This is a genomic window from Cellulophaga baltica (assembly GCF_018861125.1).
Taxonomy (GTDB): domain Bacteria; phylum Bacteroidota; class Bacteroidia; order Flavobacteriales; family Flavobacteriaceae; genus Cellulophaga; species Cellulophaga baltica_A.
The window spans coordinates 92,831-150,501 of record NZ_JAHKQN010000013.1 but is presented as its reverse complement, the minus strand read 5'-3'; the positions used below and the strand labels follow the sequence as shown (position 1 = coordinate 150,501).

General features: G+C 31.5%; 48 protein-coding genes (1 of these 48 cut by a window edge). 27 read left to right on the top strand and 21 right to left on the bottom strand.

Going from position 1 to position 57,671, the window contains the following annotated elements; genetic code table 11:
• On the top strand, positions 1 to 554 hold the end of the coding sequence (locus KO500_RS03410; RefSeq protein WP_215955096.1) for a carboxy terminal-processing peptidase. The gene continues 1,573 nt to the left of window position 1, outside the view; only the last 554 of its 2,127 coding nucleotides appear in the window; its start codon lies off the left edge, out of view; its stop codon occupies positions 552 to 554.
• 68 nt (positions 555 to 622) lie between these two features.
• On the opposite strand, the gene KO500_RS03405 is transcribed toward KO500_RS03410, so the two are convergent.
• Positions 623 to 2,188: a protein adenylyltransferase SelO gene (locus KO500_RS03405; protein WP_215955095.1), complete on the bottom strand. Its 1,566-nt coding sequence runs from the start codon at positions 2,186 to 2,188 to the stop codon at positions 623 to 625.
• An 83-nt stretch (positions 2,189 to 2,271) separates the two neighbouring features.
• Here KO500_RS03405 and KO500_RS03400 point away from each other — a divergent pair, with 83 nt between their 5' ends.
• On the top strand, positions 2,272 to 3,072 hold the full coding sequence (locus tag KO500_RS03400; RefSeq protein WP_215955094.1) for a DNA/RNA non-specific endonuclease: 801 nt from the start codon (positions 2,272 to 2,274) through the stop codon (positions 3,070 to 3,072).
• Here KO500_RS03400 and rodA read toward each other — a convergent pair.
• The 6 genes from rodA to KO500_RS03370 form a co-directional block, all read right to left on the bottom strand.
• Positions 3,069 to 4,355 carry a rod shape-determining protein RodA gene (gene rodA / locus KO500_RS03395; protein WP_215955093.1) on the bottom strand — a complete coding sequence of 429 codons (1,287 nt, stop codon included), beginning with the start codon at positions 4,353 to 4,355 and terminating at the stop codon, positions 3,069 to 3,071. The genes KO500_RS03400 and rodA overlap by 4 nt on opposite strands.
• Positions 4,339 to 6,213 (bottom strand): peptidoglycan D,D-transpeptidase FtsI family protein, encoded by a 1,875-nt coding sequence (locus KO500_RS03390; RefSeq protein ID WP_215955092.1) that lies wholly within the window; start codon positions 6,211 to 6,213, stop codon positions 4,339 to 4,341. Before KO500_RS03390 ends, rodA begins: the two co-directional genes overlap by 17 nt.
• A gap of 572 nt (positions 6,214 to 6,785) precedes the next feature.
• Positions 6,786 to 7,619 (bottom strand): rod shape-determining protein MreC, encoded by an 834-nt coding sequence (gene mreC / locus KO500_RS03385; protein WP_215955091.1) that lies wholly within the window; start codon positions 7,617 to 7,619, stop codon positions 6,786 to 6,788.
• Between the two features lie 69 nt (positions 7,620 to 7,688).
• Positions 7,689 to 8,717 (bottom strand): rod shape-determining protein, encoded by a 1,029-nt coding sequence (locus KO500_RS03380; RefSeq protein ID WP_215955090.1) that lies wholly within the window; start codon positions 8,715 to 8,717, stop codon positions 7,689 to 7,691.
• A gap of 54 nt (positions 8,718 to 8,771) precedes the next feature.
• Complete coding sequence (purH, locus tag KO500_RS03375; protein WP_215955089.1) at positions 8,772 to 10,304, bottom strand: bifunctional phosphoribosylaminoimidazolecarboxamide formyltransferase/IMP cyclohydrolase; 1,533 nt, start codon at positions 10,302 to 10,304, stop codon at positions 8,772 to 8,774.
• 93 nt (positions 10,305 to 10,397) lie between these two features.
• Positions 10,398 to 10,847, bottom strand: a complete 450-nt coding sequence (locus KO500_RS03370) for a GAF domain-containing protein (RefSeq protein ID WP_215955088.1) — start codon at positions 10,845 to 10,847, stop codon at positions 10,398 to 10,400.
• A 136-nt stretch (positions 10,848 to 10,983) separates the two neighbouring features.
• Here KO500_RS03370 and KO500_RS03365 point away from each other — a divergent pair, with 136 nt between their 5' ends.
• From KO500_RS03365 to KO500_RS03345, 5 genes are all read left to right on the top strand, one after another.
• Entirely contained in the window at positions 10,984 to 11,397 is a 414-nt protein-coding gene (locus tag KO500_RS03365) for an HYC_CC_PP family protein (RefSeq protein ID WP_252732416.1), read from the top strand.
• A gap of 101 nt (positions 11,398 to 11,498) precedes the next feature.
• On the top strand, positions 11,499 to 12,065 hold the full coding sequence (locus KO500_RS03360; protein WP_215955087.1) for an AraC family transcriptional regulator: 567 nt from the start codon (positions 11,499 to 11,501) through the stop codon (positions 12,063 to 12,065).
• A gap of 75 nt (positions 12,066 to 12,140) precedes the next feature.
• Entirely contained in the window at positions 12,141 to 14,636 is a 2,496-nt protein-coding gene (locus tag KO500_RS03355; protein ID WP_215955086.1) for a heavy metal translocating P-type ATPase, read from the top strand.
• Positions 14,637 to 14,655: 19 nt separating this feature from the next.
• Positions 14,656 to 16,929, top strand: a complete 2,274-nt coding sequence (locus KO500_RS03350; RefSeq protein ID WP_215955085.1) for a TonB-dependent receptor plug domain-containing protein — start codon at positions 14,656 to 14,658, stop codon at positions 16,927 to 16,929.
• A 21-nt stretch (positions 16,930 to 16,950) separates the two neighbouring features.
• The gene (locus tag KO500_RS03345) at positions 16,951 to 17,307 is read left to right on the top strand and encodes a heavy-metal-associated domain-containing protein (protein WP_215955084.1); all 357 of its coding nucleotides are present in this window, start codon (positions 16,951 to 16,953) and stop codon (positions 17,305 to 17,307) included.
• A 55-nt stretch (positions 17,308 to 17,362) separates the two neighbouring features.
• Here the strand turns inward: KO500_RS03345 and KO500_RS03340 are convergent, their stop codons facing one another.
• The 9 genes from KO500_RS03340 to miaB all read right to left on the bottom strand — a co-directional run bounded on the left by KO500_RS03340 (position 17,363) and on the right by miaB (position 26,088).
• Positions 17,363 to 18,205, bottom strand: coding sequence for a universal stress protein (locus KO500_RS03340; protein WP_215955083.1), 843 nt, complete (start codon positions 18,203 to 18,205; stop codon positions 17,363 to 17,365).
• Positions 18,206 to 18,255: 50 nt separating this feature from the next.
• Positions 18,256 to 19,215, bottom strand: coding sequence for a hypothetical protein (locus KO500_RS03335; protein WP_215955082.1), 960 nt, complete (start codon positions 19,213 to 19,215; stop codon positions 18,256 to 18,258).
• A gap of 157 nt (positions 19,216 to 19,372) precedes the next feature.
• On the bottom strand, positions 19,373 to 21,004 hold the full coding sequence (gene groL, locus KO500_RS03330) for a chaperonin GroEL (RefSeq protein ID WP_215955081.1): 1,632 nt from the start codon (positions 21,002 to 21,004) through the stop codon (positions 19,373 to 19,375).
• An 84-nt stretch (positions 21,005 to 21,088) separates the two neighbouring features.
• Complete coding sequence (locus KO500_RS03325) at positions 21,089 to 21,367, bottom strand: co-chaperone GroES (protein WP_215955080.1); 279 nt, start codon at positions 21,365 to 21,367, stop codon at positions 21,089 to 21,091.
• Positions 21,368 to 21,512: 145 nt separating this feature from the next.
• Positions 21,513 to 21,869 carry a preprotein translocase subunit SecG gene (gene secG, locus KO500_RS03320; RefSeq protein WP_215955079.1) on the bottom strand — a complete coding sequence of 119 codons (357 nt, stop codon included), beginning with the start codon at positions 21,867 to 21,869 and terminating at the stop codon, positions 21,513 to 21,515.
• A complete protein-coding gene (locus KO500_RS03315; protein WP_215955078.1) occupies positions 21,870 to 22,814 on the bottom strand; it encodes a hypothetical protein in 945 nt (314 codons plus the stop codon).
• A gap of 9 nt (positions 22,815 to 22,823) precedes the next feature.
• Positions 22,824 to 23,342, bottom strand: a complete 519-nt coding sequence (locus KO500_RS03310; RefSeq protein WP_215955077.1) for an LptE family protein — start codon at positions 23,340 to 23,342, stop codon at positions 22,824 to 22,826.
• A gap of 17 nt (positions 23,343 to 23,359) precedes the next feature.
• Positions 23,360 to 24,637, bottom strand: a complete 1,278-nt coding sequence (locus KO500_RS03305; RefSeq protein ID WP_215955076.1) for a sigma-54 interaction domain-containing protein — start codon at positions 24,635 to 24,637, stop codon at positions 23,360 to 23,362.
• A gap of 2 nt (positions 24,638 to 24,639) precedes the next feature.
• On the bottom strand, positions 24,640 to 26,088 hold the full coding sequence (gene miaB / locus KO500_RS03300; protein WP_215955614.1) for a tRNA (N6-isopentenyl adenosine(37)-C2)-methylthiotransferase MiaB: 1,449 nt from the start codon (positions 26,086 to 26,088) through the stop codon (positions 24,640 to 24,642).
• Positions 26,089 to 26,375: 287 nt separating this feature from the next.
• Here miaB and KO500_RS03295 point away from each other — a divergent pair, with 287 nt between their 5' ends.
• The 10 genes from KO500_RS03295 (at position 26,376) to KO500_RS03250 (ending at position 40,684) form a co-directional block, all read left to right on the top strand.
• The gene (locus tag KO500_RS03295) at positions 26,376 to 28,742 is read left to right on the top strand and encodes a TonB-dependent receptor (protein WP_215955075.1); all 2,367 of its coding nucleotides are present in this window, start codon (positions 26,376 to 26,378) and stop codon (positions 28,740 to 28,742) included.
• Between the two features lie 11 nt (positions 28,743 to 28,753).
• Positions 28,754 to 29,998, top strand: coding sequence for a DUF4374 domain-containing protein (locus KO500_RS03290; RefSeq protein WP_215955074.1), 1,245 nt, complete (start codon positions 28,754 to 28,756; stop codon positions 29,996 to 29,998).
• Positions 29,999 to 30,096: 98 nt separating this feature from the next.
• The gene (locus KO500_RS03285; RefSeq protein WP_215955073.1) at positions 30,097 to 30,747 is read left to right on the top strand and encodes a class I SAM-dependent methyltransferase; all 651 of its coding nucleotides are present in this window, start codon (positions 30,097 to 30,099) and stop codon (positions 30,745 to 30,747) included.
• A 201-nt stretch (positions 30,748 to 30,948) separates the two neighbouring features.
• Entirely contained in the window at positions 30,949 to 33,465 is a 2,517-nt protein-coding gene (gene topA / locus KO500_RS03280; protein ID WP_215955072.1) for a type I DNA topoisomerase, read from the top strand.
• 69 nt (positions 33,466 to 33,534) lie between these two features.
• On the top strand, positions 33,535 to 34,692 hold the full coding sequence (locus KO500_RS03275; protein ID WP_215955071.1) for a formimidoylglutamase: 1,158 nt from the start codon (positions 33,535 to 33,537) through the stop codon (positions 34,690 to 34,692).
• Positions 34,693 to 34,804: 112 nt separating this feature from the next.
• On the top strand, positions 34,805 to 36,169 hold the full coding sequence (gene gldK, locus KO500_RS03270; RefSeq protein ID WP_215955070.1) for a gliding motility lipoprotein GldK: 1,365 nt from the start codon (positions 34,805 to 34,807) through the stop codon (positions 36,167 to 36,169).
• A gap of 69 nt (positions 36,170 to 36,238) precedes the next feature.
• The gene (gldL, locus tag KO500_RS03265) at positions 36,239 to 36,895 is read left to right on the top strand and encodes a gliding motility protein GldL (RefSeq protein ID WP_215955069.1); all 657 of its coding nucleotides are present in this window, start codon (positions 36,239 to 36,241) and stop codon (positions 36,893 to 36,895) included.
• A 52-nt stretch (positions 36,896 to 36,947) separates the two neighbouring features.
• Positions 36,948 to 38,507 carry a gliding motility protein GldM gene (gldM, locus tag KO500_RS03260; protein WP_215955068.1) on the top strand — a complete coding sequence of 520 codons (1,560 nt, stop codon included), beginning with the start codon at positions 36,948 to 36,950 and terminating at the stop codon, positions 38,505 to 38,507.
• A 101-nt stretch (positions 38,508 to 38,608) separates the two neighbouring features.
• Positions 38,609 to 39,511: a gliding motility protein GldN gene (gene gldN / locus KO500_RS03255; protein WP_215955067.1), complete on the top strand. Its 903-nt coding sequence runs from the start codon at positions 38,609 to 38,611 to the stop codon at positions 39,509 to 39,511.
• Positions 39,512 to 39,628: 117 nt separating this feature from the next.
• On the top strand, positions 39,629 to 40,684 hold the full coding sequence (locus KO500_RS03250) for an NAD(P)/FAD-dependent oxidoreductase (protein ID WP_215955066.1): 1,056 nt from the start codon (positions 39,629 to 39,631) through the stop codon (positions 40,682 to 40,684).
• A 7-nt stretch (positions 40,685 to 40,691) separates the two neighbouring features.
• Here KO500_RS03250 and KO500_RS03245 read toward each other — a convergent pair whose 3' ends face one another.
• On the bottom strand, positions 40,692 to 41,096 hold the full coding sequence (locus KO500_RS03245) for a DUF983 domain-containing protein (RefSeq protein ID WP_215955065.1): 405 nt from the start codon (positions 41,094 to 41,096) through the stop codon (positions 40,692 to 40,694).
• A gap of 65 nt (positions 41,097 to 41,161) precedes the next feature.
• Between KO500_RS03245 and KO500_RS03240 the strand changes: the two genes are divergently transcribed.
• The 8 genes from KO500_RS03240 to KO500_RS03205 all read left to right on the top strand — a co-directional run bounded on the left by KO500_RS03240 (position 41,162) and on the right by KO500_RS03205 (position 52,078).
• Positions 41,162 to 43,075: an ABC-F family ATP-binding cassette domain-containing protein gene (locus KO500_RS03240; RefSeq protein WP_215955064.1), complete on the top strand. Its 1,914-nt coding sequence runs from the start codon at positions 41,162 to 41,164 to the stop codon at positions 43,073 to 43,075.
• A gap of 177 nt (positions 43,076 to 43,252) precedes the next feature.
• Positions 43,253 to 44,137: a leucine-rich repeat domain-containing protein gene (locus KO500_RS03235; RefSeq protein WP_215955063.1), complete on the top strand. Its 885-nt coding sequence runs from the start codon at positions 43,253 to 43,255 to the stop codon at positions 44,135 to 44,137.
• Positions 44,124 to 45,032 (top strand): leucine-rich repeat domain-containing protein, encoded by a 909-nt coding sequence (locus tag KO500_RS03230; RefSeq protein ID WP_252732415.1) that lies wholly within the window; start codon positions 44,124 to 44,126, stop codon positions 45,030 to 45,032. The genes KO500_RS03235 and KO500_RS03230 overlap by 14 nt, the downstream gene beginning before the upstream one ends.
• Before the next feature lie 130 nt (positions 45,033 to 45,162).
• On the top strand, positions 45,163 to 46,005 hold the full coding sequence (locus tag KO500_RS03225) for a hypothetical protein (RefSeq protein WP_215955062.1): 843 nt from the start codon (positions 45,163 to 45,165) through the stop codon (positions 46,003 to 46,005).
• A gap of 174 nt (positions 46,006 to 46,179) precedes the next feature.
• Positions 46,180 to 47,310, top strand: coding sequence for an efflux RND transporter periplasmic adaptor subunit (locus KO500_RS03220; RefSeq protein WP_215955061.1), 1,131 nt, complete (start codon positions 46,180 to 46,182; stop codon positions 47,308 to 47,310).
• The gene (locus KO500_RS03215; protein WP_215955060.1) at positions 47,310 to 50,516 is read left to right on the top strand and encodes an efflux RND transporter permease subunit; all 3,207 of its coding nucleotides are present in this window, start codon (positions 47,310 to 47,312) and stop codon (positions 50,514 to 50,516) included. The genes KO500_RS03220 and KO500_RS03215 overlap by 1 nt, the downstream gene beginning before the upstream one ends.
• Positions 50,517 to 50,532: 16 nt before the next feature.
• On the top strand, positions 50,533 to 51,894 hold the full coding sequence (locus KO500_RS03210; protein ID WP_215955059.1) for a TolC family protein: 1,362 nt from the start codon (positions 50,533 to 50,535) through the stop codon (positions 51,892 to 51,894).
• 1 nt (position 51,895) lies between these two features.
• Positions 51,896 to 52,078: a CPXCG motif-containing cysteine-rich protein gene (locus KO500_RS03205; protein ID WP_215955058.1), complete on the top strand. Its 183-nt coding sequence runs from the start codon at positions 51,896 to 51,898 to the stop codon at positions 52,076 to 52,078.
• A 4-nt stretch (positions 52,079 to 52,082) separates the two neighbouring features.
• Here the strand turns inward: KO500_RS03205 and KO500_RS03200 are convergent, their stop codons facing one another.
• Both KO500_RS03200 and KO500_RS03195 read right to left on the bottom strand, forming a co-directional pair.
• Positions 52,083 to 52,712 (bottom strand): SDR family oxidoreductase, encoded by a 630-nt coding sequence (locus KO500_RS03200; RefSeq protein ID WP_215955057.1) that lies wholly within the window; start codon positions 52,710 to 52,712, stop codon positions 52,083 to 52,085.
• Between the two features lie 102 nt (positions 52,713 to 52,814).
• The gene (locus tag KO500_RS03195) at positions 52,815 to 53,039 is read right to left on the bottom strand and encodes a hypothetical protein (protein ID WP_215955056.1); all 225 of its coding nucleotides are present in this window, start codon (positions 53,037 to 53,039) and stop codon (positions 52,815 to 52,817) included.
• Positions 53,040 to 53,816: 777 nt separating this feature from the next.
• Here KO500_RS03195 and KO500_RS03190 point away from each other — a divergent pair.
• Positions 53,817 to 54,707, top strand: coding sequence for a BPSS1187 family protein (locus tag KO500_RS03190; protein ID WP_215955055.1), 891 nt, complete (start codon positions 53,817 to 53,819; stop codon positions 54,705 to 54,707).
• A gap of 21 nt (positions 54,708 to 54,728) precedes the next feature.
• A complete protein-coding gene (locus KO500_RS03185; protein WP_215955054.1) occupies positions 54,729 to 55,556 on the top strand; it encodes an aspartate/glutamate racemase family protein in 828 nt (275 codons plus the stop codon).
• An 18-nt stretch (positions 55,557 to 55,574) separates the two neighbouring features.
• On the opposite strand, the gene KO500_RS03180 is transcribed toward KO500_RS03185, so the two are convergent.
• Both KO500_RS03180 and KO500_RS03175 read right to left on the bottom strand, forming a co-directional pair.
• Positions 55,575 to 56,918, bottom strand: coding sequence for an MBL fold metallo-hydrolase (locus tag KO500_RS03180; protein WP_215955053.1), 1,344 nt, complete (start codon positions 56,916 to 56,918; stop codon positions 55,575 to 55,577).
• Between the two features lie 58 nt (positions 56,919 to 56,976).
• Positions 56,977 to 57,642 carry a peroxiredoxin gene (locus KO500_RS03175; RefSeq protein ID WP_215955052.1) on the bottom strand — a complete coding sequence of 222 codons (666 nt, stop codon included), beginning with the start codon at positions 57,640 to 57,642 and terminating at the stop codon, positions 56,977 to 56,979.
• Positions 57,643 to 57,671: the final 29 nt, after the last annotated feature.

The window sequence follows — 57,671 nt, the reverse complement described above, 5'->3', positions numbered from 1 at the left end:
TTTATAGAATTAATGGTGGATCTACGCAATTAGAAGGTGTAAAATCTGATGTTGTGGTTCCGGACAAGTATAGCTATATTGATTTAGGGGAGCGTGACCAGCATAACCCTTTAGCTTGGGATAAAATATCTCCTGCTGATTATAAAGTTTGGGATGGCGCTATCGATTACGAAACTACTATTGCAAACAGTACAAAACGTATGGCTAGCAATCCTCAAATCAAATTAATAGAAGAAAATGCTAAGTGGTTGAAAGAGCAGCAGAATGAAACTAAAGTTTCATTAAACTACAATGATTATAAAGATGATGAAGAAAAAAGTTTAGCAAAATCTAAATACTTTAAAAAGTTAAATGACTACGATTCTAAATTGACTTTCGAATCTTTAAAATATGAGGAAAGCTTGTTTACACAAGATTCAATTTTAAGAGAAAAACGTAACCGTTGGCACCAAAGTTTGGCTAAAGATGTTTATGTTGAAGAAGCAATAAATGTTTTAGAAGATTTAAAAGGTAACTCTATAAAAAGTGGAAAGTTAGCGAGTATTAAAAATTAATACACTTTTGTGATATTTACATGCACAGTATAAAAAATCCCATTCATTTTTGAATGGGATTTTTTATATTAAGAACTACATGAAAGCATTGAACAGCCAACTTTATTGCGTGCCCAGTCAGGTCTTTTAGCGAACCACTCTTCGTAATTTGTTTGCTCATCATATGGGCTTTTTAGTAGTTGGTAAAATGTATCAATTAATGAATAATCTTTTTCATTAGCCTTATCAATTGCAAGCTGTGCCATATAATTCCGTAGAACATATTTAGGATTTACAGCGTTCATTTTTGTTTTTCTCTCTAAATCGGATATAATTTCTTGTTGTAAGCGTTGTAAATAAGTAGCAAACCATGCTTGCCATTTTTCTAAGATGTCTTCTTTTAAATCTTCTGGAGTATAAAAAGCATCATGTATTTTTTCTATAGCAGTAGAAATGCTATCTTCTTTATGTATTGACCCTAAATTTCTAAAAAATATGGTCATATCAGTTTCAGTTAATTGCAAAGCTTCTTCTAGTGAACTCAGTAATTCAGGGTCATTATCATCTAGAGATATAAGCCCAATTTTATTTCTCATCATTTTTAAATACCCAGTAGCGTAATTAATTTTATAGTCCTCCAAAATTTCTTCAAAAGGTTCTGCATCTTCAATTAATGGGTATAAAGCATTAGCTAATTGGTATAAATTCCATAAACCAATATTGGGTTGGTTTTCAAAACGGTATCTTTTATGTTGCCTATCCGTAGTGTTTGGTGTCCAACTAGGTTCGTAACCTTCAAGCCAACCATATGGGCCATAATCAATAGTAAGTCCTAAAATAGACATGTTATCTGTATTCATAACCCCATGAACAAAACCAACGCGTTGCCATTCAATAATCATTTTTAAAGTACGTTCACTAACTTCTTTAAAAAATTGAATGTACCCATCTTTACTATTCTGTTCTAAATGTGGATAAAAATGTTTGATTGTATAGTTAACTAAGGTTTCAAGCGTTTTATAATCTTGTCGAGAACTGAAAATTTCAAAATTACCAAAACGAAGAAAAGACGGGGCAACTCTGGCAACAATAGCTCCTTTTTCATATTCCGGATTTCCGTTATATAAAACATCGCGTAGAACTTTATCGCCACTTAATGAAAGTGATAAAGCTCTTGTTGTTGGTATACCTAAATGTTGCATAGCTTCACTTAATAAATACTCTCTAATTGATGATCTTAATACGGCCAAACCATCAGCAGTTCTAGAATATGGTGTTTCTCCGGCACCTTTTAATTGCAGCGCCCAACGTTTATTGTTGTGTACAATTTCACCTAAGTTAATGGCTCTGCCATCACCTAACTGACCGGCCCAATTCCCAAATTGATGTCCGCCGTAACACATCGCATAGGGTTTAGAGTCTTCAATTATAGCATTACCTGTAACAATATTTAAAAATTCTTGTGTTTTTATAGTAGTAGCATCAAAACCCAAATGTTCTGCCATTTCATTAGAAATGTGAATAAGTTCAGGTTTTGTTGTCTTTTTAGGAGTAGCATATGAAAAACAAGCTTCCGCTACTTGCCTTCTAGTGTTTTCTAAATTAGGGTCGGCAGGTAATTCTGATGTAAATGTATCTTGTAAATCAATTTTCATAGCATACTATTATTTAAATTTGACTGAATTAGTCGTAATATAAGTTACAAAATTAAAGTAACTTGTGCGTTTGATGTGCTCTTATGAATAAAAAAACTATCTATAGTATTTTAACGGCTCTTTGTATTATTGGCTTTTGGCTTTTTGATAATTTTTATACTCCAGATACATATTCTGACCCAGAAAAAAAGGAGGCTGTAACAAGTATTGCTACTAACTTTATACCTAGCTCAACTACGGGTGCGGTAGTAAAGCACAATAATTATATGCTTTCTTATAATGAGAAACATGAACAAGCTGAATGGGTTGCTTATCAACTAGATAAAAGTCAATTGACTTATGATGATAGAAAAAGGCCTTACTTTATTGAAGATCCGAAAGTTAAAACTAAATCTGCTGATTACCGCAATTATAAAGGTTCTGGTTATGATAGAGGTCATTTATGTCCAGCGGGTGATCGCCGATTTTCAAAGTATGCTTATGATGAAACTTTTTATACCAGTAATATAAGCCCGCAAAACAATGCTTTTAATGCGGGAATATGGAATGAACTTGAAAAGCAAGTTCGGTATTGGGCAAAAAAATACGGAACAGTTTATGTAATTACAGCTGGTGTTTTAGAAAATAATCTAGCATCTATTGGTGATGAAGATGTGAGTGTCCCTAATTATTTTTATAAGATTGTTGCTCGTGATGATGGTGATGCTGTTAAAATGATTGGGTTTCTATTTAAAAATGAAGCAAGCAATACCTCTATTAAATCTCATTTAGTTTCTATTGATGAAATTGAACGTAAAACAGGGATCGATTTTTTTGAAAATTTACCAGATGCTCTAGAAAACAAACTAGAAAGTAAAGTGGTTAGTGACGGCTGGAAATTCTAGAAACCTTCCTTCAACCGGTTTGAATCCATTTTCAAAAAGATAAATAATAATGCTGTGAAACCTAATAAACCAGAGCCACCATAACTGAAAAAGGGTAGTGGAATACCAATGGTTGGTAGCAATCCAATTACCATCCCAATATTTATAAAATAGTGGACCAATAAAATTGAGACTACACCATAACCATACATTCTATTAAAAGCATTTTTTTGTCGTTCTGCTAAATAAACTAAGCGTAGTAGTAAAATGCTAAATAAGATAATTACGGTTGATGTGCCAATAAAACCCCATTCTTCACCAACAGTTGTAAAAATATAATCAGTATGTTGTTCTGGTACAAAATCGCCTTTAGTACGTGTGCCTTCTAAAAATCCTTTTCCGAAAAAACCGCCAGATTCTATTGTTTTTTCAGATTGATAAGTGTTGTAGCCTATTGTTTTTCGAATAACTTCTAGTTTTTTAGGATCTTTCTCCAAACTTAGCCATAAGCTAAAACGGTCTCTATGTCGTTGTTCAAAAACATTTTCAAAAACAAAATTTACTGATAATGAAAATAAGATGGTAACCAGTAGCGCAATTGATATTGGTATTACGGGTATTTTAAATGATTTCTTTTTAAGCAGAAAGAATAATGAAACTAGAATACCTAAAACAATGGTAATCCATATGGTACCAAACATTAGTGTGCATATAAATATTAAAATAGTAAATAAGCCAATACCTAAATAAAATACAGGAATTCCTTCTCTAAAAAGAACAAATACTAACGAGAAAAATACCAATGCACTACCAGGATCAGGTTGCGGAATTACTAAAATTGCAGGAATGAATAACACTAAAAAACCGTAAAATTGATGTCTTTTCCTCTTTATATCCGTTTGAATATCGGTTAAATATCGTGCTAAAGCTAATGCAGTGGCAACTTTTGCTAGCTCAGAAGGCTGTAAATTAAAAAAGCCTAAGTTATACCAAGATGTTGCTCCGGCAATAGTAGTACCAAAAACAAACAAACCTAATAATAGAATTAATGCAATTACGTAAATAACACTTGCAAACCGTTCAAAGAAGTTACTTTCAAGTGCAAGAATTACAATAATTAAAATAAAATTGATTCCAATAAATAATATTTGCTTCCCGTAAATTGAAGAAAAATTGAAAGCTAGTTCGTCTTCAGAATAGGTACTTGCATAAATGTTTACCCACCCGATAGTTACAAGTAGAATAAATATTAAAATAGAAAGCCAGTCTAATCTTTTTAAAACACTTTTACCAAACACGCTCATTAATTATAAAAGGTTCTCCACTAAGTGGTTTGGCATATTCTTTTTCTAAAGTTTTTTCCAACATTCTTTTTTCTAAATCTGTTCTGGTAATTTCTCCTTTCAGGTATTTTTCAATCATTAAAGTTGCAATGTGACCTGCATATCTACCACCGTAATAACCGTTTTCAATATATACGGCAATTGCTATCTTAGGGTTGTTAACAGGTGCAAAAGCTACAAAAACAGAGTGATCAGTAAGTTGTTTTCTAACGCCATCAATTTTTGTGAAATTCTCAACAGTTCCTGTTTTTCCAGCAATCTCAATATCTTTTACTTGTAAGTAGTAAGCGGTACCTCCTGGTTTTGCATACACATCAGCCATACCTTGTACTACAGGTTCAAAATATTGTTTGTCAATTGTTGTGTGTTTAGGTTCGGTAAAATTAGGATTAGTTATTTTTTCACCTTCAACCTTTTTTAAAACGTGTGGTGTAATATAGTATCCGCGATTTGCAATAGCAGCAGTCATGTTTGCTAACTGAATTGGTGTTACTAAAACCTCACCTTGACCAATAGCATTTGATATAATGTATGATGATGACCATCTATTATCACCATACATACGGTCATAAGTTTTTTTAGTGGGGATTAGTCCACTTCTACCAGTAGGTATATCTGAGCCTAAGAAATTACCTAACCCAAAACTTTTTACATGTTTATCCCAAACATCCATTGCTTCATCAGACGTTTCATATTTATCATATATTTTTCTAAATGTACCAGCAAAATAGGCATTACAAGATTTTGCAATACCGGTAATTAAATCTCTGTGTCCGCCTCCACAGTGGCAACCTCTTTTCTTTTTCCCGACATAAAAGCCATTATAACATTGTATTCTTGTTTCTGGTGTTATCACATGCTCTTGTAATGCAACTAAAGCATTAATGGTTTTAAAAGGCGATCCAGGTGACGTTTGCGCTAACACAGATCTGTCGTAAGTTGGTTGTGCAATGGAATCATTATATAGTTTTGTATAATTTTTAGAACGTTCTCTACCTACTAATAGTGAAGGGTCGTATGTTGGTCCAGAAATCATAGAAAGTATTTCTCCAGATGCTGGCTCAATAGCAACAATTCCACCGCGTTTACCATTCATTAATTTTTCTCCATATTCTTGAAGTAGTTTATCAATAGTAATCGTAATTTCTTTTCCTTGTTCAGGTAAAGTATCTAAAGCACCATTTTTATATGGTCCAATATCTCTATTAAAACGATCTTTCTGTATATATTTTACACCTTTTTGGCCACGTAGTAACTCTTCGTATTCTTTTTCAATTCCAGTTCGGCCTTTAAGTTCACCTTGTTTGTAGTATGGATTTTCACTTAGCTCGTAATCGTTAACTTCTGATATAAATCCAAATACATTTGCGCCACTATCAGTATCATAATATCGCAATGATCGTTTTTGAATATAAAAACCTTCATACTTACGCATTTTCTCTTGTAGACGGGCATAATCCTTTTTTGAAAGTTGCGGAACCATTACCGATGGTAACCTTGTGGAATATCTTTTAGCTTTGTTAAGCTGTTTTAAAAAGCGTTCTTTTTCAATTCCTAGTAAATTAATAAACTCTAAAGTGTCTAATTTTTTAACCTCTCTTGGGATAACCATAACATCGTAAGCGGGTTGGTTTGCAACCAATAATTTGCCATTACGATCATAAATATGGCCTCTTTCAGGGTAATCATAAATAGCTTTAATTGCAGGATCTTCTATTACTGTTGAAGTGGAATATTTAAATATTTGCAAATAAGATAGTCTCCCGACAAATGAAAGTCCGATTATTATAATTATTGAAGATAAAAGTATTTTTTTCATTTTACGCAGTACTCGAAAAGGGGTTTACAAAGGAAATAAATATCGCACCTAATAAATAGTTCTACGTAATATTTTATTCTTTTTTAACACTAAAAAGGGAACTAAATAAAATACACAAAACTAATGATACGCTACTTACGACGAATATCTTCTTTAAAATTAGAATATAATTAGCGAAACTAAAAACTTCTAGCAAAAAGAATACAGTATGATGTATAAAGACTAGGAATGCTAGGTATGCAATTTGTTGTAATCTTGGTACGCTGGTAAGTTTGAAGTTTTGAAAATCATAGTTAACGCCAAAGCAAAAACGCATAATTGATGGCCTTAAAAAAGCGATAGTAATTGTAGCGGCAGTATGAAAAGCTAGAGTGTCTGAAAAAACATCAATTGTAAAACCTAATAAAAAAGCAACTATCAAAAATATAGACTTGTTTTGTTTAATGGGGTACCAATAGATGAACAGAATGTAAATCATAGGGTTTATAAAACCCATATATCCAATTCTATTACACACAAGAACTTGTGCTATTACGAGCACAATAAATCTGATAATATTTATAAAATATAAATTAGTCGCCATTCTGGGTTTCAGATTCTAATTGTTCAATTTCTAGTCTATTTTTATTATTTATGATATATACATTTTTAATATTAGACATATCGTTAAACAATGTAATATCAATACTATAAGAGCTTTTGGAAGTGTTTAAATCAAATGCTTTTATTGTTCCTATAGGAATATTTTCAGGGAAAATACTTGATGATGCTCCAGTTAAAATAGTATCACCAACTTTTAATTTTACTCGTCTAGGAATATCAACAAGCTGTACCGTATTGTAATCTTTTGTATTCCAGATTAAAGAACCAAAATTATTAGTGTGCTTAATTTTTGCGTTTAGATTCGATTTTCGGTTTAAAACACTTTGCACTCTTGAAAAATGCTTACTTGTATTTTCTACGATTCCTAAAATACCAGTTGGCGTAACAACACCCATATCTTGTTTTATACCGTCTTCAGAACCTTTATTGAGTGTAATGTAATTATCTAAGTGAGAATAGCTGTTTTTTATAATTCTACTGCCTATAATAGTGTAGTCTAAAAATATAGAGTCAAATGCAGTACTATCAATAGGAATTTCTACATTATATTCTTTATTCATTAGATAATTACGAAGTTGCATATTTTCTTGCACTAGTTTTTCGTTCTCTTTTTTTAGGTTTATATAAGAAGAAAAACTATTTGAAGTATTGTAGATACCACCAGTTATGCTATTGGCAGAATTAAAATACTTTGATTGATGATAAGAATGTGATTGTATCGTAAATGCCAAACTAATAGCAAACAGGAATAAATAGAGTAACAGATTTTTATTCCTAATTATAAAATTGATAATGCGTTGCATTCACTTCAGCTCTTTTGGGTAGTTTAAAACCCCTAAAGTAATGAGTTACTTTAGGAGTCATAACTTTTGCTATTTTATCAAGATACTTTTGTATCGATCCAAATTCTTTAAAGAAATACCAGTACCTCTAACAACCGCTCTTAATGGATCTTCAGCGATGTATACAGGTAAGTCAGTTTTTTGTGATAATCTTCTATCTAAACCTCTTAACATAGATCCACCACCTGCTAAATAAATACCAGTATTGTAAATATCAGCAGCTAACTCTGGTGGTGTTTGCGATAATGTTTCCATTACAGCATCTTCAACACGTAAAATAGATTTATCAAGAGCTTTTGCTATCTCTCTATATGATATTTGAACTTGTTTAGGTTTTCCTGTTAATAAATCTCTACCTTGAACAGACATATCATCTGGTGGTGTCTGTAAATCTTCAGTAGCAGAACCTATAGAAATTTTTATGTTTTCAGCAGTACTTTCTCCAACGTACAAGTTGTGTTGTGTACGCATGTAATAAATAATGTCATTTGTAAAAACATCACCTGCAATTTTTACAGATTTATCACAAACAATGCCACCTAAAGCAATAACTGCAATTTCGGTAGTACCACCACCTATATCAACAATCATATTTCCTTTTGGTTGCATAATATCTAAACCAATACCAATTGCAGCGGCCATTGGTTCATGTATTAGGTAGACTTCTTTACCATTTACACGTTCAGCGGATTCTTTTACTGCACGCATTTCAACCTCAGTAATACCAGATGGAATACAAATTACCATACGTAATGCAGGCGGAAACCATTTTTTCTTTAAAGCTGGTATGTTCTTAATGAACATGTTTATCATCTTTTCAGAAGCATCAAAATCGGCAATTACACCGTCTTTCAATGGACGAATAGTTTTTATATTCTCATGGGTTTTACCCTGCATCATGTTGGCTTCTTTACCAACGGCAATAATTTTACCACTAACTCTATCTCTGGCAACAATAGATGGACTGTCAACAACTACTTTGTCATTGTGTATAATAAGAGTATTAGCTGTACCTAAATCTATAGCTATTTCCTCTGTTAAGAAATCAAAAAATCCCATTCTAAATTATTTGGTTGTGGACTAAATGTAAGTTTAATCGATGAAAGAACAAAATTAATGTTTAAAATGACGTGTTCCTGTCATTACCATAGAAATTTCATTTTCATTGCAATAATCAATGCTTAATTGATCTTTTATAGATCCACCAGGCTGTATTACACTTGATATTCCACTATTATGAGCAATTTCAACACAATCAGGAAAAGGGAAAAATGCATCACTAGCCATTACCGCACCATTTAAATCAAACTCAAATGATTTTGCTTTATGAATAGCTTGGTTTAAGGCATCAACACGTGATGTTTGTCCAGTTCCGCTTGCGCATAACTGCTTGTTTTTTGCTAATACGATTGTATTCGATTTTGTATGCTTACATAGTTTTGATGCAAAAAGTAGATCTTCAACTTCTTGACTTGTTGGTGCTGTTTTTGTTGCTGTTTTTAAATCAGCTGCAGCATCTGTAATATTATCTTTATCTTGAACTAAAACACCGTTTAAACAAGTACGTACTGATGTTTCTGGTAATTCAATTTCATTTTGTATTAAAATGATTCTGTTTTTCTTTCCTTTCAAAATTTCTAGAGCGTCAGCGGCATAACTCGGTGCAATAACTACTTCGCAGAATAATTTATGAATTTCTTCAGCAGTAGCTTTATCAATTTCTTTATTACTGATTAAAACACCACCAAAAGCAGAAACAGGATCACCTGCTAAAGCATCAACATAAGCTTGGTGTAATGTAGTTCTTGAAGCTAAACCACAAGCATTGTTATGTTTTAAAATAGCAAATGTCGGTTCATCATTTTTAAACTCATTCATTAAATTCACAGCAGCATCAACATCTAATAAGTTGTTGTATGATAATTCTTTTCCATGAAGTTTGTTGAACATCGCTTCAAAATCACCAAAGAAAAATCCTTTTTGGTGTGGGTTTTCTCCGTACCTTAAAACTTGACCATTAGTTTCGCTAACTTTTAAAACAGTCTCTTGCTTATCTTTATTAAAATAATTAAAAATAGCAGTATCGTAATGTGATGATACATTAAATGATTTTGCAGCAAAACGCTTACGATCTTCAATTGTTGTAGTTCCCTCGTTAGCGGAAATTAACTCTAAAACCTCAGCATAATCTTCCATTGAAGAAACACAAAGTACATCTTTGAAGTTTTTTGCGGCGGCTCTAATTAATGAAATACCACCAATATCTATTTTCTCAATAATATCTTGTTCTGGTGCACCACTAGCAACAGTTTTTTCAAAAGGGTATAAATCAACAATCACAATATCAATTTGCGGAATTTCAAATTCTGCTAATTGTTTTTGATCATTTTCATTATCCTGACGGTTTAATATACCACCAAATACTTTTGGGTGTAATGTTTTTACGCGACCACCTAAAATTGAAGGGTAACTTGTTACATCTTCAACAGGAACTACATCTATGCCTAAATCTTTTACAAATTTTTCAGTTCCTCCAGTAGAGTATATGGTAATCCCTAATTCTTGAAACTTTTTTACAATTGGTTCTAATCCGTCTTTATGAAAAACAGAAATTAATGCTGATGTAGCTTTTTTTGTGGTGCTCATTTTCGAGTGCTTAATATTAATTTAATTAAGCATACAAAAGTAATTTTTTTGAAATTAAAAAACCCTTCATCTTATTAACAAAAAGCCAAAGTTTTAAAGAATTTTAGCAACTTCTGCATTTATGAACTCTAAAAAGCGCTCATCTTCGGTTGTAAATGGGTCAGGAGTGTTAGAATCTATGTCTATTTGTCCTACATTTTCACCATTTATAAATAATGGTACAACAATTTCAGCTTTAACTGTAATGCTACATGCAATGTAATTATCTTGAGCTTGTACATCTGGTACAACAAAATTTTCATTACTTACGGCAACCTGTCCGCAAATACCTTTTCCAAAAGGTATAATGGTATGGTCTGTTTCAGCTCCTGCATAAGGGCCTAGCTTCAATTCATTTTTATCTCCGTTTTTAAAATAAAAACCAACCCAGTCGTAATGTGTTACATTCGCTTTAAGTAAATCACATATTTGTTGCAATTTTAAATCTGAATCTGCTGAAGCTTTTGTTATTTCTAAAACTTCGTTTCTTAAATTTTCAAACATAAGTAGTGTGTGCCTAAATTATTTATGCAAAAGTCGAATATAATATTTAAAAATTATACATCTTTTTTACATAAATTATAGTTAATGCCAACAGTATGTTAATCACTTCATTGATTTATTTAGTAATTTTGTGCTAATGAAAAAACTAATTCATAACATATTTGCAGTATCAATGGCTTTATTGCTATTGGTTTCTACCACTTCTTGGAAGGTAGAAAAGCATTATTGTATGGATGTTTTAATTGATGTTGCTTTTTTCACACCAGCTGAAAATTGCGGAATGAATCTTACTTCAGATGGTGCAACCCCTACTGATTTGGGAAAGCAGTCTTGTTGTGATGATGAGGTAATTGCTGTTCAAGGGCTTGATAATGTAAAACCTTCTGGTGATGATTTTGATTTGCAACAACAATTATTTCTCTTTTCATTTTCGTATTCATATTTAGGTTTGTTTCAAGATGTAAAATCTGAAAACATACCTCATAAAGATTATTCTCCTCCACGTTTAGTAAAAGATATTCAGTTGCTAGACGATGTTTTCATAATTTGATTTTCATAGTTTTATTCTTATCACTTATTATAAGTGTAAAGTGCTGTTTTATAAAATAGTACTTAAGTAATTGTTATATAATTCAATTAGATAAAGCTACAATGCAAACAGTTTTTTATGTAAAAAATATGGTCTGTGACCGCTGTAAAATGATTGTTTCACAATCATTACAAGAACTAGGTGCTACATTACTAAGTGTAGAACTTGGTCAAGTAATTGTGGCTTCAGATAATAGTCTAAATCTCGAAAAAGTTAAAAATGCTTTAGAGAAAAATGGATTTGAATTAATTGCTGGTAAGAATGAAATTCTACTTGAAAAAATAAAATCAATACTTATTGATTTTGTTAACCCTGATATAATTAATGAAGATGAAAATATATCTTCTTATGTATCAAAAACAATGAATCGTGATTATGCTCTTTTAAGTAAGCTCTTTAGTAAAACAGAGGGTTTGTCAATAGAAAAATATGTTATCAATTTAAAAATTGAAAAAACGAAAGAACTTATTCAAATGAATAGTTTGAGCTTTTCGGAAATTGCCTATACGCTTGGTTATAAAAGTAGCAGTCACTTAGCGCGACAATTTAAAAATCAAACAGGTTTGTCAATGTCAGAATACAAAAACTTCCAAGATTGGGATCGTAAGTCATTAGACCAAATTGTATAAGTATTAACCATAACTAGTCAAAAGAAAACAGCATTGCTCCAGTAACTTTGTAGTGTATTTTTAAAGTTTAAGATAATGAAAAATATATATCATATTCACGGGATGACTTGCAATGGGTGTAGAACTCATGTTGAGCAAACTTTGGCTAAAGTCAAAGGAGTTACTAATGCATCAGTTGATTTAAAAAAAGCTGAAGCTACGCTTGAGACGAATAAAAAAATCAGTTTAAAAACATTGCAAAAAGCAATGGAGGCTGATGGTGGACATTATTCAATTCATAAGTTAGGTGATCATAAGCATAATGAAGTAAAAAAAACTGAGACACAAGAAAATGGGAATGGTGTGTTTTATTGTCCAATGAATTGTGAAGGTGATAAAACTTATGATGAACCTGGTGATTGTCCTGTCTGTGGCATGGATTTGGTTGAGGAAGTGAATTCATCAATGGCGAATGTGCAAGAGTATACTTGTCCTATGCATCCTGAAGTGGTTAAGGGTGAGCCTGGTGATTGCTCAATTTGTGGTATGGATTTAGTGCCAAAGGAACCGAGTGCTTCAGCGGAAGATAAAAGTTATAATAAACTTTTAAGAAAGTTTAAAATAGCTGTAGTTTTTAGCTTGCCAATTTTTATAATTGCGATGTCAGAAATGATACCTAATAATCCGTTGAATAATATTTTACCTTTAAAATATTGGAATTGGGTGCAATTTACTTTATCAATACCTGTGGTTTTTTATGCAACTTGGATGTTTTTTGAGCGTGCTTATCGTTCTGTAAAAACATGGAATTTGAACATGTTTACTTTAATTGGTATTGGTGCAGGTGTAGCTTGGTGTTTTAGCGTATTTGCAATTTTAGTTCCTGATTTTTTTCCTGATCAGTTTAAAACTGACAAAGGTACTGTTCATGTTTATTTTGAAGCAACGGCTGTTATTTTAACATTAGTGCTTTTTGGTCAAATTTTAGAAGCTCGTGCACATAGAAAAACAAATTCATCAGTAAAAGAGCTTTTAAAATTAGCACCTAATAAAGCTGTTAGAATAGTTGATGGTAATGAAGAAACTATTGCAATGGATAAAATTGCAGTTGGTGATTTATTAAGAGTGAAACCTGGTGAAAAAATTCCTGTTGATGGTATTATTATAGAAGGAGATAGTACTGTTGATGAATCTATGATAACGGGTGAGCCTGTTCCTGTTCAGAAAAATAAAGATGATAGTGTTAGTTCTGGAACTATAAACGGTAAACGTTCATTTGTAATGAAAGCCGAAAAAATAGGTTCAGATACATTGCTTTCTCAAATTATTGACATGGTGAATAAGGCAAGCAGAAGTCAAGCACCTATTCAAAAATTAGCAGATAAAATTGCAAGTTACTTCGTGCCAACAGTTGTGTTTGTGTCTGTAGTTACTTTTGTTGTTTGGGTTGTTTTTGGTCCTGACCCTGCTTATGTATATGCATTAGTAAATGCAATTGCAGTATTAATTATTGCTTGCCCTTGTGCTTTAGGTTTGGCAACGCCAATGTCAGTTATGGTCGGTGTTGGTAAAGGTGCACAATCAGGTGTTTTAATAAAAAATGCAGAGGCTTTAGAGCGAATGGATAAGATTGATACACTTATTATTGATAAAACCGGAACAATTACAGAAGGAAAACCTACTGTTGAAAAAGTTGGAAATAAAACCGATTTTGATTCAGAAAAAGTACTTCAATACATTGTTTCGTTAAATCAACAAAGTGAACATCCATTAGCGGAAGCTACAGTTGACTACGGAAAATCAAAAAATGCAACATTTTTAAAAGTCTCTGATTTTGATGCTGTTACAGGTAAAGGAGTTAAAGGTGTTATAGACGGTGAGACTATTGCTCTGGGAAATGAAAAAATGATGTTAGATAATGATATTACCATTTCTGATTCTTTAAAAGGGGAAGTAACTAGTTATCAAAAACAAGCAAAAACTGTTTCTTATCTAGCTGTTGATAAAAAGGCTGTTGGTTTTGTTGTAATAGGTGATAAAATAAAAGAGACGAGTAAAAAAGCGATTCATGAATTGCAAAAAATAGGAATTGAGGTTGTTATGCTTACGGGTGATAATGAAGATACTGCGAAAGCAGTTGCTCAAGAACTAAATTTAACGGCTTATAAATCCGGAATGTTACCGCAAGACAAGCTTGCTGAAGTAGAGCGATTACAAAGCGATGGAAAAAAAGTAGCTGTAGCTGGTGATGGTATAAATGACGCACCTGCATTAGCAAAAAGTGATGTAGGTATTGCAATGGGTACGGGTACTGATGTTGCAATTGAAAGCGCAGCAATAACATTAGTAAAAGGTGATTTGCATGGAATTGTAAAAGCATACAAATTAAGTGTAGCAGTGATGAAAAACATCAAGCAGAATTTATTTTTTGCATTGCTATATAATACAATAGGTATTCCTGTTGCAGCGGGTGTTTTATTTCCATTTTTTGGTGTGTTGCTTTCTCCAATGATAGCAGCCTTGGCCATGAGTTTTAGTTCTGTTTCAGTAATTGTAAACGCTTTGAGATTACGAACAGTTAAGATTAATTAAAGTAAAATAAAAAGTTTAAATGAATAAATATATAATAGTATTGGCAACAGTATTTATGCCTTGGTTAATTTTTTCGCAAGAAAATGTTGAAGGGGTAGTTGTTGAAAATGCTAATCCTAATTTAGGACTTCCTGGAGCCAATGTGTACTGGATGAATTCTCAAATAGGAGTAGTAACAGACATTGACGGAAAGTTTTCTATTCCGTATAAAAATGAATTTAATAAATTAATAATTAGTTATGTAGGTTTTGAATCTGATACCTTGACAATTAATGAGCCAAAAATAATTAAACATGCCTTAAAAGCATCAAATACATTAAATGAGGTAGTTGTGCAACAAAAACGTGATGCCGTACAAAAGTCCTATTTTAGTTCTCAAAATGTAGTAACTGTAAATAGTGCAGAACTATTAAAGGCTGCATGTTGCAATCTTTCTGAAAGCTTTGAGACAAACCCGTCTATTGATGTAAATTTTTCTGATGCACTTACAGGAACAAAGCAAATACAAATGTTAGGGTTAACAAGTCCGTACCTTTTAATTACACAAGAGAATATTCCAATGGTACGTGGTGCTTCACAGGCATTCGGATTAACATTTACTCCGGGTACTTGGGTTGAAAGTATTCAAATCACAAAAGGTACAGGTAGTGTGGTAAATGGTTATGAAAGTATATCTGGGCAAATAAATGCTGAGTTAGTCAAGCCTTTAACTGATAATGCTGTTTTTGTAAATGGTTATTTAAATGAAAACGGAAGACAAGAAATAAATGCGCATTTTAATAAAAAACTAACCAATAAGTGGAGCTCTGGTTTGTATGTTCATGCTAATCAGCGAACACAGAAAGAGGATGACAATGAAGATGGTTTTTTAGATGCACCATTATCTAACCAAATAAATGTAATGAACCGTTGGCAGTATCAAGATGCAGAAAAAGGATGGGTAAGTTTTTTTAATATTCGTTTTTTAAATGATGAAAAGCAGGTTGGTGAAACAAACTTTAATCCTGATACAGATAGGGTGGATTTATTAAGTAGAAATGAGGGTTTTACGCTTAGCGGAGATGAAGTTTGGGGAAGTGAGATTGATACACGTAGGTTTGATACTTCTTTAAAATTAGGTTACGTTGTTCCTGAGTTGCCTTATCAAAGTTTTGGTTTTCAAGCATCTTATAGTAAGCATATGCAAGACTCGTATTTTGGAGTAAGAACTTACGATATTAATCATGAGAGCATATATTCAAACCTAATCTTCAATTCCATTTTAGGAGATACCAGAAATAAATTTAAAACAGGTTTAACCTTTGCTTATGATGGGTATGATGAATTTGTAAATACGATAGATTATTCTAGAGTTGATAGGTCTGTTGGTGCTTTTTTTGAATATAGTTATGAGAACCTTGAAAAGGTTAGCTTAACAGCAGGTCTACGTGTAGATGATCACAATAGTTTAGGGGCTTTTGTTACTCCAAGATTTCATATACGTTACACGCCATGGGAACATGCAAGTTTAAGAGGTTCTTTTGGTAGGGGAAAACGTGCGGCTAATATTTTTGCAGAGAATCAACAATTGTTTGCGTCATCTAGAGAAATTGTGATAAAAAATTCAGGCGGTAAAATTTATGGTTTAGACCCTGAAGATGCTTGGAATTACGGTGTGAGCTTTTTGCAAGGTTTTAATTTTTTTAATAGAAAAGGAGATATAACTTTTGATTTTTATAGAACAGATTTTAAAAATCAAATAGTTGTTGATTGGGAAAACCCACAAGAAGTTTCTTTTTATAATTTGGAAGGTAAAAGTTATGCAAATAGTTTTCAAGTAGAATTAAATTATGAAATTCTACCGCAATTAAATGTGAGAACAGCTTATAAATATTATGATGTTTCGGCAGACTATGAAAGTGGAACATTGCAAAAACCATTACTTGCTCAAAATAGATTTTTTGCAAATATTGGATATGAGACAAAGCCTAAAGAAAATGGTGCACAATGGCGTTTTGATTATACATTACATAGGTTGGGGGAAAAAAGATTGCCTGACACAAGTACTAATCCAGAAGAATATCAGTTAGAAGAATATTCTTCACCGTATAATCATATGAACGCACAAATAACCAAAGTATTCTCTAATGTATTTGAAATATATGCAGGTGGAGAAAATTTATCAAATGTAACACAAGAAAACCCTGTTTTAGGAGCTGATGACCCTTTTGGTTCAAATTTTGATACTACAATTGTGTATGCGCCTATTATGGGTAGGATGTTTTATGCAGGATTTAGATTTAAAATAAATTAAAAACAATTAAATAAAATAAATATGAAAAAAGAACTAATTGCAGTTTTTGCATTGTTGATTACAACAGTTTCTTTTGCTCAAGAAAAGAACAAAAAAATGAAATTTGATGTAAATGGTAAATGTGCCATGTGTAAAGAGCGTATTGAAAAAGCTGCACTAAATGTAAAAGGTGTGAAATATGCTTCTTGGGATATTCCTACGCATCAATTATCTGTAATACTTGATGAGCGTAAAACAAACCCAATGAAGATAAAAACAGCCATTGTAGCTGTTGGTCATGATACAAAAGAATTAAAAGCAACAGATGAAGCTTACCATAGTGTTCACCCTTGTTGTTTATATAGAGACGATAATTCTGATGATGGGGCTACACATTAATAAGAGTGCCTTTAAATGTAAAAACCGCTTCAAATTTATTGAGGCGGTTTTTTATTTACTCACTATAGATAGCCATTACAGGAATATCTAAATGATTTAAAATATCTTCTGCTAAACTAAAAGAAAATAAACGTTGGTAAAAATTACGTTTATGATTAATCACACAAATCATATCAATAGAATTGTCTATACAATATTGTGATAATGATTTTTTAAGGTTAATAGTATCTATAGTTTTAAATTCTACATTATTGAGGTTTTTTAACTGCAGTGAATCTTTAAAAGCGCTCATTAATGGAGATATTGTTTCACTGTGTGCTAAATCAAAATGAATTACGTGTAACTTAGAATCAAATTCTTGAGTCTGTAGAATAACTTGTTCCAAAGGCTCTTTTTCATCTTCACGATAATCTACTAAAAATGCAATATTGTTTAAATAGCCATCAAACTTAGCTTTTTCAGGAATAGCAATTACAGGTTTATTTATATCTTGGAGAATTTTAATAGTATTTGTTTCCATGAAAATATCAAACAAGCTGTTTTGCTTATTTTGAGTCCCCATGATAATTAATTCTATTTTATCCTCTTTGCGTATTATATATTGTTTTAATGAATCGATAAAGTTTCCTTCATCAACAACATACTTTACTTTTAAATCTCCTGCTTTACTTTCTTTTATAAGTTTATGAAAAGGAGGGAATTTATCTTTTTTACTTCTGAAATTTTGAATATCTACTTTATTGTAAACTTTTTGAGTTTCTTCAGATATTTCACTGTTCTCAGAATATGTGTGATAAACAATAAGTTTAGAATTAGACTTTTGAGCGTATTCCATTGCGTATGTAAAAGCATTCAATGACAGCTCTGTGAAATCGGTAGGGAATAATATACTTTTCATCTCTTTTCTTTTATTATTACACTTCAATTATTATTAAAAATATATACTATTTATAAAGTAGCTAAATATTTAACAACATATACTAGAACTATACTTACAATTAATCCAATAAAAACTTTTACCAAATCCATTCCTAAGTTTTTGAACATATCTCTTCGACCTTCCTTTTTTCTTAGCATAAAGTTTAATGCAATTTCCCTACCAGCAAGAATACCAATGAACACCCATGTCGTACTCATAGGTACATTATTTAATTCTTTAAAATAAAACAGTATTATTCCATAAGATAAATCAATAAGCGTCGCAGAACGAATATCTACCGTGTTGGTTTTCGACTTTACAATTTTTTGTATTTTACCACCTTTTTTAGCGATAATAAAAGCTAACATTCCTAATATAATAACTAATGAAAATAGCAATTGCCATAACTCCAATTTTCTTGGTAAGTAGACATATATGTTGGCGAAATCTTGAATAAGCCATTGTGACCATAAAAACCCAGTAGAGAACCATTGTAAAGCTGTCCAGATTTTACGTTGTTTAGGTGTAATTGGGTTTTCAATAAATTTCTTTTCTAATACTTTTGATACAATTGCGTATAAAATTATTGCGGCGGCAAAAGCCACTAAATAACCAGAGATAGATTTGATAACCATGTCATTCAAATTTTTCTGGTTAAAAAATGTTAGTACCATAAAAGAAGTACTAACAGGTATACCTGTTCTTGTTAAAAGCATTAATATTATTGGAGGTAATATATAATACCAAGCAAAAGGATCGGGCATTGGGTATTTAGTCAAACGGCCATAAGATACATCACCATCATAAGCAACATAACCGTAAATAAGTGTGAAAGCCAATATGCTACCAGCAAATAACCAGAGTACCCACCATTTTTTTCTTTCATTTGAACTTAAAAAAGTTCCTAAAGTTTGAATGGTGTCATTTCCGACTACAGAGTAAGCGGCTAGGGTAAAACCCAGATAAATCACGACAAGAGAGAAATCCATTTACAATTACGTTTAGTTTAGGTTTGCAAAAAAACTCTTTTCTAAGGGCTTTATTGTTATCATATGGTTATATCTTTTAAAAATATGTCTTTTTTAATAAAAAAACCCGTTAATTAAATTTAATCAATTAACGGGTTTTCTATATGTAATTTTAGTACTACATCATGCCTGGCATACCGCCACCCATTGGAGGGCCAGCAGGAGCAGCATCTTCTTTAATGTCAATTAAAGCACACTCTGTAGTTAATATCATTCCTGATACAGAAGCAGCATTTTCTAAAGCAACTCTAGTTACTTTTTTAGGATCGATAATCCCAGCTTTCATCATATCAGTATATTGTTCAGATTTTGCATCATAACCAAAATCTCCTTTGCCTTCTAATACTTTAGAAACCACTACTGAACCTTCACCACCTGCATTTTCAACGATAGTACGTAAAGGAGCTTCAATGGCTCTAGCTACAATTTGTAAACCTGTTTCTTCGTCGGCATTTTCTGATTTTAATTTAGAAAGTACAATTTTTGCACGAACTAAAGCAACACCACCACCAGCAACAATACCTTCTTCTACGGCAGCTCTAGTTGCATGTAATGCATCGTCAACTCTATCTTTTTTCTCTTTCATTTCTACTTCAGAAGCAGCACCTACATAAAGTACAGCAACACCACCAGAAAGTTTAGCTAAACGCTCTTGTAATTTTTCTTTATCGTAATCAGAAGTTGTAGACTCAATTTGAGCTTTAATTTGATTTACTCTAGCTTTAATGTTATCAGCATTACCAGTACCATTTACAATAGTAGTATTGTCTTTGTCAATAGCTATTTTTTCACAAGTACCTAATAAATCTAGAGATGCATTTTCTAATGCAAAACCTCTTTCTTCTGAAATTACAGTACCACCAGTTAAAATAGCGATATCTTCAAGCATAGCTTTTCTTCTATCACCAAAACCTGGAGCTTTAACGGCTGCAATTTTTAAAGAACCTCTTAATTTGTTTACAACTAACGTAGCTAATGCTTCACCATCAACATCTTCAGCAATAATTAAAAGTGGCTTCCCTGATTGAGCAACTGGCTCTAAAACAGGAAGAATATCTTTCATTGTAGATATTTTCTTGTCGAAAAGTAAAATATATGGGTTATCTAATTCAGTAACCATTTTTTCTGAATCAGTTACGAAGTAAGGAGAAAGGTAACCTCTGTCAAACTGCATACCTTCAACAACATCAACATAAGTATCTGTTCCTTTGGCTTCTTCAACAGTAATAACACCTTCTTTACCAACTTTGCCAAAAGCTTGAGCAATTAGCTCACCAATTGTTTCATCGTTATTGGCAGAAATAGATGCTACTTGTTTTATTTTGTCAGAAGAATCACCAACTTTTTGAGATTGTTTAGCTAAATCAGCAACGATTGCTTCAACAGCTTTGTCAATTCCTCTTTTTAAATCCATTGGGTTTGCACCAGCAGCAACGTTTTTTAAACCTTCTTTTACAATTGCCTGAGCTAAAACAGTTGCCGTTGTAGTACCGTCACCAGCTAAATCATTAGTTTTTGAAGCTACCTCTTTAACCATTTGTGCTCCCATGTTTTCTAACGGGTCAACTAATTCAATTTCTTTAGCAACACTAACACCATCTTTAGTTACAGAAGGTGCGCCAAATGATTTACTAATAATTACATTTCTACCTTTTGGTCCTAATGTTACTTTTACTGCGTTTGCAAGCGCGTCAACTCCTCTTTTAAGGCCGTCACGTGCATCTATGTCAAATTTTATTTCTTTTGCCATGATTGTATATTGTTATAATTTGTTCTCAACTAGTGAGAAGTTATTTAATTTTTTTTTGAAATATCTATTAGGTAGCAACGGCAATTATACAATTGCTAAAATATCACTCTCGCGCATCATCAAATAATCGGTACCTTCTAACTTAAGCTCTGTACCTGCGTATTTACCATAAAGAACAGTATCGCCAACTTGTACGGTAACACTTTCGTCTTTTGTTCCAGGACCAACTGCAACTACTTTTCCTTTTGAAGGTTTCTCTTTAGCTGTGTCAGGGATATATAATCCGGAAGCAGTTTGTGTTTCAGCTGCCATTGGCTCTATAAGTACTCTGTCTGCCAATGGTTTAATGTTAACTTTAGCCATATTATTAATTTTATTTAAATGATTTATTAATTTCTTGGATATATAAGACAGAAATTATGCCATTGCTAATTTACTGACACTTTGTAAAACAAAAAATGCCAGCTTGTCATAAGCTGGCATTTTGTAACTGTATGTAGTGTATTGTTTACTCTGAATCTGTAGCAGGAGTTTCTGCATCAGGAGTAGCAATAGGCTCAGGTAATGTATCAGGAATTGTATTCTCAATACTGTTACCTTCTAATAATTTAGATTCTGATTGTGCGTAGTTATCTTTTAAAGAAATATTCGATAATAAGATTAATACGATTAGCAATGTTGCTAAAGTCCAAGTACTTTTATCTAAAAAGTCACCTGTCTTTTTAACCCCACCAGCTACTTGGGTTCCACCGCCACCGAAAGAAGATGATAATCCTCCTCCTTTTGGGTTCTGCACCATAATAACCAACATTAATAAGATACTTACGATGATTATTAGAACTAAAAATATTGTAAACGTGTTCATTTATTTATTTTCTTTTTGTATTTTCTGTACTAATTTAATTTGGCTTGCAAAGAAACTACTTTTTTCTGGATATTTCAAACTTAAAATTTTATATGCTTGAATTGCTTTTTTGTACTTTTTTTGCTCTAGATAAACTTTAGCTAATGTAACCGTCATTAACTCATTTTTATCCATTTTTCTAGATTTTTCAATACCTGTGATAGGTGCTGTTTTTTCTTTAGGAACAATTTTTGGATTTTTTTCTATAAATTGATCTATTAAATCAAATTTTTTCTTTTTTGAATGTGCCTCTTTTTTTGGTGTTAAAGTTGCTGATTTAGACTTTTCTTCAAGAACTTTTACTTCATTTTTACGCTCAATTGGCTTCTTTGTAGCCAATTCCATCCATTCTTTAAACGAATATTTTTCCTTTTTAGTGAACGGTAGTGGGCTTCCAATAGTATTTTCGTCTTTATCTATTTTTTCCACTTTTTTTTTAAGCGCAATTTCTTCATCAATTTTTGGGTCTTTTGATGAAAATAAAGAAGGGTCTAATATTTGTTCAGCATCTTTTATATTTTGTGGTAATGCCTTATCTGTTTCTAACTCTTTTTCCTCAATTAGAGGTGTAATTTCTTTATCAGCGATTACAGTTTCAAATTCAATGTCTTTTTCTTTAAGAGGTAAGATTTTTCCGGAAATACTATCAGCAATACTATTTTGCAAGAACTCTTTTGATGTAATAAAATCAAACAAAATGTCTCTGTCAGCTGTATAAGCCGCTGTAGTTTTTAGAGCGCTGTTGTATTTAAAGCTGTTGAGGTTTCTTAAGCCTTTTAATTGTAGGGCTCTGGCAACTTGAAAATAAGGAAACTCATCCAGAATATCATCTAGCTGATTTGTTTGAACAGGTGAAATAACCTTTTCAGGATGTTGTAATAAAAATGTAAAATCAGATACATTCATAGTTTTAATTTACCAGTCTGCTAATGATGCGTTAAAAATATCTTGGTGTATTCTATCAAAAATTTCTTCTAATGCTTCATCTTTAATTGAGGCGTAGCTCACTGTGGCACCATAATCATAATAGAATGAAAATTTTTGATCAAAATCAACTTCTTCTTTTGTTTTATTAAAAAAACGAACGTTAACACTCATTGTTAATCTGTTTTGTGCTGCTGTTTGATCGGAAGTTGCTGTCATCGGTGTAATTCTGTACTCAGTTATTTCTCCTTCATAAAGCAAATCACCACCATTAGAAGTTAAGTCTAAAATGGTTTGATTTTGAATATAATCTTGTAAGCCAGTAGTAAAATCTCGTTCTAAGCCAGGTTCAAAAGTTGAACCAGGAGTTTGGGTTGCATAATTTTGAAAAAGATTTACTTGAAATGTTTTTGCTGTACCAACATCACCACCTGTAAAATTATAAATACCACAACTACTTAAGTTTAACGTGATAAGCAGGATGAATGAATAAGTGATTATTTTTTTCAATGTTTTATATTTAAATTTTATAAATCGTATTGTTTTATCTTACGGTATAAAGTACGTTCAGAAATACCTAGTTCTGCAGCTGCTGCTTTTCTTTTTCCTTTGTTGCGTTCTAAAGACTTTGTGATTAATTCAATCTCTTTTTCTTGTAAAGATAAGGTTTCTTCAACTTCTATTTCTTCAGCAAAATGGTATTTGTCTTCTACAATTGGCTTACTGAAATTGGTTTCGTTTTTTGGTTCAGGTAAATGTAATATTTCATTAATTTCTTCTTCTCTATGAGAATAGTCTACATCGTCATTATCATTTTTACCGTATATTTTTCTAATCAATGTTTCATTTTCTTCTTGAACCTTACCTGTGTCATTGTTTTTAAGCAACTCCATAGTTAGTTTTTTAAGGTCATTTAAATCACCTTTCATATCAAAAAGAACCTTGTATAGTATTTCTCTTTCGTTGCTAAAGTCACTTTCTTTTTTATGCTTATCAACTACTGCGGGTAAATTAGAGTCGCTGGCATTTGGTAAATAGCTAAGTAAAGTACTTGATGAAATACTTCTTTTTTCTTCTAAAACAGAGACTTGTTCCGCAATATTTCTTAGCTGACGAATGTTACCGGGCCATCTATATTTTAAAAGTAAATTAACCGCTTCATCATCTAAGCGAATGGTAGGCATTTTATATTTCTGACCAAAATCAGAAGCAAACTTTCTAAATAATAAATGAATATCGTCTTTACGATCTCTTAAGGGTGGAAGATTGATTTCAACAGTACTCAGTCTGTAGTACAAATCTTCTCTAAATTTTTCTTTTTTAATGGCTTCAAACATATTTACGTTTGTAGCGGCAACTATGCGAACATCAGTTTTTTGTACTTGCGATGAACCTACTTTTAAAAATTCTCCATTTTCAAGTACACGTAATAAACGCACTTGTGTTGTTAATGGTAACTCACCAACCTCATCTAAAAATATAGTTCCTCCATCGGCAACTTCAAAATAACCACTTCGGGTTGAAGTTGCACCTGTAAAAGCGCCTTTTTCATGACCAAAAAGCTCACTATCAATTGTTCCTTCAGGTATAGCTCCACAGTTCACAGCAATATATTTAGCATGTTTTCTGTGTGAAAGCGAATGTATTATTTTAGGCATCGCCTCTTTACCAACACCACTTTCACCTGTAATTAATACAGAAATATCTGTTGGAGCAACTTGTATAGATTTTTCAATAGCACGATTTAGTTTTAAATCGTTACCAATAATTTCAAATCGTTGTTTTATGGCTTGTACTGATTCCATTTTTAGTTGTTTTCTGAAAGTTCCACTGCTTTACCTAATAGGGTTGCTGAAGTACAGTCAGTAATTTTTACGTTTACAAAATCACCTACTTTGTAATTTTCTTTAGGGAAAATAACAACCGCATTGTAAGGGTTTCTTCCCATCCAGTCATTCTCTGATTTTTTAGATGTACCTTCAATTAAAACCTCTTCTATTTTACCAACATGTTGTTTGGTTCTGTAATGACCAGCTTCGCGTTGTACAGCAATAATTTCGGCAAGCCTTCTCTTTTTAGTTGTTTCAGGTACATCGTCTTCTAGTTTTCTCGCGGCCATTGTTCCTGGTCGTTCAGAATACGAATACATATAACCAAAATCATATTGTATTTTTTCTAGAGCATAAAGTGTAGCTTGATGGTCCTCTTCAGTTTCTGTAGGGAAACCTGAAATCATATCTTGAGAAATAGCACAATCAGGTAAAATGCGTCTAATATTATCTATTAATTCAAAATACTCTTCAATAGTATGTAGCCTATTCATTTCTTTTAGAATGCGGTTACTTCCACTCTGTACAGGTAAATGTATGTGTTTACAGATATTCTGGTATTTTGCGACTGTTTCAATAACATCAAGTGTCATATCTTGAGGGTTTGATGTAGAAAAACGAATACGCATTTTTGGAAATGCTTTTGCGACCATTTCTAATAGGCTAGAAAAATTAGTCGCTGTTGCTTTTTGCATTTCAGTAGCATTTACAAACTCTTTTTTAAGTCCGCCACCGTACCATAAATAACTATCTACATTCTGACCAAGTAATGTAATTTCTTTAAATCCTTTATTCGATAAATCTTCAATTTCTTGTAAAATAGATTTAGGTTCTCTACTACGCTCTCTACCCCTTGTGAAAGGTACAACGCAGAACGTACACATATTATCGCAACCTCTTGTGATAGAAACTAAAGCACTAACTCCGTTAGTGTTTAAACGAACAGGTGAGATGTCGCCGTAAGTTTCTTCCTTTGATAAAATAACATTTACGGCATCACGACCTTCATCTATTTCTTGAATAAGATTAGGTAGATCCTTGTAAGCATCGGGGCCTACAACCATATCTACAATTTTCTCTTCTTCTAAAAATTTACTTTTTAAACGTTCGGCCATACAACCCAAAACACCAACCTTCATATGTGGGCGATCTTTTTTTACAGCGTTGTATTTTTCTAATCGTTTACGAACTGTTAATTCTGCTTTTTCACGAATAGAGCAGGTATTTACTAAAACTAAATCGGCTTCTTCTAATTTTTGAGTGGTATTAAACCCTTCTTTTGAAAGAATGGAAGCTACAATTTCACTATCAGAAAAATTCATAGCGCAACCATAACTTTCTATATAAAGTTTACGGTCATTACCTATTGTTTTTTCAATAGCAAGACTTTGTCCTTGTATATCTTCATTTATAATCTTCTCTTCCATATATAATTCGAAACTGAATTGGCAATTTGTTTGCAAAGATACTATTTTTAGATAGGTTCTGTCAAATTGGCAGTTAAAATATTTGAAATTTTACTGTGTTAGTAATCTTGAATCTGTAGCAAGAATATTTATTTAATATAATCTGTGAGAATTGAAAATGAGCTCAACTTCTACTTTTTCTGTTTAGAAATAGTTTTGTGTATTATTTTTTTAAAAAAAATGTTTGAATTTATTGATTACTGTCTATATTTGACAAAATTTATTTAGACTTAATATAAATAGTGATCATGAAGTTAGTTAGGAAATTGTATTTTGGTCATTTAGTATTTTTAATGTTTCTTTTTTTTTGTTTAAACTCGTTTTCACAACAAATTGAGGGTGTTGTTTTAGATACAAATGAAGAACCAGTGATGGGGGCATATGTTTATTTGAATAATGCTGATGTTGTTTTGTCTGATTACAATGGTGAGTTTTCTTTCGGCTCTTCTTTAAAAGAGTTTACACTTAAAGTAAGAGCGGGTGGTTATGTTGATTTGCAAAAAAATATAGTGTTGAATGATGGTGTTCCAATTCATCTAATATTACAAGAACAAATTAATCAATTAGAAGGTGTTGTTTTAATTGGAAAAACAGAGGCAGAATTAATACGTGAGGAGGCTTATGCGGTTGAAGTTATTGAAAGTAAAATATATCAAAACCTATCAGTAAATGCAAATGCTATTTTAAATAAAGTCCCAGGTGTTAATATTAGGCAATCTGGTGGACTAGGAGAAGATGCGGTAATGTCTTTAAATGGTTTGTCTGGTAGTCAAGTTAGAGTGTTTATAGACGGTATCCCAATGGAGTTTTTTGGTTCTTCATTAAGTCTAAACAACTTTCCTTCAAATTTAATAGAACAAATAGAGGTTTATAAAGGTGTTGTTCCAATTCACCTCTCGTCTGATGCTTTAGGGGGAGCCGTAAACTTAACGACTAATAAAAGTCAAAAATCTTTTTTAGATGCTTCTTATAGTTACGGGTCATTTAATACGCATATAGGTTCATTGAACGCTCAATTTAGAGATGATAAAACCGGATTTACAGCTCGTGTAAAATCATTTTATAATTATTCAGATAATAATTATAAAATAGATGTTAATTTATTGAATACAACCACAGGAAATTACGATGATTTTACTACTGAAGTAGAGCATTTTTATGATGCTTATGAGTCTAAAATGGGATGGTTGGATCTAGGATTTACAAATACTAGTTTTGCAGATGAGCTAATGGTAGGTTTTATGTATTCTGAAAATTATGACGAGGTGCAACAGCCTGAAACTGCTATAGGAGATAGTGAGCAACCTTATGGGGAAGTTTTAGAAAAAGAAAATAACCTTATCTCTACATTTAATTATTCTAAAAATCATTTTTTTATTGAGGCTTTAAGTCTCGATTCTTACATAGTTTATGTTGATTCAGAATATAGATATACTAATATTAGTGAGGATGTTTATGATTGGTTTGGTAATAGTACATTAGAAGAAGATGGAACGGGAGAAGGTGATGCTAGGCAAACTGATTTAACGTTAGATTCTAGAAATTTATTAGGAAATTTTAATATTGGTTATGCTTTTTCAGAGACTAGTAATTTGGCATTTAATTATAATTTGAATTTTTTAGATTTAGAGGGTAGTGATCCATTTAACACAGAAAATAGTACTAGATTTAGTGACCCTATCTCTTTTAATAAACAAGTTTTAGCAAGTAGTTATACAAGTGCTTTTTTTGATGATGAGTTAAAAAGCACATTTTTTGGGAAGTATTACAAATATACTCAGAACAGTACAGATACGAATTATTCAGGGGATGAATTTATAGATACCTCTACAGATTATGGTCACTTTGGTTATGGTTTTGCGCTTTCCTATTTTTTAAATAATTTTCAATTTAAAGGTTCTTTTGAGCATGCGGTAAGGTTTCCTGATGTAATTGAGTTATATGGAGATGGTGTTGGGTATGATGCAAACCCATATCTAGAACCAGAAGAAAGTAATAATTTTAATTTGGGCGGTATATTTAAGACTGCAGTAGATAAAAATAATATTATACTTTCTGTAAATGGCTTTATTAGAGATTCAGAGAACTTCATTTTTGCACAAAGACAAGGAACAACTATAGTTTATGAAAATTTAGAAGATGTTTATACAACTGGTTTAGATTTTTCTGCGAATTACAATTACGATAATAAAATCAATTTAAATATTGCTGGAACCTATGTTAATCAGGTTAACAATCAAGAGTTTATTGCTGGAGGTGAAAATTCTCTATATAAAGAAAGAGTGCCAAATGAGCCTTATTTATATGGTAATATAACCTTGTCTTATAATAAAGGCAATTTGTTAAATAAAGAAGATAATTTCTCTGTTACTGCTAATCAAAATTATGTCCATGATTTTGATTATAGATGGAGCAATTTAGGCTTTTCTGACACAAAGTATGTAATACCATCACAAACAACAACAGATTTAGATTTTGTTTATAGTTTGAAGAACCAAAAGTATAATTTTTCTTTTGGAGTTTTAAATGTTTTCAATAGGGTAACTTATGATAACTTATTTCAGCAAAATCCTAGAAGATCAATGAATTTTAAGTTTAGATATTTTATAAATTAAATAAATCAAAAATGAAAGGGAAAATTAATTTTAGTTTAAAAATGAGTGTTATATTATTGTCATCACTGTTATTTATTCAGTGTAGTGAGGATGATTCTGATTCTGTAAGTGTAGAGGATGAAGAAGCTACAACAGAAGGTTCAAGTTATTACGTAGGTATTGAATATGGTTCAGATGGTGCAGATTATTTAAGTGTAGCTGAAAGCTTGTCTGAAGGTGTAGTTTCACCTGTTAACAACGGTTTTGAACAACTAGCGTGGGCAAGTTATATTCAAGGTGAAGATCAATTATTTAGTATTGTTTCTTCTGCATTAACAAGTTATGCAGAAGACGAAAATGGTAATTTGTCAGAAGGATCATCTGTTACTACAAGTTTAGGTGTTTATGCTTATGATGTTGTTGATGAAAGTACGTTAGTAGCAATTGGATCGCCTTGGTATTCAGCAGGTAGTAGGGATATTTATGTTATAGATACTGATGTAATGTCTATTACTTCAACTGTTGAAACAGAATTAGGTAATTATACAGATTCTGAGACTGGTGAAGAAATTTATTCAATGCCTTCTGGTGCAAAAGTGGCTGGAGATTATCTTTTCATTTCCTACTATTTGGTTGATTTAGATGGGAATGTTATTGAGGAAAATAAAGCTAAAGTAGCTGTGTACTCTTACCCTGGTTTAGAGTTGCAAAATACAATTACTGATGATAGAATTGCAGATATTGGACGTTATTATTCTGAATATGGAATTGTTGAAGATGAAAATGGCGATGTTTATGTAATGTCTAGTTCTTCTTTAGCTTGTGGTTGGTATCCTGTTCCTACAGTAAATTCTGGTCTTTTAAGAATTAATAGTGGAGAGGCTGATTTTGATGATAGTTATTATGTAGATTTTGAAACTATCAGCAGTGGTTATAAATTAAATGATTTATACTATGTTGGTGATGGTAAAGCGGTAGTTAGAATTTTATCTGATGATAGTGAAGCATGGTCAACATATTCTCCTAACTCAGAGAGTCCTGTGTTATCTTTTGGAATTTTAGATATTTATGAAGGTTCATTTACTGAGTTGTCGGGAGAAATGGAACTTAGTGGCGGTGGCTGGAATGGTGTTGTCTTTGTTGAAGATAATACGGCTTACGTAGGGGTGAGTAATTCTGATTATTCAGGGGTATATGTTATAGATGTAGAAAACGCAACAGTAGTTGAAGGTGCTGATATAGATGGTAATTATGCAAAGGCTATTTTAGGTCTATAATAATTATTTTCAACTTATAAAGAAAGCCTGTACTGATATGTATAGGCTTCCTTGTTTTTATAAAGTATTTTAGCATTTATAAGAAACAAAGTTGCGTTATGTCTAAAAAAAAACGCTGGTCAACAAAAGCCGTGATGCATCAGATTTATGAGAATAATATGTGGGGCGGAAAAGAGAATGATTTTTATTCGGGTGATGGTTCGCATGATAATAAAATTGTAGAACCTTATATAAATGTGATGATACAGTTTTTTCAATCTTTTAGAAAACCTATATCAGTTTGTGATTTGGGGTGTGGTGATTTTAATGTGGGAGAAAAGTTAGTCGCACACACCAGTAGCTATATAGCGGTTGACGTGGTTGATAGCCTAATTGAAAGAAATAAAGAAAAATTTAAGTGGGATAACTTGGCTTTTAAATGCCTTGATATTTGTATGAATGAATTGCCTATTGCTGATTGTGCGATAGTTCGTCAGGTAATGCAACACCTGTCTAATAATGAAATTTTAGAATTGGTTAAACAATTTAAGAAATATAAATATTTGATTGTAACAGAGCATATTCCTAATGCCGAGTTTAAGCCAAATATAGATATAGTTACAGGCCAAGGTATTCGGTTAAAAAAGAAAAGTGGCGTATTGCTAACAGAAGAACCTTTCAATTTAAAAACCGTTTCTGAAGCGAGAGTTTTAGAAATTGAACATGATGATAAAAGCTTGATAGTTACGACGTTATATGTAATGTTTTAATAAAGTTTAAAAAATGACTATATAGTCCAAATTGTATTTTTTACAATTAAATTAAATGTAGTTAAGTAATAGTTTTGTAAAATCATATTTAAATAAGGTGTCTTTTTTTAGGTGCTTTTTTTTATTTTTATAAGCTATATATTAATGTTAAGGTGTAAAATTAAAAAATTGGTATACTTTTGTAATACCAAAAACTAGTTAATGGCAAAGAATTTAGTAATCGTAGAGTCACCAGCAAAAGCAAAAACCATTGAAAAATTTCTAGGAAAAGATTTTAAGGTGGAATCAAGTTTTGGTCATATCGCAGATTTACCTTCTAAAGAATTGGGGGTAGATGTTGAGAATGATTTTGAAGCAAAATATATTGTTAGTAAAGATAAAGCAGCATTAGTAAAAAAATTAAGAGATTTATCTAAAAAAGCAGAAACAATATGGCTAGCTAGTGATGAGGATCGTGAGGGAGAAGCTATTTCTTGGCATTTAGAACAAGAACTTGGTTTAGATAAATCGAAAACTAAACGTATTGTTTTCAATAGTATTACTAAGTCTGCAATACAAAAAGCTATTGAAAATCCAAGGGAAATAAATTATGACCTTGTAAATGCACAACAAGCAAGACGTGTTTTAGATAGGTTAGTAGGTTACGAATTATCACCAGTACTTTGGAAAAAAATTAAACCAGGACTTTCAGCTGGTAGAGTACAATCTGTAGCAGTGCGTTTAATTGTTGAAAGAGAAAGAGATATTGAAGCTTTTACGCCAGAAGCATCTTTTAAAATTACAGCGCAATTTAAGACTGCAGAAGGAAGTATTTTTGCAGCAAAATTAAATAAGACATTTAAAACTAAGGAACTTGCAAATGAATTCTTGAAAAAGAATTTAAAAGCAAATTTCGAAGTAGCTAGTTTAGATAAAAAACCAGCGAAAAAATCACCAGCAGCGCCATTTACAACTTCAACATTACAACAAGAAGCATCTCGTAAATTATACTTTTCAGTAGGTAGAACCATGCAAGTAGCACAACGTTTGTATGAAGCAGGTTTGATTACTTACATGAGAACCGATAGTGTAAACTTATCAAAGGAAGCGTTAGATGCTGCAAAAGAGGCTATTGAAGAACACTACGGGAAAGAATATAGTAATTCTCGTAATTATGTAGGTAAGTCTAAGGGGGCACAAGAGGCTCACGAAGCAATTAGGCCTACAGATATGAAACGCCATTCTGTTTCATTGGAGCGTGATCAAACAAAATTATACGAACTTATTTGGAAGCGTACATTAGCTTCTCAAATGAGTGATGCACAATTAGAACGTACAAATGTAAAAATCAGTTGTTCTGGTCATACCGAAGAATTCTCTGCAAACGGAGAGGTAATCAAATTTGATGGCTTCCTTAAGGTTTATATGGAAGGACTTGATGATGAAGATGTAGCAGAAGAACAAGAAGGAATGCTTCCTGCAATGAAAAAAGGAGAAGCATTAGATAGTAACTATATTACAGCAACAGAACGTTTCACTAGACCTCCGTATAGGTTTACTGAAGCATCTTTGGTGAAGAAATTAGAAGAACTTGGTATTGGTAGACCATCTACTTATGCGCCAACAATTTCTACAGTTCAAAACAGAGGTTATGTTGAAAAAGGTACCGTTGAGGGTGTTGAGCGTAAATATGTTCAATTGGTTCTTGAAAATGATGCTGTTAAAGAGAAAGATTTAACAGAAACTGTAAATTCAGAAAAAGGTAAATTAGTGCCAACTGATATCGGTATGATTGTGACAGACTTTTTAGTTAGTCATTTTTCAGGTATCATGGAATATAACTTTACAGCGAAAGTTGAAGAAGATTTTGATGATATTGCTGATGGTAAAGAGGATTGGCAAAAAATAATGAAATCTTTCTATAAAGATTTCCATCCGAAAGTAAAAGATGTAGAAGAGAATGCTGATCGTGCTAGTGGAGAACGTATTTTGGGTAAAGATCCAAAATCGGGCAGACAAGTATTAGTGCGTTTAGGTAGATTCGGACCAATGGTGCAAATTGGATCATCTGAAGAAGAAGAAAAACCAACTTTTGCAAGTTTATTGCCAACACAATCTTTAAATACAATTACGTTTGAAGAAGCAATGGAGCTTTTTACTTTACCAAGAAATTTGGGAACGTATGAAGGTGAAGAAGTGTTAGCTAATGTTGGCCGTTTTGGTCCGTACGTAAAATTTGGGGATAAATTTATTTCACTTGATAAAGGTGAAAGTGCTTTTGATGTTGGGTTAGATAGAGCTATTGAGTTAATTGTTGCAAAGCAAAAAGCAGATGCGCCAATTGCTACATATGAAGACCTTGAGGTAACTAAGGGTGTTGGGCGTTTTGGACCATTTATTAAATGGAACGGAATGTTTATCAATGTAAATAAAAAATACGATTTTGATAATCTTACTCATGATAATATTGTTGAACTTATTGAAGTTAAAAAACAAAAAGAGATTGATAAGGTTATTCACGATTGGAAAGAAGAAGGTATACGTGTAGAAAAAGCCCGTTGGGGAAGACACAATGTTATAAAAGGTAAAATAAAAGTAGAATTATCAAAGGATGTTGATGCTACTAAAATCACCTTGGCTCAGGCACAAGATATGATTGAGAAAAAAACACCTAAGAAAAAAACAAGGGCGAAAGCCAAGCCTAAGGCAAAAGCCAAAACAGCAACAAAAAAGAAATAATTTCTAAAGTACATGGTTATCAAAATCATGTACTTTTTTTAAATAATAATTTAATACAGTAATTTTTTAATGGCATTCGATTTTTTAGTTCCAGTTAATGATAAATTATTAGCACATTGCGAGCTTCTACCAGCTCAGGCATTAGGGAATAAAATACACAAGCATACTTCAAAAGATGGTTTACCAGAAATGGCCAAAGCATCATTTGCAATTATTGGTGTAAATGAATCAAGAAATGCCTTTGAGAAAAAAACAGAAAAACTTAACCTTTTTGATATTCGTCTTCAGTTGTATAAGCTAATGACAGGCAATTGGAATAGTTCTATTATTGATTTAGGTGATATTGAAGAAGGTGAAGCTGTTACGGACACTTATTTTGTGGTAAGAAAAGTTGTTGCAGAGTTGTTAGAAGATGATGTTATTGCAATTGTAATAGGTGCAACTCAAGATATAACTTACCCAACATACAGAGCTTTTGATGACCTTAGGAATATGGTTAATTTAGTTTCTGTTGATAGTAGATTCGATTTTGGTGATAACGATGAACTTATTTCTTCTCATTCTTATATGAGCAGAATTATTACAGATCAACCTAATAATCTGTTTAATTTTTCAAATATTGGTTATCAAAGTTATTTTTGTGCCCAAGAAGAATTAGATTTAATGGAGCGTCTGTTTTTTGATAGTTATAGGTTGGGGGAAATTTCATCAAATATAGCTCTAGCAGAACCTGTTCTAAGAGATGCTAATATTGTGAGTATCGATTTAAGGTCAATAAAAGCAAGTGAAATATCAATGTCGGCTAACTTTTCACCAAACGGTTTTACAGGAAAAGAAATTTGCGCGATAGCTAGATATGCAGGTATTAGTGATAAAGTAAATATTTTTGGTGTATACGAGGCAGATAATACGCCTCAGTCATACCAAATTATTGCACAAATTATATGGTATTTTATAGAAGGGCATAATTATAGAGTAAAAGAGTCTCCGTATGTGAAAACTGAAGACTTTACAAAGTATATTGTTCCGACTGATGCAGATGATTTAATCTATCATAAAAGTAATCTTACCAATAGATGGTGGGTAGAAGTGCCAAGTATTTTATCTTCACATAATAAATCAAATTTAGCAGCGTTATTACCTTGCACGGAACAAGATTATTTAGATGCTTGTAATCAAATAATTCCTGAACGGTGGTTTAAAGCTTATAAAAAAGGCTTTAATTAATAAAAAATTAAAAGGATAATGCAATTAACACAATAAATTGTTTAAAACTAAGTTTTAGAGAGTGAATAAATGTGTTTTTTAAGTTACTACATAATCGAAATTTAACCTAAGTATGAAGAAGCTATTGTTATCATCTATAGCGTGTGTTGTTTTACTAAGCAGTTGCGGATCTAAAACAAAAGGAGAGCTAACCGGAGCCCAAGGAAAAAAATGGTATCCAGAAAAACCTTATGGTATGGAGTTAATCCCGCAGGGATCTTATATCATGGGTAAGAGTGAAGAAGATCAAGCTCAAGTTCTAAACGCGCCAACAAAAACTGTTACTGTACGCTCTTTCTATATGGACGATACAGAAATTACAAACAGTGAGTATCGTCAATTTGTAGAATGGGTACGAGACTCAATAGTAAGAACTAAGTTAGCTATTTTGGCTGATGAATTAGGTCTTGGTCCAGAAGATGGAGGTATTGGCGATTACGCTTTTAAAGATGCCGACACAACAAGATTATCTGCATATGATAAATATATGTTAGACAACTATTCAGGATTAGGTGAAACTGGTTATGAAGGTCGAGGATTAGACTTAGATCAAGATCTAGTATGGGAAACTTCTGATTACCCAGATGAGTATTATGTTGAGGTAATGGATCAATTATATCTTCCTGAAGAAGAATCTTATAATGGTCAACGTACTATTGATGTAACTCAATTAAAATACAAGTACTCTTGGATGGATATTGAAGCGGCTGCCCGTTCAAACGGTAAAGGCACTAGAAGAGATTTCATCAAACAAGAAGAATTAGAAATTTACCCTGATACAACAGTATGGATTAGAGATTTCGAATATTCTTATAATGAACCAATGCACAACGATTATTTCTGGCATGATGCTTACAGCGATTATCCTGTAGTTGGTGTTAGCTGGAAACAAGCTAAAGCATTCTGTAACTGGAGAACTAAATTGAAGAATGACGATCAAAAGTCAGCAGGTAAACAATTTGTTAACCAATTTAGATTGCCAACTGAAGCAGAATGGGAGTATGCAGCTAGAGGTGGTATTGAAGGTGGTACTTACCCTTGGGGTGGACCATATGTAATTAGTGACACTGGTTGTTTTATGGCAAACTTTAAACCTCAAAGAGGTGATTATGCAGCCGATACAGCATTATATACAGTAGAAGCTAAATCATTTGAACCAAACGATTACAATTTATACAATATGGCTGGTAATGTTTCTGAATGGACAGATTCTAGCTACGATCCGAACTCTTACGAGTATGTATCAACAATGAACCCGAATGGTGGTTCTGGCCAAAATGCCAGAAAAGTTATCCGCGGTGGTTCTTGGAAAGATGTTGCATACTTTTTACAAGTAAGTACAAGGGATTATGAATATCAAGACTCAGCACGTAGTTATATCGGTTTTAGAACTGTACAAGATTACATGGGTGAGGAAGAATCTAGACCTTTGAATTAAAATTAAATAAATCAATTATTTTTTAACCCAATCCTTTTATTAAATTAACCTGAAATTAAATTAAAAATTATGGCACAGTCAAAAGCAACAAAGAAAATTTTTAACATGGCCTATGGCCTTGGAGCATCTATCGTAATTATCGGTGCATTATTTAAAATATTACACTGGGAGTTAGGACCATTAAATGGTGGAGTACTTCTTGCAATTGGTCTTATTACAGAGGCACTTATTTTTGCAATTAGTGCATTTGAACCAGTTGAAGACGAATTAGATTGGTCTTTAGTATACCCTGAATTAGCAGGTGGTGAAGCTACAGCTAAAAAGCAAGCTAACGTACAACAAGAAGTTGCAGAAAGCGAAGCATCTTTATCTAAAAAATTAGATAACTTATTAAAAGAAGCTGGTGTTGATGCAAGTCTTATGGAAAGCTTAGGTTCTAGTATTAAAAACTTTGAAGGTGCTGCTAAAGGTATCGCTCCAACAGTTGATGCAATGGAATCTACACGTAAGTATTCTGATGAAATGGTACAAGCTGCTGCTCAAATGGAATCTTTAAATAGCTTATACAAAGTACAATTAGAGAGTGCAAGCAAGCAAGCTTCAATTAACGAAGAGGTTGTTCAAAACTCTACAGTATTGAAAGATCAAATGGCGTCATTATCAACAAACTTATCTTCTCTTAATGGAGTTTACGGTGGTATGTTGTCTGCAATGAATAAAAACTAATTATCGATTAGATAAAACCAAATCAAATTATTAACATCTAATTCGAAAAAACATGGCAGGAGGAAAACAGTCACCAAGGCAAAGAATGGTAAACTTAATGTATTTAGTTTTCATTTGTATGCTGGCATTAAATATGAGTAAAGAAGTTTTAGCTGCTTTCGGTCTTATGAACGAAAAGCTAGAAGTTTCTAACCAGAAGACGTCAGATAATAACTTAGCATTTTTAGAAGGGCTTGAAACCAAAGCATCTGAAAACGCAGAAAAGTATGCTGAAGATTATAAAAAAGCACAGCAAGTTCAAACTTTATCTCAAGAGTATTATGATTACCTTGAAGGTTTAAAGAAAGAAATGACTGCTGGTGTTGAAGATCCATCTGATTACACAGTGATGGATAAGTCAGATTATTTAGATCAAAAATTCTTTGAAGGCGAAGGCTTAGCGGCTGGAGGTAAAGAATTCATGAAAAGAATATCTGAATACCGCTCAAAAGTATCTGGTTTAGTACCAGAAAGATTAAAAGGTTCAGTAGTTGCTAGATTTGAAACTGGTGATGCTAACGGTAAAGTTGAAAAAAGAGATAAGACTAAGCAAGATTGGATCAACTATCACTATGAAGGTTTTCCTTTAATCGCTTCTTTAACTAAAATTACAGCTTTACAGTCTGATATTAAGTCAACTGAAGAAGATGCGTTAAAAGCAATGTTAGAAGGTAACTTAACTAGTCAAGTTTCTTTAAAAACGTTTAAGACATCTCTTTTCGGATCAAAGTCTGCTTACTACAGTGGTGAGAAGTATGATGGTAAAATCATCATTAGCAAAACAGATAACTCTTCTACTCCTGTAAAGGCAGATATTAAGTTAGATGGTAGAGCTTTAACAGAAGGTAAAGATTATGTTCTTGAAGCAGGTGGAGTTAAATTACTTATTGGAGCAGGTGCTCCTGGTGACCATGAGGTTGCTGGTACTTTAACCTTCATGCAAGATGGTAAAGAAGTTCCTGTGGATGTAAAAAATACTTTTGCAACTATATCTAAACCAAATGCAGCTTTAATTGCAGCTGACAAAATGAATGTTGTTTACCGTGGTGTTGCTAACCCAATGTCTATATCTATCCCAGGTATCCCTGATAATAAAGTTTCTGCTTCAGCAGCTGGTTTATCTAGAAAATCAGGTAGTAAATACAACATGATGCCAGGAAAAGGAAGAACGGTTACTATTACTGCTTCTGGTAAATTACCTGATGGTCAAACAGTATCATCTAGATCTGAATTCAGAATTAAGGATATTCCAAGACCAAACGGTTCTATTAGAGGTGAAACTAACACAGCTAAAATGCCTAGAAAAAACCTAGAAATTGCTACAGTTGGTGCTTTATTAGAAGATTTCGATTTTGATTTAAATCTTGCAGTAAGCGGGTTTAAAATTAAAATACCAGGTCAGCCAACAGTTGTTGTTAGAGGTAATAAATTAAATGGGCCAGCTAAATCAGCTTTAAAAAGAGCTAAGCGTGGTGATGCAATACAAATATTTGATATTGCTGCTTATATAACAAATAATAAATCTTACAAGCTTAAGAAAGTATCTCCAGTAGTGGTTGAACTTACAAACTAGTAAGAAAAATTTATTGAATGAGTTATGAATCGTTCAGAAAAAGCTTCTGAACGATTTGTAGCAAATTTTATAAAGGTGTAACACAAATAAATTTTTTAGAAATGAATTGGAAAAATGTATTATTAATTGGAGCGGTAGCATTATTACCTATATCTATGATGGCTCAGGCAAATATTTTAAATGCCAAAACGCCAGCAGATATCGGTAAGAAAACTGACGCGCAAATAGAAATGGATAACGATGCTCCTTTAGAATATGGTTATGTAGATGACAGAGATATTCTTTGGTCTAAAACTGTATGGGAAGTTGTTGATTTAGATGAGCGTGTAAATTTCCCGCTTTATTATCCAATTGATACTGTTGATATAGGTTCTGACAGAAGATCTTTATATGATGTTTTAATCAAAAACATTAAAAACGGTAAAATTAAAGACATCTATGTAGATTCTTATTTTACTGAAAAAAGAAAGTTTTCAGACTTAGCTGCAACTTTACAGAAAACAGATACTACTGATTACGGTTACGAGCAATATAATGCTGGTGAGCAAGTTTCTCCGGAGTATATCAATCAAAGAGATTTAACTGCTGCAGATTTAGAAGAGTACTTAATTAAAGGTATTTGGTATTTTGACAAGCGTCAAGGTGAATTAAAATATCGTTTGTTAGGTATTGCTCCAAGAGCTCCAGATGTTAACTTTATTGATGATGAGTCTATGGACCAAGAAGAAAATAAAGTTGCTTTATTTTGGGTTTGGTATCCAGGTGCACGTCAAGTGCTTCATGAGGCTAAAGTGTTTAATCAAAGAAACTCTGCACAACCAATATCTTTTGATATGTTGTTAAACGCGAGACGTTTTAATGCAACAATCTATAAAGAAGATAACGTTTATGGAGATCGTGAAATTAAAGATTATATTTCAGATAACTCATTGTTCCAATTATTAGAATCTGATCGTATCAAAGAGACGATTCGTGATAAAGAACAAGATATGTGGAGTTACTAAACTAGAAAATTCCAATTCTAAAATATTTTAAAAGTCTTAACCTTTGAAGGTTAAGACTTTTTCTTTTTATATTATATTCTAATTCTGCTTAGCTACTAAATTATTTACCTTTGTTTCATGGTAGATTATATTGTTGTCGGTTTAGGTTTAGCGGGTATTTCATTCTGTGAACAATTAGAGAAAAATGGTAAAACATTTCGTGTAATATCTGATGATTCTCAAACATCTTCTGTTGTTGCAGGTGGTATGTATAATCCCGTGATATTAAAAAGATTTACACTGGCCTGGAATGCTAAAGATCAATTAGAAAAAGCAATGCCATTTTACAACCTTCTTGAAGAAAAGTTGAAGATTAAAGTTGATACTAAAGTAGCTGTGCAAAGGCGTTTTGCATCAATAGAAGAACAGAACATGTGGTTTGAGGCTTCTGATAAACCAAAGTTAAATAGTTTTTTGTCTACTAATATTATTAAGAATATAAATAAAGCTATTGATGCTGATTTTGGTTACGGTGAGGTTTTAGGCACTGGAAGAATTGACACTGAAAAATTGATTGTAACATATACAAACTACTTATTGTCAAAAGAAGCTTTTAAAAAAGAAACTTTTGCATTTGATGATTTGAAAGTTGAAGATGATTGTGTGGTGTATAAAGAATTAAAAGCCAGGCATATTGTTTTTGCTACAGGTTACGGTTTAAAAGAAAACCCATATTTCTCGTACTTGCCATTAAATGGAACAAAAGGAGAGCTTTTAACAATAAAAGCTCCAAATTTAAAGGAAGAAAATGTAATCAAATCTTCGGTATTTATAATTCCTTTAAGCGATAATTTATACAGAATTGGTGCTACCTACAAATGGAAAGATAAAACTAATGTGCCTACACAAGAATCAAAAGAGGAGCTAATAAATAAGTTAAAATCTTTTTTAAATTGTGATTACGAAATTGTTTCACATGTAGCCGGTATACGACCTACAGTTGCTGATAGAAGGCCATTGGTTGGTACACACCCACTACATTCACGTTTGCATGTTTTAAATGGTTTTGGTTCACGTGGTGTAATGATAGCGCCAACAGCTTCAGAAACACTGTTTAATGCTATAGAAAACGATGAACCTGTTGACTCAGAAATGGATATCGCTAGGTTCACGAAAAAATATTTTAATAAATAAATTTTATTTAGCTGAGTTTTTCAGTGTTATATTTTTTAACCGCATTTTTATCGTAGCTAATAAAAAAGTTAATCCAAATATTACGTGATAATCTAATAATTACAGGCATAAAAAATATTAGTGTTCCTATAATAGCAAAAAAGCTCGTTAGTAATCCAGTTCCAATAAATAAAAATGAAATTACAAAAGCAGCAACGGCAAATGCAATACCAACTGCATAACTTACATACATCGCACCATAAAAAAACGATGGTTCTATTTTATATTTAGTATTACAATGCGAACAACGTTCGTTCATTTCAAAAATTTGACCTAAATGATACGGATTTTTGTCCTTATACATACTTTCATTATGACATTTAGGGCAAGTTCCTGTTAAAATACTGTAGAGTTTGTTTCCTTTTTTTAACATTTGCAGAAAGTTTGTACAAAAATACATTTTTCTGTAATTTTCATCTGTAACAATAGTCACATTTTATGCTTAATATACACAACCTTTCTGTCTCATTTGGTGGAGAATATTTATTTGAAGAAATTTCATTTCGTTTAAACCCAGGAGATAGAGTTGGACTTATTGGAAAAAATGGTGCAGGGAAATCTACACTATTAAAATTATTATCTAAAGATATGCAGCCAGACACTGGTGTTATAGCTTCAGATAAAGAAGTTCGAATAGGCTTTTTGCGACAAGATTTAGATTTTGAGCAAGGCAGAACAGTACTTGAAGAAGCTTACCAAGCCTTTGAAGAAATAAAATCTTTAGAACTACAATTAGATGGCATTAATCATCAATTAGCAGAGCGTACCGATTATGAAAGTGATGGCTATACAAAATTAATTGAAGATTTGAGTGATATTACCCACCGTTATGAAATTTTAGGTGGTTATAATTACCAAGGAGAAACAGAAAAAATTCTTTTAGGTTTAGGTTTTAAACGTGAAGATTTTGATAAACATACCGATACGTTTTCTGGTGGATGGCGTATGCGTATTGAATTAGCAAAATTACTTTTACAAAGCAATGATGTTTTACTTTTAGATGAGCCTACCAACCACTTAGATATTGAATCTATAATTTGGTTAGAGAACTTTTTAAAAGGGAGTAATAGTGCTGTAGCTATTGTTTCGCATGATAAAATGTTTTTAGATAATGTAACAAATAGAACTATTGAAATATCATTAGGTAGAATTTATGATTACAATAAACCATATTCTGAGTTTTTAGTTTTAAGAAAAGAAATTCAAGAGCAACAATTAAACGCTCAAAAGAACCAGGAAAAACAAATTCAACAAACGGAAAAGCTAATTGAGAAATTTAGAGCAAAAGCATCTAAAGCCTCAATGGCACAGTCGCTTATTAAAAAATTAGATAAGTTAGATAGAATAGAGGTTGATGGAGACGATAATAGTGTGATGACATTACGTTTCCCAGTTTCAGTCACTCCAGGTAAGATTGTGGTTGAAATTGAAGACTTATCTAAACACTACGGTGAAAAGGAAGTTCTTAATAATATTGATTTATTAATTGAACGAGATATAAAAACTGCGTTTGTTGGCCAAAACGGGCAAGGTAAATCTACTTTAGCAAAAATAATGGTTGGAGAGTTGGAGCACCAAGGAAAACTGAAATTAGGGCATAATGTAGAGATTGGGTATTTTGCACAAAACCAAGCGGAGTATTTAGATGGTAATAAAACCATTTTAGATACGATGATTGATGCAGCTAATGAAAAGAATAGAAGTAAAGTTCGCGATATTCTTGGATCTTTTTTATTTAGAGGTGATGAGGTAGATAAATATGTAAAAGTGTTATCAGGTGGTGAAAGAAACCGTTTGGCTTTAGCTAAAATGTTATTACAGCCTTTTAATGTCTTGGTGATGGATGAACCTACAAACCACCTTGATATAAAATCGAAAAATGTTTTGAAGCAAGCCTTACAAAACTTTGAAGGCACTTTAATATTGGTTTCTCATGATAGGGATTTTCTTCAAGGACTTACCAGTAATGTATATGAATTTAAAGATGGTAAGATTAAAGAATATTTAGGTGATATCGATTTTTATTTAGAGCAACGCAAAGTAGAAGATTTTAGAGAAATTGAGAAAAAGCAACCTGTAAAGACTCAAAAAGCAAAAAAGCCTAAAAAAGAGATAAGCTACGAGGATCAAAAAAAATTAAAATCTTTAAATAATAAGTTAAGTTCCATTGAAAGTGATATCTCTCAACTAGAAAAAGAGATTGAAACAATTGATGCAGATTTAGTTTCTGATTATGATACTACAATAGCTAAACCTAATTTTTTTGAATCTTACGAGAAGAAAAAACACTCACTTAAAAAGTATATGCAAGATTGGGAAGATCTAACTTTAAAGTTAGAAAGCCTACAATAGATAAATTCTTACTTTCACAACTGCTTTTTTAACTTTCACAACAAAAATTAAGAATATGAGTGTTGTTCAACGATTAAGTTGCTGAGTATTACAGTATTATTATTAAATTTGTAGGAGTATTCTTATATTGAATGTTATTTTCAGTAAATAATTAGGTTTCATTTAATCCTAAATTTCATGATAAAAAAATTACTTATATTAAATTTATTATTATTTAACTACGTTGCTTTTGCAATTCCTAAGGCGGAAAAAAGTGCATTAATTGATTTGTACAAAAGTACCAATGGTGATCAGTGGACAAATTCATGGAACATAAAATCTTCAGTTAAAAAATGGGATGGTGTTATTATTGAAAATGATCATGTAGTTGCTTTAAACCTTTTTAACAATAACCTAATTGGTCAAATACCATCAACTATTGGGCAGTTAAAGGGTTTAAGAAAAATAAATCTTGCATTCAATAGATTAGAAGGTGAAATTCCTTCAGAAATTTATACTTTAAAAAACTTACAAGTAATAAGATTAGGTAAAAATAATCTTAAAGGGAAGTTATCTAGTACTATTGGAAACTTACAAGAATTGGTTTTTATAGATTTGTTCTCAAATGATATTTCGGGTGCTATACCAGAAACTATTTGTGAATTAAAAAAGCTTAAAATTTTATCAATTGGTAGTAACCATTTAAATGGTCAAATTCCTACAAATATTGGAAATTTAGAAAGCTTAGAACGTTTAGAAATTTCAAATAATGAGCTAATGGGAGAAATTCCAACTACATTATCAGAAATTAAGACTTTAAAATCACTAGTTATTGCTGAAAATTCTTTTTCTAATAAATTTCCAAAAGAGATTTTAAGATTACCGAATCTTAAATTTGTTCAAATACAAAAAAATGATTTCGACAAAAAATATCTTAATGAAATAGTTTTGTCAGAAACAAGTTTAGCATTTTTTGAATACGATCAAGATAAAACTGAAATTATAAAAAAAGACATAATAGAAATTCATAATAGCGGTGAATTTAGAACTGCTGATATAAAATTTGAAGATGATGATGAATAAAATGACATTTTTTAGTGGTAAGAAAAGCTTTTTATTACTGGGTGTAATTTTAATGTTTAGTTTTTCAGTATTAGCTGAGGTTTCTAAAGAAGAAAAAAAAGCCCTAATTGATTTATACGAAAATACAAATGGTAAAGAGTGGGGAACTACTTGGGATATTAATACTCCAGTAGCAACATGGCACGGTATTACCGTTAAAAATGATGCTGTAGTAAAAATCAATTTATTTCACAACAATCTACAAGGTGTTCTGCCTTCAAGTATTGGTGATTTGAAAAATTTAAAAGTTTTAAATTTAGCTTTTAATCAATTAACAGGTGTTTTACCAGAACAGATTAGTTATTTAGAAAATCTTGTGATTTTAAAAATTGAAATGAATAAATTAAAAGGTTCATTACCTGATGATTTAACGAATATGAAACAATTACAAGAGCTTACTGCTTTTAATAATTTTTTGTCTGGAGGACTGCCAAATAATATAGGAGATTTATCAAAACTTAAAATATTGAATCTTTCAAGTAATAACTTTAAAGGAGAAATACCAACATCTATCGGAAGTTTAGAAAATTTAGAATCTTTAGGACTATTTGAAAATAGCTTGCAAGGGCATATGCCAGCTGAGCTTGGTAAACTTAAAAATTTACAAGAATTAGTTTTAGCAAATAATAGTCTTGACGGAGCTATTCCTAAAGAAGTTGGTGAGCTTGTAAGTTTAAGAATTTTTCAAGTTCAGAACAATGGTTTTGATTCTTTTGAAGATGTTCACACCATTAAAACGAATAGCTTATTAGTGTTTGATTTTGATAAAGATAAAATAGAAACAGAGCCAGAATATAAAGATATTAATGTATATAAAACAAGAGTAGCAAATACTGTTTTTGAAGACGAAGAGTAATAAATGTATAGTTTAGTTTGAAGTTAAAAGAGAGGTGATATCACTTCTCTTTTTTGTATTTTAGACTTTTTAATAAGAAAAGTTAAAGTTTGGCGTTCTAATAATACCAAATCTAAATACTACCATTAAAATGAAACTGCTTAACCAGAATGTTATTACCATTTTTGTGTTAATTTTTTGTTGCTCCATACAAGCTCAGGTTATATCTGATACAGAAAAATCTGTTTTACTAGATTTTTACAAAGAATTGAATGGTAATCAATGGACAGCTAAATGGAATTTAAAACAACCAATATCAACGTGGCATGGTTTAACTATCAAAGATGGTCATGTAATTGCTATAGATTTAAGTAGAAATAACTTATCTGGAAAAATACCTAAAAGTATCGGAGAGCTAGAATATTTAACTTCCTTAAATCTATCATTAAATAAAGTTTGCGGTAAACTACCGCAAGAACTATTCTATATACCAAATATTAAACTTGTTAATCTAGAAATGAATAATTTGAAAGGAAATTTACCTAAAAATTATTCAATGTGTGAAAATTTGGAGGAACTTACTTTATTTAACAACTCTTTTGATGGTCCTATTCCTTCAAGTATAAAAGATGCCTCAAATTTAAGAGTAATAAACATTTCAGGAAATTATTTTGAAGGAGGTATACCTAAGGAAATTGAAATTTTAAAAAAAATAGAAGTTTTAGGTTTATTTGGCAATAAACTTAGTGGCATTATAACTATTGATTTTGAACAATTCCCGAATTTAACTGAGCTGAGTTTAGCGTACAACAATTTTGAAGGAGAAGTGCCAAATGGAATTGAAAAACTAAAAGAATTAAAATATTTGCAACTACAAGGAAATAGATTTTCATCATATGAAAATTTAGAAAAATTAAATATTGAAAATTTACAAACATTAGATAGCGATAATGTAAATTTTAAGGATGATTCTTCGGAATATATTATCGATTAGTTTCTTTCGTAAAAGATAAATGTTAAAGCCTTGAAAGAGTTAGTGTTATTAGTGCTCACTCTCTGTTTTTACTCATGCTAAATAGTTGGTTTTAAGATATGTTTAACTAAATTAGATTAAACTATTAGATAGTTTTGTCATCATATACCGAACTAAGCTATCACAAACTAAATTATGAGAAAAATAGTACTATCTATTTTAGGCATTGTCCTAATAGCGCTTTCTATTTATGCAGCAATTGCATTAGTTAATAATAAAAAAACTAATAAGCCCAAACCAGATAAAGTTGTTAAAACAGTTTTTTCTTCTAAAGTCAAAAACGGTACAGTTCCTATTGTAATTTCGGCACATGGTAATGTTGTAGCAAAAAGGCGTGTTGAACTTTATGCAGAAGTACAAGGTGTTTTTAATAAAGGGAGCAAACTTTTTAAAACTGGTGAAAGTTATAATAGAGGAGAAACTATTATTAGAATTGACGCTTCGGAATATACAGCAACAGTTCAATCTGCTAAAAGTAATTTGTATAATCTGCTAACTTCAATAATGCCCGATTTAAGGTTAGATTATCCTGAAATATATGATAAATGGCAAGCATATTTAAGTTCTTTTGATATGAATGCTGTAACGCCTGAGTTGCCAGAAATGACAACTGATAAAGAAAAATACTTTATTACAGGTAGAGAGATCCTTACTAGCTATTACGATGTTAAAACTTTAGAGCAACGTTTGGCAAAATATAGAATAACAGCCCCTTTTAAAGGTGTACTAACTGAAGCATTAGTGAACGAAGGAACTTTAGTTAGAACTGGTCAAAAACTAGGGGAATTTATCAATACAGATGTTTATGAGCTTGAGGTATCAGTGCCAAAAACCTATAGTGATTTATTAAAGATAGGTGAGAGTGTTACTTTAATTAATTTAGATAAGACAGATGAGTACACAGGCATTGTTACACGTATTAACGGTAATGTAGACCAAGAATCTCAGACAATCAAAGCTTTTATTGAAATTAAGAATGAAGGTTTAAAAGAAGGAATGTATTTAGAAGCAAAACTAAATGCCAAGAAAGAAGAAAATGCTATAGAAGTTGATCGTGGTTTGCTTTCAGAGGCTAATCAAATTTTTGTAATACGCGATAGTATTTTAGATGTTGTTGATGTTACTCCAATATATTTTTCAGATAAAACTGTAATTTTAAAAGGTGTGCCAGAAGGTGAAACTATTGTAGCTAAACCAATAGTAGGTGCTTATGCAGGTATGCTGGTTAAAAAAATTGATGTTAACCAAGAAAATACAGTTGACTAATGAGAAAAATAATATCGTATTTTATTAAATACCACGTAGCTGTTTCTGTTTTTCTTTTAGCAGTTGTAGTTTTTGGTATGGTTGGGGCATTATCATTAAAGTCTTCCTATTTTCCTTTAGTTGATTCTAAAATTATAACGGTCACAATAGCTTATCCTGGTGCGTCACCTCAAGAAATTGAAGAAGGAATTGTTTTAAAAATAGAAGATAACTTAAAAGGACTCGAAGGAGTTGATAGAGTAACATCCACTTCAACAGAAGATAGTGGATCAATTACTGTAGAAATAGAGAAAGGGGAGAATATCGATTTTATGCTTTTAGAAGTAAAAAATGCGGTAGATAGAGTTCCATCTTTTCCAACAGGTATGGAGCCATTAGTAGTTGCTAAAACTGAGAATATTAGAGAAACTATTAGTTTTGCAATTAGTGGAGATAATATTCCTTTAGTTACTTTAAAGCAAGTTGGAAGGCAGGTTGAAAATGATATTCGTGGTATAGAAGGCATCTCTCAAATAGAAATATCTGGTTTTCCTGATGAAGAAATTGAAATTGCAGTTAATGAAAATAGCTTATTAGCCTATAATATTTCATTTAGTGATGTTTCTGCGGCAGTTTCAAATGCCAATATTTTAGTTACAGGGGGTAATATTAAAACCGATGCTGAAGAGTTTTTAATTAGAGCGAATAATAGAGCTTATTATGGTGAAGAACTTTCTTATTTAGTAATTAAATCTACACCCACAGGTCAAACAATTAGATTGAAAGATGTTGCCATCGTTCGTGATCGTTTTGAAGAAACACCAAATGCATCATATTACAACGGAAACTTATCAGTATCAGTTGAAATTACAAATACGAATTCTGAAGATTTAATTGTATCAGCTGATAGAGTTAAAGAATATATTGAAGATTTTAATGCGAAATATAACAATATTCATCTTGATGTTGTTAGAGATCAATCAATAACATTAGGCCAACGTACGCAACTTTTAATTACCAATGCATGGCAAGGAATGTTGTTGGTGCTCATATTTTTATCATTATTCTTAAATACACGTTTAGCATTTTGGGTAGCTTTTGGTTTGCCTATATCATTCTTAGGAATGTTTATTTTTGCAGGATATTTTGATGTTACAATTAATGTGCTTTCTCTTTTTGGGATGATTATCGTTATTGGTATTCTGGTAGATGATGGAATTGTTATTGCGGAAAATATATACCAACATTACGAAAAAGGGAAGTCGCCAATTAATGCAGCTATTGATGGTACTCTAGAGGTTATTCCGCCAATTGTATCTGCGATTATAACTACATTACTAGCATTTTCTATGTTCTTGTTTTTAGATGGTAGAATAGGAGATAATTTTGGTGAAGTTTCGGTAATTGTGCTCTTAACATTAATTGTGTCTTTAGTAGAAGCGTTAATAATATTACCAGCCCATTTAGCACATTCTAAAGCTTTAAAAACTATAGAAAAAGAACCTACCTCTAAAATAGGACAAGCTTTTGCAAAATTGCGTGTAATTAATCAATTAGGTGATCGTTTTATGAATTGGATGCGTGATGATTTTTACTCACCAATTTTAAGATTTGCTTTAAAATATAAGATACTGACTTTTTCATTTTTTGCAGTTGCTTTAGCATTAACTATGGGTTCTGTTGGTTCAGGAATTATTAGAACCGCATTTTTCCCTAACGTAGCGAGTGATCGTGTTTCTATTAGTTTAGAAATGCCAAACGGTACAAATGAAGTTATAACTGATTCTATAATCACGCTTATAGAAAGTAAAGCACAAATTATAAATCAAGAATTTACCGAAAAGTATCTAAAAGGTACTGATAAAGTTTTGTTTGATAATGTAATTAAAAATGTAGGTCCAGGTTCTTCTACAGCTTCGTTATCAATTAACCTTTTGGTCGGTGAAGAAAGGCCAGATAATATTACATCTGAATTAGTTTCAAATAGTATTCAAGATCTTGTAGGTCCAGTTATCGGTGTTGAAAGCTTGATATATGGTTCGGGTGGTAATTTTGGTGGTGACCCTGTTGCTGTTTCATTATTGAGTAATAATATTGTAGAATTAAAGCAGGCTAAAAAAGAGTTAAAAACAGCATTACAAAACAACGCTCTTTTAAAAGACGTTGCAGATAATGACCCTGCCGGAATTAAAGAGATTAAATTAGAGCTTAAAGAAAATGCTTATTTATTAGGCTTAGATTTACAAACGGTAATGACTCAAGTAAGGTCTGGTTTCTTTGGGGTGCAGGCACAACGTTTTCAACGTGGCGAAGATGAAATTAAAGTTTGGGTTCGATATGACAGAGAAAACAGATCATCTATAACTGATTTAGATGAAATGAGAATTAATACTCCAGATGGAGGAAAAGTTCCTTTAAAAGAGATAGCAAGTTATGTTATTGAGCGTGGTGATGTTGCTATTAATCACTTAGAAGGGCAACGTGAAATACAAGTCACAGCTGACCTTAAAAATAGTAAGGTTACCAGTGGTACAGATATTATGTTAGATATTAGACAAAATATAATGCCTGATATTCAATCTAAATATTCATCAGTATCAGCATCTTACGAAGGTCAAAATCGTGAAGCAAAAAAATTCTCTGATTCATTACGTTTAGTTGGTTTATCAGTATTAGCATTAATCTATATAACTATAGCATTTACGTTCCGTAGCTTTAGTCAACCATTAATGTTATTGCTTTTAATTCCTTTTTGTTTACCAGCGGTATCATGGGGGCATTGGATTCACGGTTTCCCAGTAAACATACTTTCATTATTAGGTATTATCGCCTTAATTGGTATTATGGTGAATGACGGACTTGTGTTAATAGGTAAGTTTAATACGAATTTGAAAGAAGGTATGAAGTTTGATGATGCTATTTTTGAAGCAGGTAAATCACGTTTTAGAGCAATATTTTTAACTTCAATAACAACTATTGCAGGTTTAGCGCCTTTATTATTAGAAAAAAGTAGACAGGCACAATTTTTAAAACCAATGGCAATTTCAATCTCATATGGTATTGCATTTGCAACAGTACTAACTTTAGTAATGTTACCATTATTTTTAGCATTCAATAATAAACTTAAAGTAATTGTCAAGTGGCTAGCTACTGGCGATAAAATTACGAAAGAAGAAGTTGAAAGAGCTATCAAAGAAAGAGATGAAGAAGAACATTTTAACGACTAATAAACCTCAGTAACCAATGAGAAAATTATATATAATACTACTTTTCTGTTTTTGTGGATCTATTTTCGCTCAGGAGAATTTTTTAACTAAAGAAGAAGCGATTGCGATTGCTTTAGAAAATAATTTTGGAATTAAAGTAGCTACAAATGATTTAGAAATTGCAGCAAACAATAAGAGTATTTTAAACTCAGGATATTTGCCAACACTGTCAGGTTCAGCAAGTGCAAATTATAATGATTTAGATAGTAACACAAAATACCCTGGTCAGTTTGATGATGATGGCGTTACACCAAGGGCTGATTTAGAAATTGATCACGCAGAGTCTAGAGATTATAGTGCAGGTCTTAGTTTAGATTATACCTTGTTTGACGGTTTGGGTAGGTTTTATACTTATAAGCAATTAAAGGAGCAGTATCAGTTAACAGAATTGCAAGCGAGAGAAACAATTGAAAATACAATTGTTCAAATGTTTAGTGTGTATTTTCAAGTAGCACAACTTACAGAAAACTATAATGTTTTAGAGCAGGCTTTAGAGATTTCTAGAGATCGTATTATTCGAGAAGAGTATTCTTTTGAGTATGGACAAAATACAAAGCTTGATATTTTAAATGCACAAGTTGATTTTACAAACGATAGTATTTTATTATTAAATGCAAAACAAGACTTAGTGAATGCAAGACGAGATTTAAATGTAGTACTTAATCAAGACTTAAATAAAGTTTATCAAGTTGATACTATTGTAATGTTTACACCTAGTTTAGAGCTTGATAGTCACATTTTAAAGTCTAATGAAAATAATGTATCCTTATTACAAGCAGAGAAAAACTTGAAAATTAATGAATACGATATTAAAGTTAGTAAATCTGGTTACTTACCTACAGTTGATCTAACAGGTGAATATGGCTGGAATTTAAGTCAGAGTGCATCAAGTTCATTTTTACCAGGACAAGTAATACCTGGGAGTAATAGAAATACTTATGATTTAGATTTAACTGCGAGTTTAACATGGAATTTATTTGATGGCGGTACTACGTCAGTAGCTGTTAGAAATGCTAAAATTGCTTATGATAATCAAGAGATAGTTAAAAAACAATTGGCACTTGAGATTGAACGTGATATCCAGAATGCAAAAACTATTTATGATAATTTAATTAAGATATATCAGATTCAAGAGCAAAATGTATTAACGAATCAGAATAACTTTGAGCGTTCAAAAGAGCAATTTCAGTTAGGTAGAATTACGTCGATAGAATTTAGGCAAGCGCAAATTAATTTGTTAGACGCAGGCACCAATAAAAATTTAGCAAAATATGATGCTAAATTAGCAGAGGTAGAATTATTGCAATTAACTGGGCAGTTGTTGAATGTAAAATTATAATATGTACGAGCACTTTTTTCAATGTCCGTATTGCTGGGAAGAAATATCTATGTTGTTAGATGTTTCGGTAACTAGGCAAACTTATATTGAAGATTGTGAGGTATGCTGTAACCCAATCGAGCTCACTCTTGAATTTTCAGATAGTGAACTCGTTGGATTTTCTGCTAATGATATTGAGCAATAGTATCTTAATTTGTATTATCTAACGCTCTTCCTATTAAAGTTTTACCTTCAAGTATTTCAAAAGCCTCTTTATTAGCAACATCATCATGTAAACTTCTAACTAAAGTTTGAGCAACATCGTCTCTTGAAATTTGTCCACTTTGATTTAATTTTTTAGATAATTTTATTTTGCCAACACCTTTATTATTTGATAATGTTCCAGGGCGTACTATCGTATAGTTTAAGTCACTTTCAGTAAGGTATTCATCTGCATTATGTTTAGCTTTTAAATACTCTTTTAGTTTTGGTGCATTTTCTGGTTCGTCAGCTCCCATTGAGCTTAACATTACAAACTTTTTAACCTTGTGTTTTTCTGATACTTTAATTAATTTTTTAGCGCCTTCTTGGTCAACTTCTACGACTTTTTTACCGCCAGAACCTGCTGCAAAAATAACTTTGTCTATATTTTTTGTAGTATCAGTTAAGTCACCTTCTAAATCGGCGAGTATCGTGGTGATATTTTTATCTGAAAATTGTTTTACTTGTTCTTCTTTACGAACCATTGCTATTGGATTAAAATATTGTGATTCGTTTAAAAGATGAACTATTTTTTTTCCTGTGGTACCATTGGCACCAGCTACTAATATATTTTCCATTTTTTTAGCTTTTTTTGATTCGTAACAAAGGTAAAAGCTATGTGAATGATTTATTATTGTGGATACATATTTGATTGACTCAAACCAGTAATTCAGTAAAAATTAAGATAATTTAGCGATATCCTCTTTAGTAATGAATGATAATTCGTTTATAATTCTTGAATTTCTATTCTTGTATAAACGTGCAGTGGAAGTTTCGTATGAAGTTTTTGTAACAATAGTCATTGCTGTTGTTTCTACTTTTATTTCTTTTTCTTTAGCTGCTTCTTGAGCTTGAGCAGTTACTCCGATAAAAATTAAAGCGATAGTTAAAAGTACAGTTTTCATAAATTGCGTTTTGTTACACTAGTATAACGCTGTGAATATTGTTTTAATAGGTTGTGATTCGCTCAACGACCTTATTTTTCGATGTAGTGAAAAATATCAGATTAGGTGTAAAAAACTAGGGTAAATGACACAGGTATTATTTTCATGTTACCGATGTAAACTGTAGTTCATCTATTGTTGTTGTATTATGTTGAGAACTTTGGTGTTAGAATTTTTAAGAAAAGTTTAATTCTTTTTTTATAATAAAAAGCAACTATTTACGCTTTTAGGTATCTGAAGAGTATAATAGATTAATGTAATGAAAGAGTTATTCGAGTATTTCTTAAGAAGCATTAATACATATCCTATTGTTTCAATAGTAGTTTGTGCATTGGTGGTTTCTTTTTTAGTGTATTTAGAAATAAAAAAGAATTTTAGAAAAAAAGCCTAGTTTTAAAAATTAGGATTATTTACTATAATAATAACATACATCTAGTTTTAAAAAAGTAAGAAAAACCAACTATATTTAGTTGGTTTTTTGTTTTAATAAATGTAATCTAAATATTAAACATTATTAGTGGTTGTAATACTACTTTAATCTATTTGTTATATGTTAAATTACACTTGTGAACCTGTTATAATATTTGAGATAGATAACCAATATGGTGTATTAAATGATCTTTTTTTAAGAATTCATAAAATCAAATATCATAAAGTTTTAAGCTGTGTTCAATTGTATTAATTTTTCTATTTTTAACTACTTTAAAATTTAAATTTTAGGTATAAAAATAGAAGTGAATGAAGCGATTTATTATTTTTCAATGGTGTGCAGTATTATTTTTTAATTATTCTTTTGCTCAAAAAGATTTTTCTTTTCCAATCTCACATAAAGTATTTGAAATAGAACCCTCTAAAACAGATGCTAGAATTACTGAGGCTAACACTCCACATTTAATTGCGTACGATACCACTATAAAACAAGGAAAGCTCTTATTATTTATGCCTGGTACAAATGGTATTGCGCTCCGAGGACCTAAAAAATTATTTTTGACTGCCATAGAACAAGGGTACAGGGTAATCAATATATCTTATATAAATACACCTGCAGTTGCAAGAATATGTAAAGATGAAAATTTAGAGGCAGATGCTAAATGTACAGATGCTTTTAGAACAAGAAGAATTTTTGGCACTAACGAATTTCCACTAATTGCCGATCAACCATACGATGCTATTGAAAATAGATTGGTGAAGCTTCTTCAATATCTTTCAAAAATTGATAAAGATGCTAATTGGAATATGTATTTAAATGGGGATCACCCTAATTGGGAAGAAATTGCTCTTGCAGGGCAATCACAAGGAGGAGGAATGGCCGCATTTATAGCGAAAGACCATTTAGTAGCAAGAGTAATTGACTTTTCTGGTGGTTGGGATTATAGTGCAAAAAATAAGATAGCGACTTGGTATGCAAAAAAAAGTACAACACCATTAGACCGATGGTATGGTACCTACCATGCTCAAGAGCCAATGGCAAAAACGATTAGAGAAACTTACCTTGCAATGAAAATACCAGAAAGACATATTTACGCATTCGATTTAGATTTTCCTGAAGGGAAAAAAGCACATTCCAATGCCATTAGAAATATAAATTACAAAAAAGAGTGGATAGATTTATTAGGTAGAGGAAATTAATATAGAAAAACAAATTATTATATGCAGTTTATTAAAAAATATGGTTTAAGTCTTTTGTTTTTAGGTTTTTTATCATGTAATAATGTAAGAGAAAAGAAAGAAAAGTTGGAAGAAGAATATTTAGATACACATATTGAGAAAGTTGATGATAGAATGAATGTATTAGGTCTTATTGGTGGTACATCATGGCATTCTACGGTAGAATATTATACAGCTATAAATACAGCTGTTAATAAAAATTTTGGCAACAACACCAACCCACCATTAATTGTTTATACTATAAACCAATCTGAGGTTCACAGGTTTCAAAAAGAAAATAAATGGGATTCTATAGCCAATATGTTAGTTAGTGCGGGTAAACATTTAACTGATGCTGGTGCAAAATCAGTTATGTTTTGTGCAAATACACCACATAAAATGTATGATGAAGTGCAAAGTAAATTAGATATTCCTGTAATTCATATTGCAGATGCAACCGCGAAAGAAATTAATAAAGAAGGAATTAAAAAAGTTGGCTTTTTAGGTACAAAATACAGCATGCAAGGTGATTTTATTACAGGCAGAATTGAAAAAAACGGAATTGAAGTTGTTGTACCCGAAGATGAAGAGGTTATTAATGAATTGCAAAGAATTATTGAAGAAGAACTTACCTATGGTGTAGTTGAAAAAGATTCTAAAAAATATGTGTTGAACGTAATTAGTAACTTGAAAGAAAAAGGGGCTACAGGTATTGTACTTGGTTGCACAGAATTTCCTTTAATGATTTTTCAAGATGATTTAGAAACACCAATATTTGATACTACAGAAATACATTCTAAAGCAGCTGTAGATTATATTTTAAAGCGATAATTTTTGTGTGAATGAATTTTATAAAAATTCATTCACATAATCACTTAAATCATATATAGTTATACTCTTTATTAGCTTAGATAGTATGCTACTACCTATAGCGCTTCTATAGCCACCAGCACAATGAACTACGATTGGTTTATCTAAAGGTACTTTTCCTTCTGAACTTCTCAATTCATTTAAAGGGATTGATATTGAGTTTTTAAATATTTTAATATTGTCAATTTCGCTTTTGTTTCTGATGTCTATTATTGTGTAATTATCAGGATTGTTTTTAAAGTCATTAATGTCTAAAATTTTAGTAGAAGAAAAATTTGAATTATCTAACGTTAAAGTTCCTTTTAATTGTTTTTCGTATCCAATTTTTGCAACTCTATTTAAAATTACTTCTTTATTTTTTATAGAATCTAAAATTACATAGAATGGTTCCTCAGGTTTAATTATTGAGCCTAACCATGTTTCAAATTTATCGTTTTCTGAATTAGCCATGATGTTTATAGCATTTTCTAAATGATTTTGTTTAAATACTTTTTGATTTCTAATATCTATTAGAACAGTGTTTTCATTATTTAATTGGTCAACTTTAAAACGAAATAAAGGTTTAGAAATGTTATACTTTAAGTTTTTAGCACCATTTTTATTAATAGCTACATTATAGCCAAAATATGAAGGAATAAATGGCTGGTCTTTTAAAATGTGTGTAACAAATTCATCTTCTGAAGTACCCTTAAAAGCCCAATTTTCTTCTCGCTCTCTTTTTAAAGTGCTAGATGAATCAGTACTCATATTTTTACCACATAATGATCCAGCACCATGTGTAGGGTAAATAACAGTATCATCGGGTAAATTATTAAATTTATTCTGTATGGTATGATACATATTTTTTGCTAACTCTTCTCTTTTGGCTTTTATGTTACCAGCCTTTTCTCTTAAATCTGGCCTTCCTACATCACCTATAAATAGAGTGTCTCCTGAAAACATAGCAACATTATTTTCCTCGTCTTTTGCGATAATTGTAATACTATCTGGTGAATGTCCTGGTGTATTTATAGCTTCAAAAGTTATTCCATCCATTTTAAGATTATCACCATCATCAAAAGAATTATGAGGGTAATTAGCATTTACTAATTTACTAGTGTATATAGTTGCTCCAGTTTCATTATGTAGCTGCAAGTGACTACTAACAAAATCTGCGTGAGGGTGTGTTTCAAAAATTGCAATTATTTTTGCGTTATATTTTTCTGCTAATAAATAGTATTGTTCTGGATTTCTTGTAGGATCTACTATAGCCATTTTGCCATTACTAACTATGGCATAAGAATAATGTGCTAAAGGCTTATCTTCAAATTGTATAATGTTCATATTGTAATTTTTATATTACCAGCCTTATTACTAATAATAAAGCCGGCAATTAATTTTTTTAAATATTTTTTTTAGCTAAATACCATGAAGTTTTTTCTAGTGAATTATCTTCAATTCTTTCATTTAATTCATCTAAATTTTTAGGAGCGCCAACAGTAACTTTATCTCCTTTTTTCCAATCTAAGGGCATTGCTACTTTATGTTCATCAGAAGTTTGTAAAGCTTCAAGTGCTCTTAAAATTTCATCCATATTTCTGCCAACATTTAAAGGGTAGTACATAACGAGCCTAATTTTTTTCTTAGGATCTATAAAAAATACTGCGCGCACTGCAGCAGTCTCACTTTCATTTGGTTGTAGCATTCCGTATAATTTAGATATTTTCATATCTAAATCGGCAATTATAGGAAAATCAAAATATATTCCTGTAGTTTCTCTTACGTTTTGTACCCAACCTAAATGGGCATGAATACTGTCTATGCTGAGCCCAAGTAGTTCTGTGTTCAATTTGTCAAATTCACTTTTTCTGGTTGCAAAACCACTCATTTCTGTTGTGCATACTGGAGTAAAGTCTGCAGGATGAGAAAACATTACGATCCATTTATCTGTAGCGTAATCAGATAGCTTTATTTTACCTTTTGTTGTTACAGCATTAAAATCAGGAGCTAAATCACCAATTCTTGGCATTGAAATAAATTCTTTTTGTGTTGTTTTTAGAGTATCCATTTTATTTGTTTTTGAATTTTGATACTGTA

Excerpts from the sequence above, each read along its gene's own strand:
- KO500_RS03405 (WP_215955095.1), bottom strand. The coding sequence starts at position 2,188 with ATGAAAATTGATTTACAAGATACATTTACATCAGAATTACCTGCCGAC.
- KO500_RS03400 (WP_215955094.1), top strand. The coding sequence starts at position 2,272 with ATGAATAAAAAAACTATCTATAGTATTTTAACGGCTCTTTGTATTATT.
- rodA (WP_215955093.1), bottom strand. The coding sequence starts at position 4,355 with ATGAGCGTGTTTGGTAAAAGTGTTTTAAAAAGATTAGACTGGCTTTCT.
- KO500_RS03390 (WP_215955092.1), bottom strand. The coding sequence starts at position 6,213 with ATGAAAAAAATACTTTTATCTTCAATAATTATAATAATCGGACTTTCA.
- mreC (WP_215955091.1), bottom strand. The coding sequence starts at position 7,619 with ATGCAACGCATTATCAATTTTATAATTAGGAATAAAAATCTGTTACTC.
- KO500_RS03380 (WP_215955090.1), bottom strand. The coding sequence starts at position 8,717 with ATGGGATTTTTTGATTTCTTAACAGAGGAAATAGCTATAGATTTAGGT.
- purH (WP_215955089.1), bottom strand. The coding sequence starts at position 10,304 with ATGAGCACCACAAAAAAAGCTACATCAGCATTAATTTCTGTTTTTCAT.
- KO500_RS03370 (WP_215955088.1), bottom strand. The coding sequence starts at position 10,847 with ATGTTTGAAAATTTAAGAAACGAAGTTTTAGAAATAACAAAAGCTTCA.
- KO500_RS03365 (WP_252732416.1), top strand. The coding sequence starts at position 10,984 with ATGAAAAAACTAATTCATAACATATTTGCAGTATCAATGGCTTTATTG.
- KO500_RS03360 (WP_215955087.1), top strand. The coding sequence starts at position 11,499 with ATGCAAACAGTTTTTTATGTAAAAAATATGGTCTGTGACCGCTGTAAA.
- KO500_RS03355 (WP_215955086.1), top strand. The coding sequence starts at position 12,141 with ATGAAAAATATATATCATATTCACGGGATGACTTGCAATGGGTGTAGA.
- KO500_RS03350 (WP_215955085.1), top strand. The coding sequence starts at position 14,656 with ATGAATAAATATATAATAGTATTGGCAACAGTATTTATGCCTTGGTTA.
- KO500_RS03345 (WP_215955084.1), top strand. The coding sequence starts at position 16,951 with ATGAAAAAAGAACTAATTGCAGTTTTTGCATTGTTGATTACAACAGTT.
- KO500_RS03340 (WP_215955083.1), bottom strand. The coding sequence starts at position 18,205 with ATGAAAAGTATATTATTCCCTACCGATTTCACAGAGCTGTCATTGAAT.
- KO500_RS03335 (WP_215955082.1), bottom strand. The coding sequence starts at position 19,215 with ATGGATTTCTCTCTTGTCGTGATTTATCTGGGTTTTACCCTAGCCGCT.
- groL (WP_215955081.1), bottom strand. The coding sequence starts at position 21,004 with ATGGCAAAAGAAATAAAATTTGACATAGATGCACGTGACGGCCTTAAA.
- KO500_RS03325 (WP_215955080.1), bottom strand. The coding sequence starts at position 21,367 with ATGGCTAAAGTTAACATTAAACCATTGGCAGACAGAGTACTTATAGAG.
- secG (WP_215955079.1), bottom strand. The coding sequence starts at position 21,869 with ATGAACACGTTTACAATATTTTTAGTTCTAATAATCATCGTAAGTATC.
- KO500_RS03315 (WP_215955078.1), bottom strand. The coding sequence starts at position 22,814 with ATGAATGTATCTGATTTTACATTTTTATTACAACATCCTGAAAAGGTT.
- KO500_RS03305 (WP_215955076.1), bottom strand. The coding sequence starts at position 24,637 with ATGGAATCAGTACAAGCCATAAAACAACGATTTGAAATTATTGGTAAC.
- miaB (WP_215955614.1), bottom strand. The coding sequence starts at position 26,088 with ATGGAAGAGAAGATTATAAATGAAGATATACAAGGACAAAGTCTTGCT.
- KO500_RS03295 (WP_215955075.1), top strand. The coding sequence starts at position 26,376 with ATGAAGTTAGTTAGGAAATTGTATTTTGGTCATTTAGTATTTTTAATG.
- KO500_RS03290 (WP_215955074.1), top strand. The coding sequence starts at position 28,754 with ATGAAAGGGAAAATTAATTTTAGTTTAAAAATGAGTGTTATATTATTG.
- KO500_RS03285 (WP_215955073.1), top strand. The coding sequence starts at position 30,097 with ATGTCTAAAAAAAAACGCTGGTCAACAAAAGCCGTGATGCATCAGATT.
- topA (WP_215955072.1), top strand. The coding sequence starts at position 30,949 with ATGGCAAAGAATTTAGTAATCGTAGAGTCACCAGCAAAAGCAAAAACC.
- KO500_RS03275 (WP_215955071.1), top strand. The coding sequence starts at position 33,535 with ATGGCATTCGATTTTTTAGTTCCAGTTAATGATAAATTATTAGCACAT.
- gldK (WP_215955070.1), top strand. The coding sequence starts at position 34,805 with ATGAAGAAGCTATTGTTATCATCTATAGCGTGTGTTGTTTTACTAAGC.
- gldL (WP_215955069.1), top strand. The coding sequence starts at position 36,239 with ATGGCACAGTCAAAAGCAACAAAGAAAATTTTTAACATGGCCTATGGC.
- gldM (WP_215955068.1), top strand. The coding sequence starts at position 36,948 with ATGGCAGGAGGAAAACAGTCACCAAGGCAAAGAATGGTAAACTTAATG.
- gldN (WP_215955067.1), top strand. The coding sequence starts at position 38,609 with ATGAATTGGAAAAATGTATTATTAATTGGAGCGGTAGCATTATTACCT.
- KO500_RS03250 (WP_215955066.1), top strand. The coding sequence starts at position 39,629 with ATGGTAGATTATATTGTTGTCGGTTTAGGTTTAGCGGGTATTTCATTC.
- KO500_RS03245 (WP_215955065.1), bottom strand. The coding sequence starts at position 41,096 with ATGTTAAAAAAAGGAAACAAACTCTACAGTATTTTAACAGGAACTTGC.
- KO500_RS03240 (WP_215955064.1), top strand. The coding sequence starts at position 41,162 with ATGCTTAATATACACAACCTTTCTGTCTCATTTGGTGGAGAATATTTA.
- KO500_RS03235 (WP_215955063.1), top strand. The coding sequence starts at position 43,253 with ATGATAAAAAAATTACTTATATTAAATTTATTATTATTTAACTACGTT.
- KO500_RS03230 (WP_252732415.1), top strand. The coding sequence starts at position 44,124 with ATGATGATGAATAAAATGACATTTTTTAGTGGTAAGAAAAGCTTTTTA.
- KO500_RS03225 (WP_215955062.1), top strand. The coding sequence starts at position 45,163 with ATGAAACTGCTTAACCAGAATGTTATTACCATTTTTGTGTTAATTTTT.
- KO500_RS03220 (WP_215955061.1), top strand. The coding sequence starts at position 46,180 with ATGAGAAAAATAGTACTATCTATTTTAGGCATTGTCCTAATAGCGCTT.
- KO500_RS03215 (WP_215955060.1), top strand. The coding sequence starts at position 47,310 with ATGAGAAAAATAATATCGTATTTTATTAAATACCACGTAGCTGTTTCT.
- KO500_RS03210 (WP_215955059.1), top strand. The coding sequence starts at position 50,533 with ATGAGAAAATTATATATAATACTACTTTTCTGTTTTTGTGGATCTATT.
- KO500_RS03205 (WP_215955058.1), top strand. The coding sequence starts at position 51,896 with ATGTACGAGCACTTTTTTCAATGTCCGTATTGCTGGGAAGAAATATCT.
- KO500_RS03200 (WP_215955057.1), bottom strand. The coding sequence starts at position 52,712 with ATGGAAAATATATTAGTAGCTGGTGCCAATGGTACCACAGGAAAAAAA.
- KO500_RS03195 (WP_215955056.1), bottom strand. The coding sequence starts at position 53,039 with ATGAAAACTGTACTTTTAACTATCGCTTTAATTTTTATCGGAGTAACT.
- KO500_RS03190 (WP_215955055.1), top strand. The coding sequence starts at position 53,817 with ATGAAGCGATTTATTATTTTTCAATGGTGTGCAGTATTATTTTTTAAT.
- KO500_RS03185 (WP_215955054.1), top strand. The coding sequence starts at position 54,729 with ATGCAGTTTATTAAAAAATATGGTTTAAGTCTTTTGTTTTTAGGTTTT.
- KO500_RS03180 (WP_215955053.1), bottom strand. The coding sequence starts at position 56,918 with ATGAACATTATACAATTTGAAGATAAGCCTTTAGCACATTATTCTTAT.
- KO500_RS03175 (WP_215955052.1), bottom strand. The coding sequence starts at position 57,642 with ATGGATACTCTAAAAACAACACAAAAAGAATTTATTTCAATGCCAAGA.